43 protein-coding genes (1 of these 43 running past the window's edge) are annotated in these 57,671 nt (G+C 55.7%); 17 read left to right on the forward strand and 26 right to left on the reverse strand.

Going from position 1 to position 57,671, the window contains the following annotated elements; all coding sequences use genetic code 11:
* Window positions 1-286: 286 nt before the first annotated feature.
* The 4 genes from CA54_RS23445 (at window position 287) to lpdA (ending at window position 7,073) form a co-directional block, all read left to right on the forward strand.
* Window positions 287-766, forward strand: coding sequence for a DUF1801 domain-containing protein (locus tag CA54_RS23445; RefSeq protein WP_146373451.1), 480 nt, complete (start codon window positions 287-289; stop codon window positions 764-766).
* A gap of 687 nt (window positions 767-1,453) precedes the next feature.
* Window positions 1,454-4,120 (forward strand): pyruvate dehydrogenase (acetyl-transferring), homodimeric type, encoded by a 2,667-nt coding sequence (gene aceE, locus CA54_RS23450; RefSeq protein ID WP_146374168.1) that lies wholly within the window; start codon window positions 1,454-1,456, stop codon window positions 4,118-4,120.
* Window positions 4,121-4,226: 106 nt separating this feature from the next.
* Window positions 4,227-5,546 (forward strand): 2-oxo acid dehydrogenase subunit E2, encoded by a 1,320-nt coding sequence (locus tag CA54_RS23455; protein ID WP_146373452.1) that lies wholly within the window; start codon window positions 4,227-4,229, stop codon window positions 5,544-5,546.
* Between the two features lie 117 nt (window positions 5,547-5,663).
* Window positions 5,664-7,073 (forward strand): dihydrolipoyl dehydrogenase, encoded by a 1,410-nt coding sequence (lpdA, locus tag CA54_RS23460; RefSeq protein WP_146373453.1) that lies wholly within the window; start codon window positions 5,664-5,666, stop codon window positions 7,071-7,073.
* Between the two features lie 20 nt (window positions 7,074-7,093).
* Here the strand turns inward: lpdA and CA54_RS23465 are convergent, their stop codons facing one another.
* From CA54_RS23465 to CA54_RS23475, 3 genes are read right to left on the reverse strand one after another with little or no spacing between them, the layout of a single operon-like run.
* Window positions 7,094-8,281, reverse strand: a complete 1,188-nt coding sequence (locus CA54_RS23465) for an ROK family transcriptional regulator (RefSeq protein WP_197532767.1) — start codon at window positions 8,279-8,281, stop codon at window positions 7,094-7,096.
* Between the two features lie 52 nt (window positions 8,282-8,333).
* On the reverse strand, window positions 8,334-9,797 hold the full coding sequence (locus tag CA54_RS23470; protein ID WP_146373455.1) for a DUF1501 domain-containing protein: 1,464 nt from the start codon (window positions 9,795-9,797) through the stop codon (window positions 8,334-8,336).
* An 8-nt stretch (window positions 9,798-9,805) separates the two neighbouring features.
* On the reverse strand, window positions 9,806-12,787 hold the full coding sequence (locus tag CA54_RS23475; protein ID WP_146373456.1) for a DUF1553 domain-containing protein: 2,982 nt from the start codon (window positions 12,785-12,787) through the stop codon (window positions 9,806-9,808).
* A gap of 357 nt (window positions 12,788-13,144) precedes the next feature.
* Between CA54_RS23475 and CA54_RS23480 the strand changes: the two genes are divergently transcribed.
* From CA54_RS23480 to CA54_RS23490, 3 genes are all read left to right on the forward strand, one after another.
* Entirely contained in the window at window positions 13,145-15,169 is a 2,025-nt protein-coding gene (locus CA54_RS23480) for a SpoIIE family protein phosphatase (protein WP_146373457.1), read from the forward strand.
* A gap of 278 nt (window positions 15,170-15,447) precedes the next feature.
* Complete coding sequence (locus tag CA54_RS23485; RefSeq protein WP_146373458.1) at window positions 15,448-18,387, forward strand: DUF1553 domain-containing protein; 2,940 nt, start codon at window positions 15,448-15,450, stop codon at window positions 18,385-18,387.
* A gap of 9 nt (window positions 18,388-18,396) precedes the next feature.
* A complete protein-coding gene (locus tag CA54_RS23490; protein ID WP_146373459.1) occupies window positions 18,397-19,830 on the forward strand; it encodes a DUF1501 domain-containing protein in 1,434 nt (477 codons plus the stop codon).
* 70 nt (window positions 19,831-19,900) lie between these two features.
* On the opposite strand, the gene CA54_RS23495 is transcribed toward CA54_RS23490, so the two are convergent.
* A complete protein-coding gene (locus tag CA54_RS23495) occupies window positions 19,901-21,328 on the reverse strand; it encodes a DEAD/DEAH box helicase (protein WP_146373460.1) in 1,428 nt (475 codons plus the stop codon).
* Window positions 21,329-22,100: 772 nt separating this feature from the next.
* A complete protein-coding gene (locus CA54_RS23500) occupies window positions 22,101-23,549 on the reverse strand; it encodes a sulfatase family protein (RefSeq protein WP_146373461.1) in 1,449 nt (482 codons plus the stop codon).
* Window positions 23,550-23,852: 303 nt separating this feature from the next.
* On the opposite strand from CA54_RS23500, the gene CA54_RS23505 reads away from it, so the two are divergent.
* Window positions 23,853-24,932 (forward strand): calcium-binding protein, encoded by a 1,080-nt coding sequence (locus tag CA54_RS23505; protein ID WP_197532768.1) that lies wholly within the window; start codon window positions 23,853-23,855, stop codon window positions 24,930-24,932.
* A gap of 62 nt (window positions 24,933-24,994) precedes the next feature.
* Here CA54_RS23505 and CA54_RS23510 read toward each other — a convergent pair whose 3' ends face one another.
* The 5 genes from CA54_RS23510 to CA54_RS23530 all read right to left on the reverse strand — a co-directional run bounded on the left by CA54_RS23510 (window position 24,995) and on the right by CA54_RS23530 (window position 30,578).
* Window positions 24,995-25,906, reverse strand: a complete 912-nt coding sequence (locus tag CA54_RS23510) for an alpha/beta hydrolase (RefSeq protein WP_146373463.1) — start codon at window positions 25,904-25,906, stop codon at window positions 24,995-24,997.
* A 121-nt stretch (window positions 25,907-26,027) separates the two neighbouring features.
* Window positions 26,028-27,365, reverse strand: a complete 1,338-nt coding sequence (locus tag CA54_RS23515; protein ID WP_146373464.1) for an amidohydrolase — start codon at window positions 27,363-27,365, stop codon at window positions 26,028-26,030.
* Between the two features lie 29 nt (window positions 27,366-27,394).
* Window positions 27,395-28,774, reverse strand: coding sequence for a DUF3748 domain-containing protein (locus CA54_RS23520; RefSeq protein ID WP_197532769.1), 1,380 nt, complete (start codon window positions 28,772-28,774; stop codon window positions 27,395-27,397).
* Between the two features lie 103 nt (window positions 28,775-28,877).
* A complete protein-coding gene (locus CA54_RS23525; protein ID WP_146373465.1) occupies window positions 28,878-29,516 on the reverse strand; it encodes a hypothetical protein in 639 nt (212 codons plus the stop codon).
* Between the two features lie 315 nt (window positions 29,517-29,831).
* Window positions 29,832-30,578: a flavodoxin family protein gene (locus tag CA54_RS23530; RefSeq protein ID WP_146373466.1), complete on the reverse strand. Its 747-nt coding sequence runs from the start codon at window positions 30,576-30,578 to the stop codon at window positions 29,832-29,834.
* A gap of 421 nt (window positions 30,579-30,999) precedes the next feature.
* Between CA54_RS23530 and CA54_RS23535 the strand changes: the two genes are divergently transcribed.
* The 7 genes from CA54_RS23535 (at window position 31,000) to CA54_RS23565 (ending at window position 40,943) form a co-directional block, all read left to right on the forward strand.
* The gene (locus tag CA54_RS23535; RefSeq protein WP_146373467.1) at window positions 31,000-31,737 is read left to right on the forward strand and encodes a Crp/Fnr family transcriptional regulator; all 738 of its coding nucleotides are present in this window, start codon (window positions 31,000-31,002) and stop codon (window positions 31,735-31,737) included.
* A 233-nt stretch (window positions 31,738-31,970) separates the two neighbouring features.
* Window positions 31,971-33,044, forward strand: coding sequence for a peptidylprolyl isomerase (locus tag CA54_RS23540; protein ID WP_197532770.1), 1,074 nt, complete (start codon window positions 31,971-31,973; stop codon window positions 33,042-33,044).
* Between the two features lie 233 nt (window positions 33,045-33,277).
* Window positions 33,278-34,510, forward strand: a complete 1,233-nt coding sequence (locus CA54_RS23545) for an aminotransferase class I/II-fold pyridoxal phosphate-dependent enzyme (protein WP_145377188.1) — start codon at window positions 33,278-33,280, stop codon at window positions 34,508-34,510.
* Window positions 34,511-34,562: 52 nt separating this feature from the next.
* Complete coding sequence (locus CA54_RS23550; RefSeq protein WP_146373469.1) at window positions 34,563-36,056, forward strand: type II CAAX endopeptidase family protein; 1,494 nt, start codon at window positions 34,563-34,565, stop codon at window positions 36,054-36,056.
* A 34-nt stretch (window positions 36,057-36,090) separates the two neighbouring features.
* Entirely contained in the window at window positions 36,091-37,302 is a 1,212-nt protein-coding gene (locus CA54_RS23555; RefSeq protein WP_146373470.1) for a metallophosphoesterase, read from the forward strand.
* Window positions 37,303-37,331: 29 nt separating this feature from the next.
* Window positions 37,332-37,724: a hypothetical protein gene (locus tag CA54_RS23560; protein WP_231963177.1), complete on the forward strand. Its 393-nt coding sequence runs from the start codon at window positions 37,332-37,334 to the stop codon at window positions 37,722-37,724.
* Window positions 37,725-37,979: 255 nt separating this feature from the next.
* Window positions 37,980-40,943 carry an FAD-binding and (Fe-S)-binding domain-containing protein gene (locus CA54_RS23565; RefSeq protein WP_146373471.1) on the forward strand — a complete coding sequence of 988 codons (2,964 nt, stop codon included), beginning with the start codon at window positions 37,980-37,982 and terminating at the stop codon, window positions 40,941-40,943.
* Window positions 40,944-40,946: 3 nt separating this feature from the next.
* Here CA54_RS23565 and scpB read toward each other — a convergent pair whose 3' ends face one another.
* The 10 genes from scpB to CA54_RS23615 form a co-directional block, all read right to left on the reverse strand.
* Window positions 40,947-41,729 carry an SMC-Scp complex subunit ScpB gene (gene scpB, locus CA54_RS23570; RefSeq protein WP_231963219.1) on the reverse strand — a complete coding sequence of 261 codons (783 nt, stop codon included), beginning with the start codon at window positions 41,727-41,729 and terminating at the stop codon, window positions 40,947-40,949.
* A 161-nt stretch (window positions 41,730-41,890) separates the two neighbouring features.
* Window positions 41,891-42,304, reverse strand: coding sequence for a zf-HC2 domain-containing protein (locus CA54_RS23575; RefSeq protein ID WP_146373473.1), 414 nt, complete (start codon window positions 42,302-42,304; stop codon window positions 41,891-41,893).
* A gap of 243 nt (window positions 42,305-42,547) precedes the next feature.
* Entirely contained in the window at window positions 42,548-44,044 is a 1,497-nt protein-coding gene (dnaA, locus tag CA54_RS23580) for a chromosomal replication initiator protein DnaA (protein WP_146373474.1), read from the reverse strand.
* Between the two features lie 301 nt (window positions 44,045-44,345).
* Window positions 44,346-45,245 carry a GNAT family N-acetyltransferase gene (locus CA54_RS23585; RefSeq protein ID WP_146373475.1) on the reverse strand — a complete coding sequence of 300 codons (900 nt, stop codon included), beginning with the start codon at window positions 45,243-45,245 and terminating at the stop codon, window positions 44,346-44,348.
* A gap of 293 nt (window positions 45,246-45,538) precedes the next feature.
* Window positions 45,539-45,763 (reverse strand): FmdB family zinc ribbon protein, encoded by a 225-nt coding sequence (locus CA54_RS30255; protein WP_146373476.1) that lies wholly within the window; start codon window positions 45,761-45,763, stop codon window positions 45,539-45,541.
* Window positions 45,764-45,783: 20 nt separating this feature from the next.
* A complete protein-coding gene (locus CA54_RS23595) occupies window positions 45,784-46,338 on the reverse strand; it encodes an anti-sigma factor family protein (protein WP_146373477.1) in 555 nt (184 codons plus the stop codon).
* The gene (locus CA54_RS23600; RefSeq protein WP_145377199.1) at window positions 46,325-46,984 is read right to left on the reverse strand and encodes an RNA polymerase sigma factor; all 660 of its coding nucleotides are present in this window, start codon (window positions 46,982-46,984) and stop codon (window positions 46,325-46,327) included. The genes CA54_RS23595 and CA54_RS23600 overlap by 14 nt, the downstream gene beginning before the upstream one ends.
* A gap of 197 nt (window positions 46,985-47,181) precedes the next feature.
* Entirely contained in the window at window positions 47,182-47,811 is a 630-nt protein-coding gene (trmB, locus tag CA54_RS23605) for a tRNA (guanosine(46)-N7)-methyltransferase TrmB (RefSeq protein ID WP_146373478.1), read from the reverse strand.
* A gap of 144 nt (window positions 47,812-47,955) precedes the next feature.
* Window positions 47,956-48,456, reverse strand: a complete 501-nt coding sequence (locus CA54_RS23610; protein ID WP_146373479.1) for a 3-hydroxyacyl-ACP dehydratase FabZ family protein — start codon at window positions 48,454-48,456, stop codon at window positions 47,956-47,958.
* A 146-nt stretch (window positions 48,457-48,602) separates the two neighbouring features.
* On the reverse strand, window positions 48,603-49,562 hold the full coding sequence (locus CA54_RS23615; protein WP_146373480.1) for an HAD family hydrolase: 960 nt from the start codon (window positions 49,560-49,562) through the stop codon (window positions 48,603-48,605).
* A 219-nt stretch (window positions 49,563-49,781) separates the two neighbouring features.
* Between CA54_RS23615 and CA54_RS23620 the strand changes: the two genes are divergently transcribed.
* Together CA54_RS23620 and CA54_RS23625 are read left to right on the forward strand one after the other, a co-directional pair.
* Complete coding sequence (locus CA54_RS23620) at window positions 49,782-50,180, forward strand: BlaI/MecI/CopY family transcriptional regulator (RefSeq protein ID WP_146373481.1); 399 nt, start codon at window positions 49,782-49,784, stop codon at window positions 50,178-50,180.
* Between the two features lie 411 nt (window positions 50,181-50,591).
* The gene (locus tag CA54_RS23625) at window positions 50,592-50,837 is read left to right on the forward strand and encodes a hypothetical protein (protein ID WP_146373482.1); all 246 of its coding nucleotides are present in this window, start codon (window positions 50,592-50,594) and stop codon (window positions 50,835-50,837) included.
* Between the two features lie 28 nt (window positions 50,838-50,865).
* On the opposite strand, the gene CA54_RS23630 is transcribed toward CA54_RS23625, so the two are convergent.
* The 6 genes from CA54_RS23630 to CA54_RS23655 form a co-directional block, all read right to left on the reverse strand.
* Window positions 50,866-52,836 carry an iron-containing alcohol dehydrogenase gene (locus tag CA54_RS23630; protein ID WP_146373483.1) on the reverse strand — a complete coding sequence of 657 codons (1,971 nt, stop codon included), beginning with the start codon at window positions 52,834-52,836 and terminating at the stop codon, window positions 50,866-50,868.
* 148 nt (window positions 52,837-52,984) lie between these two features.
* Entirely contained in the window at window positions 52,985-54,199 is a 1,215-nt protein-coding gene (locus tag CA54_RS23635) for a glycosyltransferase (RefSeq protein WP_146373484.1), read from the reverse strand.
* 214 nt (window positions 54,200-54,413) lie between these two features.
* Window positions 54,414-55,856, reverse strand: coding sequence for a DUF1501 domain-containing protein (locus tag CA54_RS23640; protein ID WP_146373485.1), 1,443 nt, complete (start codon window positions 55,854-55,856; stop codon window positions 54,414-54,416).
* A gap of 29 nt (window positions 55,857-55,885) precedes the next feature.
* The gene (locus tag CA54_RS23645; RefSeq protein ID WP_146373486.1) at window positions 55,886-56,437 is read right to left on the reverse strand and encodes a Uma2 family endonuclease; all 552 of its coding nucleotides are present in this window, start codon (window positions 56,435-56,437) and stop codon (window positions 55,886-55,888) included.
* Window positions 56,438-56,491: 54 nt separating this feature from the next.
* Window positions 56,492-57,040, reverse strand: a complete 549-nt coding sequence (locus CA54_RS23650) for a Uma2 family endonuclease (RefSeq protein WP_146373487.1) — start codon at window positions 57,038-57,040, stop codon at window positions 56,492-56,494.
* Window positions 57,041-57,084: 44 nt separating this feature from the next.
* Window positions 57,085-57,671, reverse strand: partial view of a PSD1 and planctomycete cytochrome C domain-containing protein gene (locus tag CA54_RS23655; RefSeq protein ID WP_146373488.1) — the 3' portion only. Its footprint extends 2,020 nt past the window's final position; the window shows 587 of its 2,607 coding nt (coding positions 2,021-2,607); its start codon lies beyond the right edge, outside the window; the stop codon is at window positions 57,085-57,087.

Raw genomic sequence — 57,671 nt, forward strand, 5'->3', positions numbered from 1 at the left:
CAACGGATCAGGGGCGAAACAATCTGACGAGGCATTATTGGTAAAGCTTCGGCAGGAACCCCCTCGCAGCGCAGCAGAAAACCACAAGCCGCTATCTCATTAGAGGACTCACAACGGTCGCCAGGATCACAGCGATCAACGAAACTGCGGCAAGTAGCGAAACAGCGCAAGGTTTACGGGGGAGAGTGCGTTCCCGCCGGCGGGCGCTCTGGACTAGCGAACAGATGAAGATCACGAGAGAATCAACTCACGTGGAATTCGAAGACGACTGCCGGGAGAGCGAGCCATCAAAAGCACAGCCACGACCGTTGAACAATACCTAGCCGAACTGCCCGACGACCGTCACGAAGCGATTGAGGCAGTCCGCGCGGTCATTCTTAAAAACTTGCCCAGCGGTTACGAGGAAGGAATGCAATACGGCATGATTGGTTACTACGTGCCACACAGCATTTATCCTGCAGGTTATCATTGCAATCCCCAACAACCCTTGCCATTCGCATCTCTGGCTTCGCAAAAGAATTACATGTCGATTTACCTCATGTGTACATATAGCGATCCGGGACAAGAAACCTGGTTCCGCGAAGCGTGGGCAAAAACCGGTAAGAAACTGAACATGGGCAAATCGTGCGTGCGTTTCAAAAAACTCGAGGACCTGCCGCTCAAGGTGATCGGCCAAGCCATCAAACGAGTCTCGGTGAAGAAGTTCATCTCCTACTACGAGTCGGCAACTCAAGGCAGCAGCGCTTCTCGACGTCGCAAGTGTTAGTCAATGGCTGACATCACGGGAAGACCAACCGTGATATTCACGCGACCGACCGGGTACTTTTCGCTTCGTCGGGTGCGGTGGCAGCGAACGCGCTAGCAGGATGGCTCGGTGGAACTGAAATTGTCGCCACGTCAGCATTTTTACAAGACAATCGCTGCACATCGGCCGATTTGACAATTTCACCAAGAATAAAAGTGCCTTGGGGGGAGCCGCGGTCGCAGTTTCGCCCGTGAACTCTGGATTCTTCTTGTTTCTCCCGGACGAAACACGCCGAAATCATTCCGGAGTAATTTCCCCCATTCAAATTTCGTGTTGCCGGATTCCCAAAAACGATAATTCCGGGGTACTGATTTCTGAATCATTGTGTATTCACGATTAAAAAAACCGCTCAGTTCTCGCCAAAAACGCGGTTTCATACCCCATAACCCGTACAGTCGCGACCTGTTGCTGTGCCAAACCTGACAGTGGAAGCAATTCCCATGGCCAATTCTCAATTATTTTCCATGTTTGGGAAAATGTCGTAGCGGGCGAAATCGCCGTTATGGCCATAAAAATACTTGGAAATCCTGCGTTGAGACTACGAACATTGATTTCATCCCCTAAAATGGCCAGAGATGATTGGACGAAGCGATGGATTTTCAAGTCGCGAAGCTAACCTTCCCTACTTCCTACGAGACTCAACTAGTGATGGACGAAACACCTCAGGCGATCGATGCGGGCGAATTAGACGAGTGGTTTGAATCGCTCGACGATCTGTTACACCGCCACGGACCCGACGGCGTACGTCAGATGATGTCGGTTTTGCAAGAGCGAGCCTACCAAGCCGGTGTGGCCATGCCCTTTACGGCCAACACCCCTTACATCAACACAATTCGCCACGATCAACAGCCCCGTTTCCCCGGCAATCGGGCCATCGAACGTCGGATTAAGAGTCTGATTCGCTGGAACGCGATGGCGATGGTCGTTCGCGCCAACGCTGCCAGTTCGGGCATTGGCGGGCATATCTCCACCTACGCCTCCGCTGCAACGCTGCTGGAAATCGGTTTCAATCACTTTTTCCAGGCCCGCAACGAAGATCAATTCGGCGATTTCGTCTATTTCCAAGGCCATGCCGCACCGGGAATCTATGCCCGCGCATTTCTGGAAGGTCGGTTGACCGAAGAGCAGTTGATTCAATTCCGGCAAGAAATCCCGCGTGGCTCGGGACTATCATCCTATCCGCATCCCTGGCTGATGCCTGATTTTTGGCAATTCCCCACGGTTTCGATGGGACTGGGACCGATTTCCGCGATTTATCACGCGCGGTTTTTACGGTATTTGGAACATCGTGGACTGGCCGACACGTCGAAATCGCATGTGTGGTGTTACGTCGGTGACGGTGAAGTCGACGAGCCGGAAACGCTGGGAGCCATTACGTTGGCCTCCCGCGAGCATCTCGACAATCTGATCTTTGTCATCAACTGCAACTTGCAACGCCTGGACGGGCCGGTCCGTGGTAATGGAAAAATCATCCAAGAATTAGAAGCCGCCTTTCGTGGTGCTGGCTGGAATTGCCTCAAAGTCATTTGGGGCAGCGATTGGGATCCGCTGTTGGAAGACGACGAAGACGGCTTATTAGTCAAACGCATGGGTGAAGTCGTCGACGGCCAATACCAGAAATATGTGGTCGAAGGGGGCGCCTATATCCGCGATCACTTCTTTGGCGAAAACAAAGAGTTGCACGATCTGGTCGACCACCTGTCGGACGAACAGTTACAAAAACTCAATCGCGGCGGACACGATCCCGAAAAAGTCTTTGCTGCCTACCATGCGGCGGTCAACCACGTTGGCGCTCCGACGGTCATCCTGGCCAAGACCATCAAAGGTTATGGACTGGGTGAAGCGGGAGAAGGCCGCAACATTACACACCAGCAGAAAAAATTGAACGAAGAGGAACTGCGCGAATTCCGCTCACGCTTCGCCATTCCCATAGGCGACGAAGAAGTCACCAAAGCCCCTCTACATCGGCCCGCCGATGACAGTCCGGAGATGGAATATCTCTTGAAACGACGGGAAGCATTGGGTGGATTTCTCCCCGCGCGGACGCCGACCACCGACCGCTTGGAGATTCCGCCTCTCGATAAATTCGACAAGAAAGTGCTGCACGGTGGCGTCGAAATGGCCACCACCATGGCCTTCGGGCGGATTATCAGCGACTTGCTCAAGGATAAGAACATCGGCAAGCGGATCGTACCGATCATTCCCGATGAAGCCCGCACCTTTGGGATGGAAGCGTTGTTCCGTCAATGCGGTATTTATTCCAGCAAGGGACAACTCTACGAACCGGTCGATGCCGATCAGGTGCTCTACTACAAGGAAGCCAAAGACGGCCAAATTCTGGAAGAGGGCATCAACGAAGCGGGGGCAATCTCGTCCTTCATCGCTGCCGGGACCGCCTACAGCAATCTTGGCGTGAACATGGTTCCGTTTTACATCTACTACTCGATGTTCGGCTTCCAACGCGTCGGCGATTTGATCTGGGCCGCGGCGGATTCCCGTACCAAAGGCTTTCTCGTGGGTGGAACCTCCGGCCGGACAACGCTCAACGGTGAAGGGCTACAACACCAGGACGGCCAAAGCCAACTATTTGCGACGACCGTCCCCAACTTGCGAGCGTATGACCCCGCCTACTCTTATGAAGTCGCCGTGATCGTTCAAGACGGGCTGCAGAGAATGTACGGCGAAGGGGAGGAAATCTTCTACTACTTGTCGGTCTACAACGAAGTGTACGACATGCCGGCGATGCCCGAAGGGGCGCAAGAAGGGATCTTGAAAGGGCTGCATCCTCTTTCCAAGACACCAGCCGATAAGTCGTCCTCGCAGCGACCGCAACTCTTTGGCAGCGGGCCGATTCTACGTGAATCACACCGTGCACAAGCCATTCTCAGCGAAAAGTACGACATTGACTGCGACGTCTGGAGCGTGACCAGTTACAGCGAACTCTCCCGCGATGCAGAAGCGGTCGAACGTTGGAATCACCTGCATCCTGAGGAAAAACCGCAACACAGTTTTCTAGAGACGTCACTCAGCAATCACTCCGGGCCTTTTATCGCCGCCAGCGACAACGTCCGTTTGGTGCCCGAACAAATCCGGCAGTGGATTCCAGGTCGCTACGTGACCTTGGGCACCGACGGTTTCGGACGCAGTGCTTCACGGGAAGCATTGAGAAAGCACTTTGAAATGAATGCCGAATATATCGCGTACGCAACACTTTCGGCATTGGTGGCCGACGGCCATTTTGAGAAGTCCCGTCTGCCCGAAGCAATCAAAGCGTTGGGGATCGACCCGGAACAAGTCAACCCGGCTTCCGCGTAAGAATTGTCCGTACACCGTCGATGCTTTATGGTGGAGCGAGCGGACCGTCGGACATCTGCTGTACACGTAGATTCAACATACGACTAAATTTTAACGAAATAGCACTATGTCGATTGAATTTCGTCTCCCCGAATTGGGAGAAAACATTGCCGAAGCTGAGGTTGCCGAGTTGCTGGTCAAGGAAGGGGACCGAATCGAAGCCGAACAGTCGGTCATGGAATTGGAAACCGAAAAAGCGGTCCTTGAGTTACCCTGTCCGCACGCCGGCGTGGTGAAAAAAATTCACTTTAGCGAAGGGGACAGCGTCTCCGTGGGTTCGGTGATCCTGACGATCGACGAGGAAGCCGCAGCCCCCTCCGGCGAAGCAACCGAGACCAAGCAGGCCGAACCAGCCGCCGCTGAGCCTGAACCGGCCGCTGCCAAAACCGAATCAGCGCCAGCCAAAAAAGAAGCAGCCCCCGTCGTGGCCGCCTCTCACACTCCAACGGTTCAACCGGCGATGGAGGCGACCGCGCCCGATCACCGGCCACCGCCTCCGGCAGGCCCCTCCACCCGCCGTTTCGCGCGAAAACTGGGCGTTGATCTGCACGATGTCAGCGGCACGGGTCCGGACGGACGAATCGTCCAAGAGGATGTCGAAGGCTATGTGAAATCGCGTTTGCAAAATACAGCATCGGGCAGCGGTATGCGAACTGCCCCTCCCCTACCCGACTTTTCGCAGTTTGGTCCGATCGAACGCAAACGGTTGAGCAAACTCAACCGTACCGCAGCAGACCAACTCAGTACGTCGTGGCAGGTGATTCCGCATGTGACGCAACATGATTTGGCCAACATCACGGAATTGGAGAAGGTCCGCAAACAGTTCATGACGACCAGCGGTAAGAATGGTCCGAAAATCACCATGACGGCCATCGCGCTCAAAGCCTGCGTGCAAATCCTCACCGAAATGCCGCACGTCAACAGCAGCCTGGATATGGAATCGGGGGAATTGATCCTCAAGCAGTACTATCACATCGGCGTCGCAGTCGACACGGATCACGGTTTGGTCGTCCCTGTGATTCAAAACGCGGACCGCAAGTCGATCATGGAAATTGCGGACGAACTCGCCCAACTCGCCGAAAAAGCGCGGGAGCGCAAGTTGGTCTTGGCCGAAATGCAAGGGGCCACCTTTACCATCACCAACCTGGGCAGCATCGGGGGCACGGCGTTTACTCCGATCGTGAATTACCCGGAGGTGGCAATTTTAGGATTATCACGAGCCCAACCCCAACCGGCGCTCGTCGATGGCAAATTAGAAGAACGGATGATGATGCCGATGTCGTTGTCCTACGACCACCGCGTGATCAACGGAGCCGACGCGGCAAAATTTGTCGTACGTCTCTCGGCTCTGCTCGCGCAACCCTTCGGCCTGTTGGCAAACGTTTGACAACCAAACGCTTGGGGGGGGAAGGTTGCTTTCAGCACGCTCCCCTGAGCATGCAGCCGGGGCGAGGATTCAATCTGTACTTGAGCACAACTGTAACGACCACAAGAGAAATACGATATGTCTGATACGGAACTCGTCGTTTTGGGCGGCGGCCCCGGCGGTTACCCCGCTGCATTTGCAGCAGCCGATGCCGGAATGAAAGTCACTTTGGTCGACGAAGGGGTCAAACCGGGCGGCGTCTGCCTCAATCGCGGCTGCATCCCGTCCAAAGCCCTCTTGCACGTGGCGCGACTAATCAACGAATCAAAGGAAGCGGCCGACTGGGGTGTGACGTTTCAACCTCCAGAGATCGATATCGATAAAATACGCGGCTGGAAAGATCGCGTCGTTGGCCAACTCACCGGCGGCATCGAAGGACTTTGCAAAGCGCGGGGCGTCGAACTGGTTCGCGCCCGCGGGACGTTTCTCGACTCCAATACGTTGGAACTCAAGACCGAAGAAGGCGAGACGAGCAAGCTCACTTTCGACAAGGCGATTATCGCCACCGGGTCTTCCCCGGTCATTCCCGGTCCCTTGCGGATTGATGACCCCCGCATCATGGATTCCACCGGCGCCTTGGCGCTGGAAGACATTCCCCAACGACTGTTGGTCGTCGGCGGAGGTTATATCGGCTTAGAAATGGGCTCGGTCTACGCCGCCCTCGGCTCCAAGGTCACCGTTGTGGAAATGACTGACGGTCTCTTGCCCGGTGCCGACCGCGATCTCGTACGGCCATTGGCGAAGCGCATTGATTCTCAATTCCATTCCATACTGCTTAACACCAAGGTCGAAAAACTGGTCCCCGGCAAAAAAGGCATTACGGTCGAACTGTCGGGCGAAGTCGAAGAGAAATCGCAGCTTTTCGATCGCGTCTTAATCTCCGTCGGCCGTTCACCCAATAGCCGCAATTTGGGCTTGGAAAACACGAAGGTCGAAATCACTGAGCGGGGCTTCATTAAAGTCGACGACAAACGCCGCACGACCGATCCCAGCCTCATGGCCATTGGTGACGTCGCCGGCGATCCGATGTTGGCCCACAAGGCGACCTATGAGGCCAAGGTCGTCGTGGAGGCGTTGGCCGGCGAGCCAGCCGCTTACCATCCCTATGCAATACCCGCTGTCGTCTTCACAGATCCCGAATTGGCTTGGTGCGGACTCACCGAAGCCGAAGCCAAAGCCGAGGGCCGCGAAGTGAACACCTTCCGGTTCCCCTGGGCCGCCTCCGGCCGTGCGCAAACATTAGCCCGCACCGAAGGGATCACCAAGTTGATCTCCGACCCGGAAACCGATCGCATATTGGGCGTCGGAATCGTCGGCGTCGGTGCCGGCGAAATGATCGCCGAAGGCGTACTAGCCATCGAGATGGCCGCCAATGTCCGCGATGTCGCCGAAACGATCCACGCACATCCCACGATGTCTGAAACCATCATGGAAGCCGCCGAAGGCCTGATGGGAAATGCAACGCACGTGTTCCGCAAGAAGAAATAGCGGCGACACAACGACGATTCTCAAAGCACATTGACCGAATGCGCGTGCGATTCCGACACGCGCGCGTCAGTCAGATGCTCGATGATTCCGGCGACCGCCCCTTCCCGCTTGCTGCCGCGGGCCCGTTCAATCCGGCAATCCGCAAACGAAGGCGCCAGCGCCATCGACGCCGTTCGTTGGATTAACCGCTCAAAAAACGCGCCGTCGATATCCAACATGCGACTGTGCACAAACAGCGTCTGCGGGTTGAACAAATTGATCGTCGTCACCAGCGCGAATGCCAACGGCCGCTCAACAGCCTCCCATTCGGCCGTGACATCGAGACGTCCCGTGCGGACTTGTTCGACGATTTGCTCGATGCTCATTTCCCGGCCGACGCGCTGCGACACCAGCCGCGCCAATGCGCGGTCACTGGCGATGGTCTCCAAACAGCCCCGCCGTCCGCAGCCGCATTCGAGACCATCCTCCACCATCGGCAAATGACCGATTTCGCCCGCCAGACCGCTTTTTCCCTTCAGCAAACGGCCACCGATCAACACCCCCAAACCGATCCCGGTACTGGCATCGAGCATCGCAAAGTCGTCCACCCCCCGGGCAAGGCCGTAATGCCGTTCCGCCAGACAGAGTGCATCGGACTCCTGGAGCACGACGCATTCCAAGCCAAGTCGTTCGGACAAATCCCGCCCCAAGCAACTGTCGTTGGTGATTGGCACATTGGGAGAGAGAATCGAACGCCCTTCGCGCGAATCAAACAGACCCGGCAGGCTAATCCCAATGCCCAGCGTGTTAACACCGCCAACTAATTGTAGCGACGAAACTTGTTCGACGATGTCATCAACCAACTGCCCGTAGGTTCGCGGCGTTTTGAACTCCGCGTGCGTTCCCGAACCAACGCGGCCATCCAGTCCGGTCGTCACAATACGGCAGGTGGGAGAATCAATCACCACTCCCACGACCTGTGCCGTAACTTCGGCCAACCGCAACCGTTTGGCGGGCCGGCCACGCATGGTTTCGCTGGTGTCAAACTCCTCCAACATCCCCGAGCGCAACAACGACGAAACCGCTTTAGAAACCGTCGGCGCCGTCACACCCGCCAGCCGCGCCACCTCGGCCCGCGAGCGCGGCCCATTGGCCTGCAAGACCCGTAACACCATCCGCTCATTCATCTGACTGAGCAATTGCGGTTGGGATGACACAAAACTTTTCATGCGGTTTCCTTTGGCTGCCAATTCACTTTGCATGCCACTCAGAGATCTCACTTCAGGCAAAAACGTCGTGAATCACATGGCCGCCCACATCGGTCAAAGTCTCTTCACGCCCCTGGTGGAAATAGGACAACATTTCATGGTCTAGCCCCATCGCATGCAAAATCGTCGCGTGCAAATCGTGCAGATGCACCTTGTTCTTCACTGCTTCAAAACCAAATTCATCGGTCTCGCCATAGGTCGTCCCCCCTTTGACGCCGCCACCAGCCAGCCACATGCTGAATCCGTAAGGATTGTGATTGCGGCCCGGAGCATCTTTGCCTTCGCTAAACGGCATGCGTCCGAATTCGCCGCCCCAGACGACCAACGTCTCATCCAACAAACCGCGTTGCTTCAGGTCGGTCAATAAGGCCGCAATCGGTTGGTCGACCTCCGCACCGTGCCGGCCGTGATTCTTTTCAATGCTTTCGTGCGCATCCCACGTCTCTTCAAGATGGCCACCTCCCGAATAGAGCTGAATGAACCGCACGCCCCGTTCGACCAGACGCCGGGCAATCAAACAGTTGCGGCCATATTCGTCAGTCGGTTTTTTACCCACACCATACATCTCGAGCGTTTGCTCATTCTCTTGCGACAAGTCAACCGCTTCGGGAGTCGCCGACTGCATGCGATAGGCGAGTTCGTAACTGCTGATGCGGGCCGATAACTCGCGCCCACCGGGCCGTTCATCAAGATGGCGTTGATTGATCTTGGCCAACAAATCAAGCTGTTCCCGCTGCACTGCCGACGTAATGTGCCCGGGACCTTTCAGATCCAAGATCGGATCGCCCACCGGTCGAAACAGAGTCCCGGCATACGTCGCCGGCATGAATCCGCTCGACCAATTCGGCTGCCCACCAATCGGCCCGCCCCGTTTGTCGAGAATCACCACATACCCCGGCAGACTTTCGTTCTCCGAGCCGAGACCATAGACACTCCAGCTCCCCAGCGAGGGCCGACCGATCAATGTTTTGCCGGTGTTCATCGCCACCAGCGCGGAACCGTGCGCGTGACTGTCGGTGTGGCAGGAATTGATGACACACAGTTTATCGGCGTGCTCGCGGACCTTGGGAAAATAGTCCGAGACCAACAACCCGCTTTCACCGCCGGGCCGAAATTTTCGCCACGCCGGTGTCAAATATCCCATGCGCCGGCCGCCGGAGTTGATGAACTTTTTGTCAGCGGGCAATTGTTTGCCGGCGAACTTCTCCAATTCCGGCTTGTAGTCAAACGTGTCGACCTGCGACGGCGCCCCGTTCATCATCAAAAAAATGCACGACTTCGCCCGCGCTGGAAACTGCGGTTCCTTAACGGCTGTCGGATTGGCCGTCGGCACCGCTTCGGCAGCACGCGCACGGTTTGGGGAGAATCCGTCGACGGACAATAAATTCGCCAGCGCCAAACCGGCAAACCCGCCTCCCATCTCCCACACGAATTCGCGACGGTTCTTGCCGCAAGGAAACATTTTTTGATTCGACATCGCCAACCTCAATCAACATAGAGGAATTCGTTGGAGTTCAACAGCACATGTGCCAGCGACGCAAGCGCCAGCGTTTCGGGGGGAAGCAACTTTTTCGCAGCCGGTATAGCCGAGGGGATTTTATACTCCGTCAGCATCGCGCGTTCGACGGACTCCCGTTCCGCGTCGGACAACGCCCGCGCATAAACACGGATTTCCGCCATCCCGCCGTTCCAGTATTCGCCGTTAATGTTCCCCTGCTGGCCAATCACCCACGCCGTCGAGAGATTTCGCGGCGGTAAGGAACCATTACGCGAGAGAATTTCGCCGCCATTAAAAAAGACGGCCGACCGGTCCTCTCCATTGAGCGCGGTGAGTACGAACGGATTACGCTGATCGACGATTTTCCCTGCAATGGAAAACACATCGCAAAATCTTACGGTGTCCTTATCCGTAAGTCCCAAAAACAACGACGTCCCGGCGTTGCCGGCTGCGCCGTTCCAATTGGAGATGATTTCCCGATGCCCAGTTTCCCCCTGATCATTGACCACCGCAAGGATTGTGAATTCTTGCAGATCCAGCACCGCTCCGTTGAGCTTGAGAAATCTCCCCTGACCGTCTAACACTACAACGGGGCGTCCGGCGAACCCGTCACTGTCCAAACGGGGTTGTTGCTCTTTCTCAGCAGCTGTGGCATGGTGTTCGTGTCCCGACTGGTCCTTCCATTGCGAAACGCGTCCCTCCGCATCGACGGAAATGCCGCTGTCGGCCTTTAAGTGCAGCACCAATGATTCTCGTAAATCTTCGTGCTGTGTCAGCTTCTGCTGCTTGGCCTGTTCCGCCTCCTCACGTCGCAGTGCTGCAAAGCGGCGCGACTGATCCGCGAGATGTTTCACCGCCATTTTCATTTCAACACTGGTCGGATTGCGTTCTAAGACGCGCGACCACAGCTGCTGCGCCTGTTCGCTGGGATCATCCGTCTTGGCGGCAATCGACCGCGCCAACGTTTCACTGCGATCATGCACAAACCGATTATTCATCAGTGCCAACGCCTGGGTCGGGACGGTTGTGACGTCGCGCTGCCCGCAGGATTGAGTCACATCGCAAAAATCAAAGGTCGTCATCATCGGCGGCAGTAGGCCCCGTTTCGAGAACATGTACAAGCTGCGCCGCAGTTGTTCCTGTTGAGGCGAGGCCTGCCAGGCGCTCGACTTCATCGAAAGCCCTTCCAAGGCCTCAGCACTGATTGATGGCCGAAAACCTGGGCCGCCCAACCGCAGATCCAACTCCCCGGTCGTTGCCAACATCGAATCCCGTAGCGCCTCCGCATCCAACCGCTGCCGCTCCGCCCGCCACCAGAATCGATTGCCGCTATCTCTCACTTCGTAGTCAGCATACTGGGGATGCAGCGATGACTGCTGCCAGGTTTGGGATGTCAGAATCAAGCGGTGCATGCGTTTTATCGTCCAACCGCCGCTTTGAAATTCCGCTGCCAACCAATCCAACAATTGCGGATGCGTCGGCGGATCGGCCAAGAAACCGAAGTTGTTCGGCGAACGAACGATCCCTTCCCCAAAGTGATGCAACCACAACCGATTGACAAGCACCCGTGCCGTCAACGGATGGTCGGGGTGTGTCATCCAACGCGCCAACTGCAAACGGCGTCCGGTTGTTTTCGCGTCGGCTGCCGGCGGATCGAAATCATATTCCAGCTCCTCAACCATCGATAACGATGCCGGTGTCACTTCTTCCAGCGGCTGCTCCCGTTCGCCTTTCAGGAGACGATACAGCGGACGCGGTTTCGCTCCCAGATCGGTCCAACCAAGTACGTCGTTCACTTCCAATTCCTCGGGACTCGGCCCCCCCACAAACTTGCGGCTCCGCGCGGCAATCGGCCCCGCCCAGAAAGTAGCGCCCATTCGGTAGTAATCTTCTTGAGTGATGGGATCGAACTTATGGGAATGGCAACGGGCACACTTCACCGTCATCCCCAAAAACGCTGAGGAGGTCGTGTGCACCATGTCCTCCAAACGGTCGTATTGATAATCCAGCGGCTCGTTGGGTTCATCGTTCCAGGTTCCCAGGCGAAGAAATCCGGTGGCAATCACCGACCGTTCGTTGCGATCGGGCAATTCGTCCCCCGCCAATTGCTCGACGACAAACTGGTTATACGGCATATCGTGATTGAGCGCATCAACAACCCAATCGCGATACTTCCAAGCAAACGGCTTTTCCTGATCGCGCTCATAGCCACTAGTGTCGGCATAGCGAGCCAAATCCAACCAATATCGCGCCCAGCGTTCCCCGTAATGCGGCGAAGCCAGAAGTTCATCGACGGCCGTTTCCCATGCTGTCGGTGAATCGTCCGCTTCAAATTTTTCGATCTGCGTTTGCGTGGGTGGTAGACCGATGAGGTCGTAGTACAGTCGCCGCAACAACGTCCGTTTGTCCGCCGGGGGAGCGGGCACCATATCCACCTGTTCAAGTCGCGCGAGAACAAACGCATCGATGGGATTTGCTGGTTGCGGTTTTGTTTTCAGCTGCGGCACATTCGGGCGGCGGATCGGCTGCAGCGACCACCAGTCGCGTCCCGCACGAACCTCGTTGGTCCGTTCAAACCAATCCAACGTCCGTCCTTTCGGCCAAGGCGCCTTAGCGGCAACCCAACGTTCAAGCAGGCGCACTTCCTCGGCCGGCAGTTTCTGTGGGATTCCCTTAATGGCCGGCGGCATTTCTCCTTCGTGAACGCGCAAAAGCAGAAAACTCTCCTCAGGCGATTCCCCATCGATCACCGCACCGTTATCTCCTCCTTTGCGCAATCCTTCTTCGCCCGTCAAAACCAAATTCCCGGAGGGATTGCTGCCTTGGTGGCACTCCACGCAGCGTTTGATCAACAGCGGGGCAATTTCAGCTTCAAAATCAGGAACTTGATCCGCCGCATGGGTTACGGTCGTCAACTGGACTAATAACAAGCACGCCCAGGACGAACAGCGAATCATGCGAAGTGCCATCGCGGTGACTTTCTTTGCCGATCAGGAACAACAGAATCCAGTCAATATCTCCAAACTATCCCCCGACGGGCATTTAGTCAACGGCATTTATAAAATAGCGTTTGCAATTGTGTGGGCTGACTGCCAGGAGCCTGTGCCGACGCATTGTTCTCGGTAAAAACGATTTCTCATAGCCAATCGCCACTGGTAAATACTCCTGAAACCAACTGGCTTCGCGCGCTTGCCGAAGCGGTCGGCTTCGTTGATAATGCGGCTTCGCAAGTATCTCAGACAGCGCTCCGATCTCCGTTGCGCCAACCCACACACGGAGCCGACACAATTACCAGCAGTCAGCCAACGACAATCCGACGGCGCTTGATGACTGATCTCGTTGTGCTTCTCGCATTCACAGGCGCCGTAATTCTGATTGCGACCTGGATCACCGGGGCGGAGACCATTGAGCAACTTTCGACCTCGCTGATCGAACGCACGGCGCTGCGAACCGAAGGACAACTGCAATCATTTTTTGGCACTGTGCGAAAGCAAGTGCTCGTCGGACAGGGTTGGGCAGCGACTGACATACTGGATGCCACCGATTACGAGGCCATGAACAAACTGTTCGTGCCGATTCTCGAACAACATCCGCAGCTTTCGTCGATGATGGTCGCCAACTCCAACGGCGCCGAATATCTGTTGCTCCGCGATCCGGTCGATCCGCACGTCTGGTCCAACCGAATCGTTCAAGCCGATGCGTGGGGAAAACGTGTCTACAATCGGGAATGGAACTCAGAGACCGGTCAGCTTGTCGAGGGGTTTGACACTTTGGATTACGATCCCCGAAAGCGGATTTGGTTTCAGCGGGCGTTAGACACCACTACTGCTGAACCGGTGTATTGGACGAAACCGGTCATTTTTTACGTCACCAAGGATCCGGGTATCACCGCGTCGACGCAGTGGGTCGGCCCGTCCGAGTCACCCCTCACAACCGTCGTAGCCTATGACTTGCTGCTAATGGATATTTCCCGTTTCACCACAAACCTAAACGTCAGCAAACATGGCAAGGCGTTTGTGATGGTCGAAGACAACGAAACAGGTGAGTTGAACGTCGTAGGGCTGCCCAGAGATGCAGGTTTTCAATCAGCAGAAGCCATACGCGATACATTAACCTTTGTCCCCCCCGACGCTGCCGTCGCAGACACCGCGGCGCAGCTTCCGCCCGCCGACAGCCTCCACATCCCCGCATTGACCGCTGCAACGCAGGCTTGGAAGACGCACGGTCAGCCGGATGACCCGCTACCGTTTTCGGTCGATGGTGAGAATTGGTGGGCCGGTTTTCGCTTATTTCAACAAGGCCCCAACCGGTTTTGGATTGGAGTGGTTGTCCCGGAGCAAGATTTCTCGGCCGGGATTCGTCGCCAACAAATATTGTTGATCGGCTTGGTGATCGGAGTGTTATTAATCGGAATGATTCGAGCAGTCACGTTATCGCGACGCTTCAGCACCCCGATTGTTGCACTTGTCCGCCAAAGCGAACGTATCAGCCGCGGCGACCTCGAACCGCAGACTCCGATCGTTTCCGAAGTGGAAGAGATCCGTCGTCTTGCCGAAGCGCACGACAACATGCGCGAGGGACTGAAATCGGTGATCAAATTGGAAAAACTCGAACGGGATCTCGATATTGCTCGAGAAATCCAGTTGGGATTGCTCCCCCAACAATCGCCGCAGACTCCCGAATTTGAGATCGCCGGCTGGAATCGCCCGGCCGACAAGACCGGCGGCGATTACTACGATTGGCTCGTGTTGCCCAACGGAAAGACGTTATTCACGCTGGCCGACGTGGCCGGACACGGCATCGGTCCCGCGCTAATTGTCTCCGTCTATCGAGCCTACATGCGTGCCACAGCCGGTGACGGTACCGGCGCGCTCAATGACGTCATCGGCCGACTCAACGAGCTACTCTGCGTCGATATGCCCGAAGGGCGGTTCATCACTGCGGTGGTGGGTGTCGTTCGTTCCGAAGATTGCCGTGTCGAACTGCTTTCCGCCGGACATGCCCCGATGTTTTTCTACGAATCCGCGACCGCGACGTTGCACAACTGGGAGGCGGACGACTTGCCGTTAGGCATTACCGGAGGCCTGACGTTTAACGATGCGCGGCAAATCCCCTTTGCACCGGGGGATACGTTGGTCCTTACTACCGACGGATTTTTTGAGGCGACCAATTCAGCGGATGAACCTTACGGTATTGAGACCCTGGAACAATTCATCCGGGATCACCATTCCTTGCCGCCTGACGAGTTTATCCAACGTCTCTACCAAGACGTCGAGAAACATGTTGCCGGCGAGGTCCAAGCCGATGATCTGACAGCATTGGTCATCAAGCGGACCACGAACCCCGGCTGACTCAACCTGTGATCGTGATCCTAGGGGCATGACTTCATACGACGTAATACGGATCACACAATGCGACCGCAAGCGGTCGGTTTGGAAATCCAAAAAGTCACGCCCAAATATCTGTGTTTCAACTGTGTTCAATCTGTGGCTAAGAAAAACGTACACGCCAAGCGACAGCTCCGTCGCACTCAAGAAATCGACGCTCTTGCCGCAAGGTGTTGGGGCGCGGTATCGTATAGAATATAGCGTACATTTCATTCCAAGACCCTCACGTCGAATTCCCGCCTATGTACCCCCTTGCAACGCGTTTCTTGCAACGTCGCCAACGTAGTGCTGCTGCCAGCTCACTGTGCGCGATCCTCTATGGATTGGCTGTTCTGACATCTCCAGCGATGACCGCCGCTGCCCATGGGGATGACAAAGAGCAGGCGGCTTATTTCCAACAGAAGGTCGCGCCAATTCTCGTCGGTCGCTGCTTGGAATGTCACGGTTCGGAACACAAGGGTGAACTGGACCTTCGCAGCAAAGCGACCGCGCTGAAAGGGGGCGAGAGCGGATCAGTCATCGAACCGGGGGACGTCGATGCGAGCCTGCTTTACGACTATGTCGTCAACCAAGAAATGCCGCCTAAAAAACCGCTCACCGCCGACGAAATGGCGGTGCTCAAGCAGTGGATCGAAACCGGCGCCTATTTTCCCCCAGAACCGCTGAACCAGTTCGCCAGGTCGACCGACACGCGAGCGGGGTACGACTGGTGGTCATTGCGGCCGCTGGCAGAGGTCTCGCCACCCACACCCGCTGGAATCCCCGCCGCCTGGAACGAAAACCCGATCGACCGTTTTGTCTTCGCCAAGCTGGCCGAAAAGCAACTGCAACCCTCGGCCCCCGCACAGCGCCGCCAACTGCTGCGACGCATCACCTACGACTTGATCGGCTTGCCCCCCACGCCTGAGGAAGTTGACGATTTTCTCAACGACGATTCCCCCGATGCCTATGAACGGGTCGTCGATCGCTTGCTGGCATCGCCACATTACGGCGAACAATGGGGCCGGCATTGGTTGGACGTGATTCGCTTCGGTGAAAGCCGAGGATTCGAGCGCAACGAGATCATCAACAACGCCTGGCCGTTTCGCGATTATGTCATTCGCTCGTTCAACGAAGACAAACCGTTTGACCGCATGGTGCTCGAACATCTCGCCGGCGATGTGATCGGCGCGGGGGATCCCGACGTGGAGATCGCCACCACATTTCTGGTCAGCGGCCCGTACGACGATGTCGGCAATCAAGATGCGGCACAGGCGGCCCAAATCCGAGCGAACACAATCGACGAAATCATTCGCGCCACCAGCGAAGCGTTCCTAGGCCTGACCGTCGGTTGTTCGCGGTGCCACAATCACAAGTTCGATCCGGTCACGCAAGACGACTACTACAGCCTATACGCCACTTTCGCCGGTGTGCATCACGGCGTGCGCGTCATCGCCACAGCGGAACAAAAACAACAACACGCCTCCGCCGTGCAACCACTCCAAGAAACACAGAAACAACTGGAAAAACAACGGGGCGAACTCGAAAACACGATCAACAAACGGGGCGAGGAAAAAGCCGCCGACTTCGAATCCGCCTGGACACGAGAGCCAGTCCAGCGAACCGGCGCTGAGGAAACCTTCCCCCCGGTTCCCGCCAAATTCATCCGACTGACCGTCGAGGGGGTCGATAACAATCCGCAGGCCCGTACCGGCTATCGAATCGAAGAATTCGAAGCCTGGACCGCTGGCCCGGAGAGCCAAAATGTCGCCGCGGCCAAAAACGGCGGCAAGGCGACCGGACGGAGTCGCACGGCAAAAGACTTCGATGCTTATAACGCCATGCAAACCATCGACGGACGATTCGGCGCACGGTGGATTGCTGCCGGACCGGAACTGACGATCGAATTTGCCGAGCCACAAACGATCGAGCGCGTTCTGTTTTCCAGCGATCGCGCCGGGGAGGCAGGGAGCCAGTCGATTGCAACGTTCGTTTGCGAATATCGTCTCAGTGTCTCTCTCGACGGTGAAACATGGACCAAAGTCGCCTCGACGGCCGATCGCAAACCGGTCAGCGACGCTCACCGCCGCAAACGGTTGAAGGATGCCGTCATCACGGCAGCGGAGAATAAACAACTCGCCGACTTGGGGCGCCAACTGGCCGAAGTCCGCCAACAACAATCAAAAATCACACCGCTGCCAGCTTGGTGGGCGGGCACATTCTCAGCTGCCGGCGGGCCGTTTCACGTCTTTTTGGGGGGCAGTCCTCAGCGTCCCGGACGCACGGCCTTTCCCGCAAGTCTATCGACATTGAGCAAAGTCGCCCCGGAGTATCAACTTTCCAACGAATCCCCGGAAGGCGAACGGAGACTCTCCCTGGCCAAATGGCTTATCGCCGATGACAATCCCCTGCCCGCCCGCGTGTTGGCCAACCGTCTGTGGCATTACCATTTTGGAACCGGCATCGTCGCCACGCCCAGCGATTTCGGTTTCATGGGTGTCCCGCCCACTCATCCGCAACTGCTGGACTGGCTAGCAAGGCAATTGCAGGAAAACGGCTGGCAGCTCAAGTCGCTGCACAAAAAAATTGTGATGTCGCAAGCCTACCGGCAGTCGTCGACCTATCGTGAGGATTTCGCCAAAGTCGATGCGGACAGCCGCTACCTGTGGCGTTTTCCACCGCGACGATTGACGGCTGAAGAAATCCGCGACGCCATGTTGATGGCCGGCGGGAAACTGGATCGTCGCGCGGGAGGGCCAGGATTTCGCCTCTACCACTATTTGCAGGACAACGTCGCCACCTATGTCCCGTTGGATGATTTTGGACCGGACACGTATCGTCGTAGCGTCTATCACCAAAATGCACGTGCTTCACGGATCGACTTGATGACCGATTTCGATAGCCCCGACTGCGCGTTCGCGACGCCGCGCCGCTCCTCGACCACATCACCGCTGCAAGCACTGACCTTGATGAACCACAAATTCACGCTCGACATGGCTACCGCACTGGCGGACCGTATCGGGAGCGAACTACCTGATTCGCCCTCGCCCGCTGCACAGGTCGGACGTGCGTTTGAACTCTGTTTCTGCCGTGCACCTTCCGACGACGAGACAAATGCTTGCTCGGCACTTGTGAAACAACACGGTTTGCCGGCGCTGTGCCGTGTCCTGTTGAACTCAAACGAGTTCATTTATTTGAATTGAGGAACCCGCATGTTTTCTCCCTCGTTACTCGATCGCCGCGGCTTCCTCGGCAATGTCTATACGGCGCTGGCCGGTATTGGACTGGGACATCTGTCCGGGCGCGATATGTTCGCCAGCGATGCCGCTTGGGCGCCGGGCCAAGGCAAAACGCATTTCCCGCCCAAAGCCCATCGAGTCCTGCAAATTTTCTGCCCGGGGGCGGCATCTCACATGGACCTGTGGGAGCACAAACCGGCGCTGGATAAAATGCACGGGCAACCTCTGCCCGGTGAAGAAAACCTGGTGAGTTTTCAAGGCAAAAACGGCGCACTGATGAAAAGCCCGTGGGCGTTTGCTCCCGCTGGCGAAAGCGGAAAGATGTTCACCAGCCTGTTGCCGCACATGAGTCAGCATGTCGACGACATCGCCTTTGTCCACTCGATGACGTCCAAAACCAACACGCACGGCCCTGGGTGTGTGTTCATGAACACCGGCCACACAACCGAAGGCTTTCCCAGCACCGGCGCTTGGATGAGTTATGCGCTGGGCAGCGCGAATGACAACCTTCCGACTTACGTCGCCATCCCCGACATTCGCGGCGAACCGCCCAATGGCAAAGCCAATTGGAGCAACGGCTTCCTTCCCGCCCGACACCAAGCGATCATGATGAGCTCGCACCAGCCGATTCGCAATCTGCAGCGTCCGAGTGCGATATCGGCCGACGAAGAAAACGCGTCGCGCAAACTCTTGGAGCAACTGAATCAACGGCATGCCGAGGGCAATCCCGGCCAATCAGAACTGCTCGCGCGGATCTCGGCCTATGAACTGGCGGCACGCATGCAACTGTCCGCACCGGAGGTCTCGGACCTAGCCTCGGAGTCAGCCGCCGTGCATAAAATGTACGGAACCGGCGATACCAACAAATTGAAAGCAGGCTACGCCCGCAACTGCTTGTTAACCCGGCGACTGCTGGAACGGGGAGTGCGGTACGTTAACCTCTACTGTGCATCCCGCGCATCGGGCGTCGACGGACTACTCAACTGGGATGCCCATAAAACTCTCAAGCCCGATTACGAGCGGCATGGCCCGGTGTTCGATCAACCGACGGCGGCGCTGCTGAGCGACCTGAAGAAATCCGGACTGCTGGAGGATACGTTGGTGCTGTGGACGACGGAATTCGGTCGCATGCCCACGCATCAAGCCGGCACAACGGGACGCGATCACAACCCCGACGGATTCACCTGTTGGATGATGGGGGCCGGCGTGAAAGGCGGCATCAGTTACGGCGCAACCGACGAATTTGGCCGCCGCGCCGCTGAAAACATCACCACGGTTTGGGACTTTTACGCCACGGTGCTGCACTTGCTGGGCTACGACCACACCAAATTAACTTGGTACCACAACGGCCTCGACCGGCGACTGACGGATGTCCACGGACACTTGATCGACCCGTTGTTGGCTTAACCGACAGACAATAAAAAAAGTGCCACCGGCGTTTGGATCGCCCGTGGCACTTTATCGCATTCATTCGCTCTTAGGTCGACTGTGCAGCGCGTTGACCTGATTTCTTCGGCTTGCGACCGGGTCGCCGTTTCGGCTTCGAGGAACCGGAACCGCTCGCGGCTTCAACCTTGCGGTACTTGCCCGCCCCTTTGCCGCCAGAGCTTTTTGCACCGGAGCTTTTCGCTCCAGAACTATGCGATCCCGGACCCTTGGGACCGGAGCCTTTTGCCCCCGATCGCTTGGAAGCAGACCGTTTGAACTTCGAACGTTTTGAACCGGCATCCCGGCGACGATGCGACGAACCACCCGATTTGAGCTCAGCAGGCTCGGGCAAAGATTGCTCGGGATCAATCGGCACCTTTTGCCCGATCAGACGCTCAATCGATCGCAATTCACGACGTTCGTCCGCACAGCAAAACGACAGGGCGATTCCCTCAGCACCGGCGCGTCCCGTGCGTCCAATGCGATGCACGTAGTTTTCCGGTTCGATCGGCAGGTCGAAGTTGACGACATGTGTAATGTTATCAATGTCGATTCCACGAGCAGCAACGTCGGTCGCCACAAGCACATTCACTTGTTTGCGGCGAAACGCCTCTAACGCCCGTTGCCGTGCATTTTGCGATTTGTCGCCATGAATGGCTGTGGCAGCAATGCCATCTTTGAGTAACTGCTTTTCCAGCAAATTGGCGGTCCGTTTGGTCTTAGTGAACACCAAGGCGCGATCGACACCTTCACTGGTAAGAATTGTCTTGAGCAGTTTCTTTTTCTCAGCGCGGTCGACATACAACAACCGTTGTTCAATTCGTTCCACGCTTGTCGTTTCGGGCGTCACGTTGACGCTGACCGGCTTGTGCAGCAGGCTTTGCGACAACTTAATGATGCTCGGCGGCAAGGTGGCGGAAAAGAACAGCGATTGCCGTTTCTCGGGCAAATGGCTGATGATCCGTTTGAGGTCCGGCAGAAATCCCATGTCGAGCATGCGATCCGCTTCGTCCAAAACGAACATTTCCAACTGATCCAGTTTGATGTGTCCTTGGTTCATCAAATCGAGCAACCGTCCCGGTGTCGCCACCAAGATGTGAGCTCCTCGATTCATAGCCCGGACCTGCTTGCCTTGATTCACACCACCGTAGACCAAAGCCTGCCGCAGTTTTAAATGTCGCCCATAGACCGCAAAGCTGGCGCCAATCTGGATCGCCAATTCCCGCGTGGGAGCCAAAGCCAAGACTAACGGCCGTTTGGGCGTCGACTTGCGATTCCCTTGTCCGAGTTGGTTAAGAATCGGCACGGCGAACGCCGCTGTTTTTCCAGTCCCGGTTTGAGCGCACCCCAACACATCCCGTCCCTGCATAGTAGCCGGAATGGTCTGCGCCTGGATCGGCGTGGGGGTTTCGTATTTCTCGTCAGCCAATGCACGTTGCACGGGCGCAATCAAATCAATTTCCTGAAACGTCTTCAAAGGTTTTCCTCAATCTGTGTTACTTTTTCGCCCGGCATCAACGAAGCGGATTTTTGCTAACGTCTCTACGTATTCTGGCGATGCAGTCTGGCTGGAACGGTTCCGCAGCCTGGACACTGGTCGTCAGAGGGCTTCATGGGAGTTGCGCGCGATCAACCACGGCGTGGTTGTGGTTCGCTCAACAACAAGGGCACACTCACAATCGTGGTGTGCGGGAACCGGGGAAAACAGTTCACCGGATCCTCAGATGTTTGCCCAAGTGCAGCAGGTCGGACCGACTCCACCTATCAACTCGCATTCGCGTTCACGGGAACTCTGGACAAACAAAATCAGTCCCGCCGCAGCCTATAAACTGGCCGCAGTCTCAGGTTTGCACCTGGCCTAACGCATCATCTTGCGAGCGAATTGTGGATGGTCAAAATGTTGATCGTACGAATTCGGTGCGTCCTCAATAGAACGCAGGCGGCCTTCCAAAACGGTCAACACAACCCCTGGTCAGCAGCGGAATCATGCGGCTTGCGTGCCGGCACGATAAGTTTCAACGGGTCTGCAGTAGCCTCCAGCTCTGCCAGAAATCCCCGTTCGACCGGAAAAACGCGTCTCATTCACACAAGACAGCGGTGCTCGCTTATTCCCGGTCGGAATGCTTCGGATTTCCGAAAACCCGAAGTGCTGAAACAGTATACCCTTAGGAACCCTGTTCGCCAACCCTCAAAGTTCGAAATCTCTCCGTTCGACGTCCAAAACGCGTCGCACAGGCCCGACGACTTACCTAAAAGTCACGAAACGGCCCCCGCGGTTCCGCAGCTGCCATCTCCTTCTTCCATTGGGCAAAACGCGTCTGCAATTTGGCCAACATTTCCGGATTCACCGCCGACAAATCATGTTTTTCGCCGATATCGCTCGACAGATCGTACAGTCCGGTGCCGCGTTTCGATTGGACCCATTTGTAGTTTCCCACACGCGCCGCCCGGTCGCCTCGACGTTCCCAAAACATTTCTGTCCGCTCCGATTTTTTCTCACCAGTCAATACCGGCAGCATGTCAAACCCGTCGTAGACAATATCCTCGGGAAGTTTTGCCCCGGCCAATCGCGCGAACATCGGAAACAGTTCTAACGCTGTCAGAAACTCATCCGAAACGCTGTCGGCGGGAATCCGTCCGGGAAATCGTGCGATGAATGGGACGCGGATGCCCCCTTCGAACATCAGCCCTTTGCGCCCCCGCAGCGGAGAATTGTCAGCTGTACCGCTGCCGCCGTTGTCGGAAAAAAAGACCACCAATGTGTTGTCGGCCAGTTCATATTCGTCCAACAGGCCCAGCACTTCGCCGATGGCATCATCCATACAGGTGATCGATGCCAGATATTCCAACCGCCCCTTCTGCTTGCTCGGCACAAGCGCTTCTTGGCCGTACCGTTTTCCTTTGACCAATTTGTCCTTGTACTGCGGATACATCTTCTTGTACCGCTCCGGGGCTTGTGCGGCGCCGCGGATTTTGGGATCAAGGTTCGATGCCCCGTGCGGAGCATTAAACGGCTGGTAGAGAAAAAACGGCTGGTCCTTGTGCTCTTTGACAAACTGAGCCGCTTCGTTTTGAAACAAATAGGTGCAATACGTCCCCTGCTCCGCCGTGGTCGGTTGATTGTCACGGAACATCGACGGCACGCCGTACCGCTCATGCGTGAAATAATCGATCCCAGTATTGGCAAATCCGTAATACCGGTCGAAGCCGTTTTGGAGTGGCAAAAACCGCAGCAACTGTCCGCCGTCCCATTTGCCAAACACCGCCGTCGCATAGCCGGCCTGCTTGAGCACCTCGGATATCATTACCTCCTGCTCATCCATCCCTAACACGCGTTCCGGGGTCACAGCGTATTCCTCAGCTGTGAAGGTTTTGCCGTAGTCCGCCACATCATTGCGGATCATATCGTACAGGCCGTTCCGCTGTGGATAACGCCCAGTCAGAATACTCCCCCGCGACGGCGTACAAGCGGGCCACGTCACATAAAAATTCGTGCAACGCACCCCCTGTTTCGCCAACTGATCCAAGTGCGGCGTCTTGACTTCATCACTGCCGAAGCAACCCAGATCGCGATAGCCCTGGTCGTCGCTCACAATCAGCACAATATTCGGCGGCTGTGGCGGAGCAGCAACTCCGGCGTAACTGATTGAGATCACAGCGATCACGAATACGGTGATTCGCGAAGATAGGCGAAACATATCGGTTACTCCCTGGGGTTCAGCATCAGGTGGATGATTCCATAGGCTGCATTATGGCATTCACACGTTTTCGCTTCAAACGCCCCATCATTAACGCGTAACGCTTTCAGAAATAAGGCGGCAGATCAAAGACTTCCCAAGTGTTACAAGTTTTTCTTGCGATTTTCCAACATTTTTAGAAATCGTTGGCGTGTCGCTGCCATGCTTGGGCATTTCAGTGTAGAGGACGACACAAACATCACACACGAATAAAAACCTGAAAGCCACGCGATAATGCTGAACAACAAACACCAACGAAAATTGATGATCGAATCCCTCGAAGACCGCAAATTGATGACCGCCAACATGGAGATTGGGGAGTCGGTCGTTGTTGGGGGATCAACCTTGCCCAAAGGCAATCAGCAACTGTTCATCCAGGGATCGGCCGGTGACGACCACATCGAAATCTCCTACCACTCACGGCAGGCTGGCGTTACCAAAGTCCAAGCGACCATCCGCGACGCTGACGGGAATGTTTTGATTCAAAACATCTACAACTCCGAAGATTTTGAACAAATCGAAGTTGCTGGAGCAGGCGGAAACGACACGATCATCAACAATACCCTCTACCGCATGGCAGCCGATGGCGGTAGCGGCGATGACACAATCTACGGTGGTGCCGCAAACGATATTCTCATTGGTTCACTTGGAAATGATTACCTAAACGGCCGCTTCGGTAACGATGAAATCTCCGGCGGGTGGATGCTGTATGTGGAATCGTCATCTTACGTTGCCCATCAGGAGTCTGACGGATTTGATCACGGCAATGATACGTTAATTGGTGGCAGCGGCAGCGATGAACTCTACGGCGGATTCGGGAACGACAAAATTCAAGGGGGGAGCGGCAATGACAACATTATCGGCGGCAGTGGTAACGACACACTAAACGGTGGCTACGGCGCAGATATGATTTGGGGCGACTACCCGGATGAACTGAGACATACAATAGGTTACGTTGAGAACGGGAACGACGTGCTCAATGGCGGACGTGGAAACGACACACTTTCCGGCGGCGATGGCAACGATACGATTTTCGGTTCTTTCGGAGATGACGAACTATTCGGCAAGAAAGGCGATGATCTTTTGAAGGGAGGAGACGGTAACGATCGAATCCACGGCGAAGAAGGCAACGATGAACTGTTTGGGCAAGGAGGAGTTGACTTCCTCTTCGGCCAGGAAGGCAACGATACGCTGACCGGTGGCGGTGGCTTCGACTACACAATCGGCGGAGCCGGTTCCGATAGCATCGCACGGGAATGGGAGATCATCTGGTCCGACCGTATGTTTCCTTACTTCAACATCCGTCCACACGATTTCACTTCAAACCAAGATACCTGGATCTAAACCTGAGTTAGATTAAACACAACACCCTACCGTTTGGCAGGGTGTTGTGACTGGACGAGGCTTCACTGAGAATTCAGCAATTTATCCATCAAGAACGCATTCGCATTCAGGTATTTGTCGGAGTTCGAGACGCCTTTGATCAGCAAATAACATTCGTGCTTCTCGGCGTCGGCTTTTTCCTTCATCTTCACTCCGTAGACCGGATGATGAATCCCATGACCGGCGCTCACCGACGGAAGTTTCATATTGTTTCCGTAAGTCATTAGTAGCGGCGGGTCGTTTCCGTCGAGGTGGTTGTAAGGTGAGAATTCCTTGTACAACGCCTCGTGTTTGTCATAGTTTTTTAGCGCACCTTCGATTGTCGGTTCACCGACCGCCATATTGATCATGCGATGCTTCAGCACGTTGGGGCCTAACCACGGCTCGATCACTTTAGGATCGATCGAGACCTGACCTCCACCAACAGCCGCCGCGCAGACACGTGTAGATTCGCGTAACACCGGATCTTTTGCATCGGGATTGGCCAGATCATCGTGCAATAGCAACCACATCGAGGTACAGGCGCCCGCGCTACCCCCGGTTAAGGCAATGAGCTTGGTATCGATGTTCCAGTCATCCGCTTTGGTCCGCAGAAACTGAATCGACCGCGCCGCATCATGTACAGGAGCCGGCAACGGATACTTACCCGTATGCCGATAATTGATCGCCGCATAGGAGATCCCCTTATCCAGAAACGGTTGGAATCGCGCCTGCATTTGTTTCTTATCCCCGGCCGTCCAACCGCCACCGTGAATATAAACCAACAACGGCCGCGGCCCTTCCCCTTCGGCCTGCCAGAAGTCGAGTACGTTTTCCGCGAACGGACCGTAAGAGACGTCAGCGGCCGTCGGCGCGTCTTGCTCCGGTTTCTCCGCCGCTTGCAATACGGTCGTTGTGGCTACAAGGACCATAAATAATGATATAACAATTCTCATATTGTCTTCCTGTGAGGTGGATATATTCATAGAATTCATCACGCTATAGCCATCTTAGTCGCGTTACGGACAGGCCAATCGCGTGCTTCGCATCATACCATGCGTGGCCGCTGATCGCCCGTTATTGGTCGCCATCGAAATACTCGGTTTGAAAAACCGCGCGTTGGCAATCCAGATATTCCTCTTTGGTCATCGCAACTTCGTGATTCGCCATCACCCGCTGAGCGTTCGTCGCGTCGCCATGGAGCAGATCGATGGCCATCGTTGCCAACGTCTTGGCCGGCGCCAAGTAACCCGCATCGGCATCAGAAATATGCCAATCGATTTGGTGATGCGAACCGCTGGCACCGGTCATCATCGGATGCAGCACAGGCATGATTTGACTCAGATCCCCGGCATCGGTCGAACCGCCTGCGTGTGGATAGTCGCGATAGCCATCGCTCCCCAATATCGCACCGGCATTGTTGCGGAATAGCTCCGCCAACTCGGGGTCATTTCGCAACGGCAAATTGCCGGGGACCGTTTCGATCTCCACCCGGCACCCCATCGCCATGGCGGCGCCGCGCAACGCGCGATCGACCTTGGACGCCGCATCGAGAATCGCCGCAGGTGTTCTTCCGCGAACGTATGTCTCCAGACACACCTCGGCCGGCACGATATTTACCAAATCGCCCCCCTTGGTAATAATCGGATGCACCCGCACGCAATCTTCATCGCGAAACGTCTCCCGCTGCGCGTTGATGGCACTCAGCGCCAGCTGGGCGGCATTGAGCGCGTTGACGCCCCGTTCGGGAAAACCTCCGGCATGGGATGCCTTTCCCAAAAACCGGATGTTCTTGGCTAGAAAACCGTTCGACGATGGCGCCAACCCCATCCGGCCTTCGTGGACGTCGGGACTGGTCGAGTGAATCATCACCGCCATGTCCACATCATCAAATAGCCCCAATCGAATCAATTCCTGTTTGCCGGTCAGAAATGAAGTGCGGCCCTGTTTGACCAATCCCAGCCGGTAACCAATCTCGACATACTCCTCGGCCGGTACGGCGAAAAACACGATCGTGCCGGCAAGTTGTTCCGCCACACCCGATTGTGACAGCCCCAGCGCCGCTCCCAACATGCCGGCGATTTGCGCATTGTGTCCGCAAGCGTGTGCTGCCCCGGTCTCTGCGCAAGCGCGAGGATGATCCGGCACCTGCAGCGCGTCCAATTCCCCCATCAACGCCACCGTCGGCCCCGGCTTTCCGCCTCGCAAAACCGCCTTCACGCCGGTAATCGCCAATTGATCATCGAACGATAACCCGAAGTCCGTGAAAGTCTCCTTAACCAAATCCGCTGTGCGATATTCCTTAAAACCAAGCTCCGGCGCATCCATGATCGCTTCTCCGATCCCCACAACGGTCTCGCGGCGCGCACCAATTTCATCAGTAAGGTGCTGCTTCAACTCAGCGCAACTATTCATCGCCATACTCCTACCACAAACGGCGTGCGCTACGGGGCGCTCTGATTGAAATCAACTGCGAAGATCTGCGTCACATTCTTGCCATCCGTCGCCACGCTACGGTTATAGGCCAACGTCTCGCCGTCGTGACTCCACACCAACGCGTACGCTGCCGTGTTGCCATCGCTCAGCACATGACTTTTGCCAAAGTCCGCACCGGGCTCCACGTCGGCGACGAGAACCTTATTCCCGGCAACAAACGCAATGAATTTCCCCGAGGGATGCCAACGCGCATCGGTATCGACACCCCCTTTAACAAATGTTGCTTGCCGCGGTTCTCCTCCGGTAGGCGAGATCAGAAAAATCTGCCAGTCGCCTTGAGCATCGCGCATCCGAAACGAGATTTGCGAACCATCGTGGGAACTGCGGGCGATTCCCTCGCAACCGGGGTACTTCGCCTCAGCGGTGTGCGTCAACCGTCGTTGCACCGCACCGGCCGGCGGCATCGGAAAACGCGTGTCGGTCCCTTCCAGCGGTCCCAACGGCCCTGGTTTGGTGACGTCTTCGGGAATGTCGACAATATACAACTCGTCGAGCGGTTCTCCATGCTTGTCACGCGTCGTGCCAATAAACGCGCGGGCCAATTGCCGGCCACCATCTTCGCGACGGTATCCGTTTTGTCCGACCCAACTATCCGCAGCGGCATGCGAGATTTCGTCGCTGCCCGGCTTGGGTTCGGGTGTGACGACCACGACCAAGACCGAATAGCCTTCACCATGCGACAAAAACTGCGGCGACGCCGGGACCTGGACCGGATGCCCCAATTTCGTCACACCAATTGTCCGCAGATCCAGATGCTTGCCGGTCTTCAAACCGTGCGCGCGGACGACCGCGTCATTGTACGTAAAACCGACCCACTTCCCATCCCCGGAGAATTCATGCCGGTGCGTTCCACCGCGCAGCGCTCCCGGCGTGTAAGGCGCTTGCGTATCGCGGGCGTCGGCAAACCGAATACTCCCGTCGCCATCTCCACTCACGATGCCAGCGATGCGGCGGTGTTTTTCGTATTGGTCTTCCGCACCGGTCGGCTGCAGTGGTCCGTGAATGAAGATCACCTCGTCACGATCCGGCGCATAGCTGGCCGCCAACACGCCCGGACCAAAGGCGTTGGGATGCTGGGGTGTATACAGTTGCGTAATCTCACCCGTGGCAATTTCGACTTTCGCAATCACCCGCGCTTGAGACAAGTCGGGACCGGACCGCGTATCGAACACCAAAAACCGGTCGTCCGGCGAGAAATTGTCGTTGTTATCCAACTCATGGTTGAACGCCCTGTCCTGTGTGATCTGTCGCTCTTGCGCACTCGATTGCATCGTCATCAAAAGTAACACACCTCCCGCCACAAACCCAAAGATTCGGAGATTTGGCATTCTCTGTTCCAATAATTATTTACTTGTTGATCCTATTCAGACAGCGAGGGGACCAAATCGAATGTCTCCTGGCCACCCACATTTACAATTTTACACGACGGGTTCAATTTACATCCGTTTCAATATTGGGCTCCACCGAAAACTTAAAGCTTTCGCAAACACCACGAACGAAGTTCGCATCGATTGTGGGGGAGGCCCCGCGAAAATTAATATAGCCACCTTGCTTGCTCTGCTTGTGCTGCCAGAAAAAAGACGCAAATTTGCCATCAAAATAAACAATACCATCAACGTCATCCCGGAAAAGAGTTTCAGCCCGTTCCGACATTCTACTCCATAATAGTTGCCCCGCCGTCATGCAGAATGCATGCCATCGCACTTCGCCTGGTGACATTGACCAACGAAAATCACTGGTGCCGGCTTGGCAACAGTACCACCTTAGCTTGGGTAGCGTCACCCCCTTCAGCTCCGGGCGAATTTTGGCTACGTCGAACATGTCGTATAGTTCGCCATTATCCGCCGGTCTCGCCACCATCACCATAACGCCAACGCCGTTTTGAAATATGACTAGGTCCGGACTGGGTTGGTCCTGCGTTTCAACAACGTCGGAAGGTAATCGGAACTCCATACCATCAACGCGGACGGACGCCCAATCATCCGGGATATCCGTTTGCTGCATCTCTGATACTGGAATCGCGTGAACTTCGTCAGAATCCAGACGTGCCTCAGCATATTTCCACATCACATGTGGCCACCACCGAACAACGCACAAGATGATTAGCACGATAGCGCAAACCAGGACCGGTCTGGACCACAATCGAGACAGCATCCCGGTTTTGACACGATGTTCCGGGTTGTGCACTGGCTTGCGATTGCTCATTGAAGTAACACTTGTATTGCCCAACGGCAGGTCCAAACCTGAAATGCAATGACCGCAGACCATTCAACTTGCTAAAAACAGGTCTGTGTTCCGCGCCGCGTCTAAGTCCAGCGGACCGACCTAAACCTAGTCGAATAGGAGCGATACATGGCTGCCAGATGCCAACATTCGGCTCGGCTACTAGCGATGTTCAGGATTCGGAAAGTCGGATCGGCATCCAGCGTCCCATTGCGATCGTTGGTTCCCGTGCGGCGGAATACCACCAGCATTTTTAATCATCCGCGCCATGTGCATCAGGTTCCAGGTCATGAACGTCGTATTGCGATTCGTAAAGTCATTCTCCGGCCCGCCCGAACCGGGATCGAGATATGACGGACCGGGACCGGCTTCGCCCAGCCACGCAGCATCGGCCTGAGGTGGAATCACATAGCCGATGTGCTGCAATGAATAGAGAATATTCATCGCGCAATGTTTCGCTCCATCTTCGTTCCCGGTGATGAGACACCCCCCCACGCGGCCATAATAGGCGTATTGACCATGCGCGTTGAGATCTCCCGAGGATGAATAAAGCCGCTCTATCAATTGCGTGCAAATCGAAGTCTTCTCACCCAGCCAGATCGACGTGCCCACAACCAAAATGTCAGCCGCCATGACCTTCTCCGCAATCGCGGGCCATTCATCGTTGTCCCAACCATGCTGCGTCATATCCGGCCAGACGCCGGTGGCGATATCGTGATCGACCGGACGCAGGCACTCGGTGGCGATACCGTTTTTCTCCATGATCGCCGTCGAAATGTCGATCAGTCCTTGCGTATGCGACCGTTCCGGGGACTTTTTCAAGGTGCAATTCAAGAACAGAGCCGTGAGATCTGAAAAATCCCAGGAGCTTTCGCTACACATCTTTTCTTGTGCATCGCTGAGGGTCATAATTCGCTCCTTTGAAAGATGATCTGCAATAAGTGAAGACTCGCGAGCATCGGCTGTTGTTAGTCACTGTGACTTTGCCAATTCAATCGCAGCATCCCATGCTTGCAATGGAATTACAAGGTTCCCGCCGGCCAGCATGTCGCAAGGTTCCTTCGTAAAGTCGTTGCCAGGTTTCATAGTTTACGCCGAACATTGCGATTTGCCACAACCCGTTGCTTTATCAGAGGTAACACAAACCGCTATGACAGGTGTGCGGCCCGGTGTCTTGCCCGAATACTACCTACGCGGTATCCTGCTTACATTGTGGGGCGGAATGCGCCGCCGGTTTGGGACTCGCCTCGCACGACGCAGGAGACCCGAACGCCACCGGTCGCTTCAAGTGACAGGTCACTGCGAACCAGCCCGGCTAGGGATTGACTCCATGTCCGAGAAATTCTGGCATCTTAAGAGCTGTCAGTTGTTTGAACGGCTCACCGACGAACAGGTTTCACAACTTGAGAGCCGCGCACAGGTACGGACATTTGGTCGCGGCGAATTGGTCTATTTGCCCAGCGACCCCGGCACAACCGTGCTGTTAGTCGCCTCCGGCCGCATCAAGCTGTATCACATCACCAGCGACGGCAAACAAGCGCTATTGGGCTTTATGGAGCCGGGCGAACTGTTTGGCGAACTGTCGGTCTTCGATGGGGGCGAGCGGGAAGAATTCGCCGAAGCGATGGAGAAGTCCTCCGTCATCTCAATACCCCGTGAGCAACTACAAGCCGTTATGGATGCACACGCCCACGTTTCGATGGGCATTACCAAGTTAATGGGCTTGCGACGAAGACGTCTGGAACGCCGATTGAAATCGCTGTTGTTCCGCTCAAATCGCGAACGCCTCGTGCATCTGTTGCTGGAACTCGTTGAAAAATACGGCCAGCGGACCCCCGAGGGAATTCAACTGAGCATTAAGCTGTCGCACCAGGAACTGGCCAATGTCATTGGCAGCACACGGGAAACCGTGACCGTCCTGCTAGGAGAACTACAGGACGAAGGCAGCCTGATGATTCGCCGCCGGCAGATTGTGATTACAAACATGCCGCGATTGGCCGCAGCCGTCGATAGCCCGCCGCCAACGATTCCCGAACCGACAGAACGCAAATCCGCTCCGGCGTTTTGAAACAGCCGAGGGTTTTGAGAGAGCCTTTCATCGCTCAATCTAGCTCCCATCGGCTCCCTTCTCAAATGCGGTTGACCGGTTTTGAGAACTGGCGTATATTCCCGCCGCAATGACTAACCCCCTGTTTACGGTTGTGAAATTGCATCCCGTTAAATCCCCGTGGGACGATACCCGTTCGGGTCAATATCCCCGCAGATCCCTCCCTACAGACTGGCTCAAAGGATTGGATGCCCATGTCGACCAAACCCAAAACGACGCAAAAATGGATGTTTATTGTCGGAGGAACCGCATTAACCGTGCTCGTCGCGGGACTGTTGTTCCAAGTCATGCAGCCCGAAACGGGCAAGGCCGCCGCACGCGGTGAGCGGAGCCTGCGCAGCAATCAAACTGCGAACAGCACAGGGCAAAGCCGCAAACGCAGCGTCGCCCGCGTGAATGGTCAATTGATCTCCTACGACCAACTGGCCGAAGAATGCGTCGCGCGTTACGGGAACAAAGTGCTGGAAGGAATCATCAACCGGACAATGATTCAGCAAGCCTTTGAAGGCAAAGCCGATGCCCCGACCGCACAGGATATCGAAAAAGAAATCCGCTCGATCGCTAAAAAATTCAATTTGGATACCGCGCAGTGGCTGGAGATGATGCACTCGCAACAAGAAATGACTCCCGACCAATATCGCCGCGACGTCATCTGGCCCATGTTGGCACTCAAAAAGTTGGCCGGACACGATGTGACGATTACGCAAAAGGAACTCGAAGAAGCTTACCAGCGCAACTATGGCGAACGGGTGCGGGTGCGAGTGATTATTCTGGATCGGATTCGCCAAGCCCAAGAAGTCTGGGAAAAAGTGAAAGACAATCCTGAGAACTTCGGCCGTTTGGCTATGGAGTATTCCATCGATTCCTCCAGCCGAGCTTTGGAAGGGAAAGTCCCGCCGATTCGTCGATTCTCTGGAAGCAGCGAAATCGAAAAAGCGGCGTTCTCATTGGCCGACGGCGAAATCTCTGGAGTCATTCAAATCCCCGAAAACAAGCACTGGGTGATCATTAAATGCGAAGGCCGCACCGATCCGGTCAGTGGCGTCTCGATGGCCGATGTGCGTTCCATTCTCGAGGAAGAACTCCGCGACGAAAAAGTGCAACTCTTGGTCAACAAGACGTTCAACACACTGGAATCGAAGGCGCGTGTCGACAACTATCTGACCGGCGTCACGACCGGCAGTAGCAAACGCTCAACTGCCCGCACTAAACAAGATTCAAATATCCAACAAGTCGGCGGCACACGAACAGCACCACAGCGCCCGTAGCCCCCGACGCACTGAAGTGCGATAACACGAGTGAAAAGAGACACCGGCACGCGAGACAATTTGGCATCTCGCGTGCCGTTTTATTTGCGCAGCGAACCAGGTGCCCCCCATCGGTCTCTTTGCTTCCAGGGGCGACGTGCTACAATTGGCGCCACTGCACAAGTTTTGTTCAAACGGACACGTTTGAAACCAAAGAATCCACATGACGGCTCGGCAGCCAGAGAAATAAACAGATGCGAAGCGAATCAGAACAACCGGAGTCGGACAACCCCTTCACCATTCCGGTGGCCACGCGCGTGTTGCGGCTGCCGCCTTATTTGTTTGGCAAAATCAACGCGCTGAAACACAAGAAGCGGGTGGCAGGGGTCGATGTCATTGACCTGGGAATGGGAAATCCCACGGATCCGCCCGACCCGATGATCATCGAAAAACTGACGGAGGCGGTTGCCGATCCGCGAAATCACCGCTATTCAGTCTCGACCGGGGTGGAGAATCTTCGCCGCGAAGTGGGAAAACGGTATTGGAAGCGCTACGGCGTGCGGATTGATCCGAACGACGAAGTCGTGGCCTGTATCGGCTCTAAGGAAGGTTTCAGCCACCTGTGCTTGGCGTTAATGGGACCGGGAGACACGGCCATCGTCCCCGCCCCGTCGTTTCCAGTCCACGTCTATGCTGTCGCGCTGGCCTCGGGGAATGTCATTGCGCTGGATGTACGTGATCCGGAACAATTCCTTGCCAACATCGACTACACTTGCACCCATTTGTATCCCAAGCCGAAGCTGGTCATCGTCAATTTTCCGCACAATCCCTCTGCCACGGTGATCGAACAAGACTTTTATGTCGAGTTGGTGCGGCTGGCCAAAAAACATGGATTTTTGGTCATCAGTGATTTCGCCTACGCAGACATCTGTTTCGAAGGGTACCAGGCGCCCAGCTTTTTAGCCACGCCCGGTGCATTCGAGGTCGGAGTCGAATTCACCACGATGAGTAAAGGCTACAGCATGGCAGGTTGGCGCATCGGCTTTTGTGCCGGCAATGCCGAAATGTGCCGCGCGCTGGCAACGATCAAAGGCTACTACGATTACGGCATCTTCCAGCCGGTCCAGATTGCGGCAATCGTCGCCATGCGCAATTGCGACGCCGCCGTGGAGAGTATTGCCGAGGAGTACCATCGCCGCCGGGATGTCCTGTGCGATGGTCTGGAACGTCTCGGGTGGGAAATCGAACGTCCCCGCGCAGGGATGTTCATCTGGGCAAAAATCCCCGAGCCTTGGGCACAGATGGGGTCAATCGACTTTGCCATGAAATTGCTGGACGAAGTCGGCGTGGCGGTCAGCCCAGGGCGTGGCTTTGGCGAAGAGGGTGAAGGCTATCTGCGGATGGCGATCGTCGAAAACGAGCAACGACTCCGGCAAGCGGTCCGACAAATTGGACGGTGCATGAAACAGGAAGTCGAACAGCCGTAACCCTGCCGCAGCATTCGCCGCATCCATCTCGAGACTCGGGCCATCTGAATCTATGCAATATCACGAATCCGATACGCCGATACTGGAGCTCGAAGCCGACGTCCCGGTCCGCCGGGGATTTCCTCGCATCGCTTGGCTGGTGATTCTTGCAATGGTCGGTTTCGTGACCTATCTGCAAAACGGCGGGAGGGGTGAGCCGCACCCGCTGGAAGACGAAGGGGCCGCTCCGCAAGATGTCATCATGCTGTTGCAATCCCGATACTTGGTCGGGGCCGCTTCATTGTGGCAAGATCAGGACAAAATGACGGCCCCGCAGTTGTACGTACAGGCGGCTCCCTTAAACCAAGGGACCATCGAACAGCGGTTGCGGTTTGTCATTGTCGCCGAAGAGTTGGCTGGCCCCGAAGAAGCACTCTCGGTGTTAATGGACATCAACGACCGCGTTAAAACCAGCGGTTTTGAACTCAACAAACAGCAAATCGAATTGCGCGACGCATTGACGGCGCTTATGACTGACTATGCTGCTGAGGAATGGACCGGGCCGTCGGTCACCCCACAGCAGCGACAACTCTTGAAAGACCAACTCGGATGGTTTGGCGACTTGGCGTTGGCCCCCAAACAAGGTACCAACGAAGCAGCCCGTTCCACAGTCATCCGCTCAGCCCAGCAAACCGCCATCGCCCTACTGAGTTCAGGCGGGCTGTTTTGTTCGCTCTTGATGGTCGGCATTGTGGCGTTGGTCGTGTTTACCGCTGCCTACATCACCGGCAGCGTGCGCCCCGCGATTCACTGTGGCCACAGCAACTACGCAGGAATCTACCCGGAAACCTTTGCCGTCTGGCTGTTCCTGTTTTTCGTGCTCACACAGACTGCGTCCATGTTGGTCCAAGATGACCGCTATCGCACGCTGGTCCTGGCAACCGCGATGTTTGGTAGCCTGTTCGCCTTGGCTTGGCCCCGGTTGCGGGGGATTCCGTGGCGGCAAATTCGCGCTGATATTGGTTGGACGGCCGGTAACCGTCCGTTGGCAGAACCAGCCATCGGGGTCGGCAGTTATGTGATGACGATCCCGATTCTGTTCGTAGGATTTCTGGCATCCTTAATCTTAATGCTCCTCACCGGTCTTGTGGAACCGGTTGGTGGTGGGGTCGATGATTTCTCACCAACAAACTTACCCAGCCACCCAATCGTCTCGACCGTGGCAAACGCCGACTGGTTCATGGTTTTTCAGTTGTATCTTGTGGCCGCAATCGGCGCGCCGGTCGTCGAAGAGACCATGTTTCGCGGCGTCATGTATCGCCATCTGCGCGAATGCAGCCACCGTTGGGGCTTCCTGGCCAGTTTCCTATTCTCAGCACTGATCAACTCGTTTATCTTTGCGGTAATCCATCCGCAAGGTCTTGTCGCGGTTCCCGCGCTGATGGCGATTGCTTTGGGACTGACATTAGCCCGCGAGTGGCGAGGAACTTTGATTCCGTCGATGATCGCACACGGCATTCATAACGGGTTATTGTTAACAGTGCTTCTGCTGGCGATCGGCAACTGAAACCGCAATCGCCCCGTTTCCGGTATCACGAACCATGAACTGGCTGAACCTACTGTTGATGGCGGTCCTTTCACTCGGCAATCTCGCGATTGTCGTGGCCGTGCTAAACCGTATCAGCACCGCGCGCGTTCACTTAAGTACACTCTCCATCATTCGCCGCAGCCATGCATTGTTCATCATTGGCTTCACTCTGGCATTGATCTACCAAGGAGGCTTCGGGCGCCCGCGATTACTGTTCGACGGAAGTTGGTTGGACATCGCGCCGATTTATTTAGTCTATCTCGCGGCGTGTGGAATCTCGGCAATATTCGCGTCGGTGATCGTCGTCCGCCGTTGGTTCTACCGCCCTCCGGCGGCACTGCTCTCCAGCCACAGCGAGATCATCGACGTAGCCGCCATGCTCGGCAAACAACCGTTGGCTGCCGGGCGGTATCACAGCTTGGCAAAACTACCGGGCAATGAAATCTTCAAAGTCGAAATCGGCACCAAAGACCTCCACCTGCCCGGCTTGCCTCAAGCTTGGGATGGTTTGTCGATACTGCATGTCTCCGATCTGCATTTTATCGGCACCATCACCCGCGAATACTTTGAAGAAGTTCTTCGCCGCGGCCAGGAGTTGGGGTCCGACATGGTGGTCTTTACCGGCGACTTGCTCGACGAACAACATCTGACCGATTGGCTTCCAGAGACGCTGGGACAACTCAGCGCCCCACTGGGCTGTTATTTCATCCTTGGCAACCACGACTGGGACCTCGACCCCGATGCGACACGAAAATGTTTTCGCGAGCTGGGCTGGATCGATGTCGCCGACCGGTTTACAACCATTGAGCACGCCGAGAAAAAAATGTTGATCGCCGGTTCGGAATACCCCTGGATGGGAAACAATCCCGACATCACAGCCGCCAAAGAGGTCGACTTCCGCTTGTTGTTGAGCCACACCCCCGACAACTACCCCTGGGCCCGTCGTGCAAATTTCGATTTGATGCTCTCGGGCCACAATCACGGCGGACAAATTTGTGTCCCCGGCATCGGACCGATCTATACGCCCAGTCTCTACGGCACGCGGTATTCCGCAGGGACCTTTTACCGACAACCAACTCTGCTATATGTCACGCGGGGTATTTCGGGCAAGGAACCGCTCCGGTACAATTGCTTACCGGAATTAACACAATTAGTGTTGCGCCCTACGACGGTCCCGTCGTCTCAGGCTGACCAAAAACGAAAACTAATCAGTGCAAAAACCTAGTCCGCCGAGTTCGTTTAAGGTGGCGAAGCGTGCGTATTGTTTTGACTTTATTGACGATCGTTTGGGCCTCGCCCTGGTCGTTGCTGGGAATCATCGTCGGCCTGTTGGGGTTATTGTCCGGTGGTCGCGCTCGGCGGGTGGGGATGGCTTTGGAATTCCATGGCGGAGCCGTCACCTGGTTTTTGCGGCACTGCCCGAATAACCCGATGGCAATGACCATGGGACATACCATCCTGGGACTCACCGATGCGGCGCTCGACATCACCCGCGATCACGAATGGGTCCATGTCCGCCAATATGCCCGTTGGGGACCGTTTTTCATCCCAGCCTATTTATATTTCTCAACCGTCTTATGGTTTCAAGGCAAAGATCCCTACCGCGACAACCCCTTCGAACGCGAAGCGTACGGCGATACCGATTAACACCGCCGGTTTGAATCCATCATCGCCATAAATATCGGGTGCCACTGGCAGCTTGTCCGCCAGTGCAACCCATTTCAAACAAACCTACTTCGTTTCGCTCAGCAGCCCTCTCCCCCAAACCGTCTACTTGCGGTCGCAATCCCCACGACTATTATACACATCTGTAGCGGCGCATGGGTGCGTCACAAGGGCGGGTTGACTTATAATCACCACGTCACACAGCGGTCGCACCTTCGCACAAATTGAAAATACAACATGCCTTCACCACTAGAAACCGAATTGCGGCAACAGATTGCTGGCGACGTACTCTTCGACGACGTCAGCCGCGGGCTGTATAGCACCGACGCTAGCATCTATCAAATTCCGCCGATTGGCGTCGTGTTGCCCAAATCAAAAGCGGACGTTCGCGCCGCCATTCAAATCGCAGCGGCGCATGGCGTGCCGATTTTGCCGCGTGGTGGCGGCACCAGTCTTTCGGGGCAGACGGTGGCAACGGCGATTGTGATTGATTTTTCCAAGTACATGAATCGCATCCTGGAAATCGATGCTGAGCGGGGTCTGGTGCGGATCGAACCGGGGGTCGTGTTGGATCAACTCAACGCTGCCCTCAAACCGCACGGCCTGCAATTCGGCCCCGATGTCTCCACCAGCAACCGCGCCGCGTTAGGTGGCATGATCGGCAACAATTCCGCCGGATCCCGTTCGGTACGTCACGGCAAAACCATCGACCATGTTCGCGAACTGCACGTGCTACTGGCCGACGGGACCGAACTGCAATGCGAACCACTCAGCCCCGACGCGGTTGCTCAGCGACAAGCACTGGAAAACACCGAAGGCGAGATCTATCGCCGGTTGCCGGCGATCGTCGACGCGGTTCGTGATGAAATCATCGCCCGCTATCCGCGCATCCTCCGCCGCGTGAGTGGATACAACCTCGATGCCTTTGTGCCGGAACTGCAAACCGAGTTACCCATCGCCGCCACCTCAGCAGAGCTAAATACCCAATGGCCCGATCGCGGGGAGTTCAATCTCGCTAAAATTATTGTCGGCGCAGAAGGGACGTTGGGAACCATCACCGAAGCGGTCCTCCATGCCGTGCCACTCCCCAAACAGCGCGGCGTCGCCTGTCTACAGTTTCGCACAATCGATGCGGCGCTCAAATCGGTGACAACGATTCTAAAGACCGAACCCTCAGCCATCGAAATGCTCGACAAGTACATCATCGAACTGTCGCGCACCAATTTGGAGTACCGCCGCTATTTAGATTTCGTCGAGGGGACACCCGAGGCGTTGCTGATTGTCGAATACAGCGGCGAGACCTTGGAGTTTGTTCAGAATAAACTTGAGCATCTGGAGCAAATCCTCGTCGGTTGGGAGGGCCTCGAAAAATACATCCCCGCTGTCGATCCTGCGCAGCGGGACCGAATTTGGAATTGCCGCAAAGCCAGCGCGCCTTTACTCCTAAGTATCCCCGGTGCCCGCAAACCAATTGCCTTTGTCGAGGACCCGGCCGTCGCTCCCGGACAAGCAGCGGAGTTCGCCCGGCGCTTTCGCCAAATCCTCGACCGTCGTGGTGTCGCCGGATCGTTTTATGGACATGCGTCCGTCGGATGCCTGCACATCCGCCCCATGCTCGATACAAAAACCGCCGAGGATTTGACCGCACTCAAAGAAATTTCCGATGAAGTTGCCGCCCTGATCGGCGAATTTCACGGCTCCATGTCGGGCGAACATGGCGACGGGCTGGCCCGCAGTTACCACAACCGTGACCTGTTCGGCGAGAAGCTGTACGCGGCCTTTGAAGAGGTCAAACGCCTATTCGATCCCCGTGGCTTGATGAATCCCGGCAAGGTGGTCAGCGATGTCTCACCCGTCGAAAATCTGCGCTATGGTACGGAGTATCGCGGGCGTGAAATTAAAACGTTTCTCGATTTCAGCACCGAAGCGGCTAGCGCCGGTGCAACGGAAAATGGATTTCTGGCAGCGACGGAGATGTGCAACGGTTCGGGGGTTTGCCGCAAAACCAACACTGGCACGATGTGCCCTTCGTTCATGGCGACGCGCGACGAAGAACATTCCACCCGCGGCCGCGCAAATGCACTGCGACTCGCACTATCGGGACAATTGCCGGACGATGCATTGACGTCACAACGGATGTACGATGTGATGGACCTGTGCTTGATGTGCAAGGGATGCAAAGCGGAATGCCCGTCCAACGTCGACGTCGCCAAGCTCAAAGTCGAATTCCTCGCTCAATATTACCAAACGCATCGCCCTTCTCTCGGCACAGTTGTCATGGCCCACACGGGACGCCTGAATCGCATCGGTTCGGCGCTGGCCCCGGTATCAAACTGGTTGGCCCGTCTGCCCGGCGCTGCCTACCTGACGGAAAAACTGTTCGGCGTCGACCGTCGCCGCCAAATACCCACATTCCAGCACGACCATTTCGGCCGCTGGTTCAGTCGCCACGCGCCGCACTCCCGCGCCGGCCAGCGCGGAAAGGTCATCCTCCTCGATGATTGTTTGACCAGCTTTTGCGAGCCAAACATCAATCGCGCCGCTGTGCAACTGTTGGAACGCGCGGGGTATACCGTCGAATTGGCGGGATTGCACTGTTGCGGCCGGCCGTATTTCTCCAAGGGCCTCATCGCGCAGGGGAAGTCCATGGTCGAGGAAAATATTGCGACCTTGGACAAACTCTCGTCCAGCAACGTACCCATTCTCGGTTGCGAGCCGAGTTGCCTGCTGTCGTTGGTCGACGAATATCCCGACCTCGTTCCCACAGAAGCGGCCCAACGCGTGCGTTCGCGAAGTTTCACGCTCGATGCCTGGTTGGCCGAACGAACGGCAGCGGGAAACTGCGACTTGAAATTTGATCCCCTAAACCAATCCGCCCTGTTACACGGCCACTGCCAACAAAAAGCACTCGTCGGCACGTCCGGCACGCTGGACGCTTTGAAACTGATCCCGCAATTGAACGTGACCGAAGTCAATTCCGGCTGTTGCGGCATGGCGGGTTCGTTCGGCTATGAGCATTTCGACGTGAGCATGGCCATCGGTGAGCGCGTTTTGTTTCCCGCAGCCAAGGCCCATACCACTGGACCGGTGCTCGCGCCCGGGTTCTCCTGCCGGCACCAACTCGCCGACGGCACAGGCACGCAGGCGTTACACCCCATCGAGTTGCTCGCGCAACAATTAACGCCGGATGAGCAATCCTAAGCGTCACTTTTTATCCAGCACATCCGCCATCGGCAATTCGTCGAGGCTGCCGATGCCGAAGACCGACAGGAAGCGCGGCGTGGTCTGATAGGTGACCACTTTGGGATTTTCTTCGTCGCGGTGAATCGCAATCAATTGACGGCGAACTAATTGGCTCAACAGGCTGCCAGCGTTGTTACGACCGGTCGCTTCGGCATCCTCACGAGTGATTGGTTGTTGATAGGCAACCAATGCTAAAATCCCCAGTGCATCCTGTGATAGTTTTACTTCCCGCGGACCAATGCCAAAGACACGATTGCGGACCCGCGCAAAGGACTCGCGCAGTGCGAGACTGTATCCCCCTTCCCCCAACCGAATTTCGTAGGGACGGTTTTCCGCCGCGTAAGTCTGATTTATCTCATCCGCGAGGCTCTGCACCGCACTACTATCGAAGCTGTCTCCCAATAGCCCGGCGAGTTTTTTTGACGAGAGCGGTTTGCCTCCGACAAACAAAGCCGCTTCCAAAATCTGCGGCGGAGTAAAACGGGGGGGCTGACTCGCCTGTTCGTCCTCTTCTTCCGCGGATGACGACTCTGCCTCACTCGCACCGGCGGCGATCGCCTCCTCGCCGAGAGAGGTGTCCGACTCCCCTTCCCGCTCCACTGTTGCTTCTGCCACGGCCTTGGGAACTTCAATCCCCCAATCGGCATCATCCATCGCTTCAACAGCGCGGAGGTACTGGGCGTCAATTTCCTCTGCGGAAATATCCAGTTCGTCAGAGAACTCGTCGGCTGGGGGATTGTCCATTTGACTCACGGCTGGGGGCCACTCCATTGGCATCACACGGACCCATTTCCGCGTGCTGTGCAGGGGATTTTACCGCAAGAAGGCGAATCGCCTCAATAGCGACTCAACCGGGCGCATTTGCGTTTCACGCGAGAAATCGGCCGGAACCACCGGTTTTCGCCTCAAAGCCCAGCAAAAGCCCGAGACTCGTGCTGTCTAAGCTGCCATGCACGACGCAGAGCAACATCCCCGTCAGCCTTGCCCTTTTGTAATTTTGCGATCTTCTCACGACAACGGCGGCAATTTTCTAAGTGTAGCCGGACATGCTCCGTCTCAGCAGGGCCGAGCTTTCCAGAGACATATTTGTCCGCCATCGACTCGACATCGTGGCACGCTAGGTCCGCCATCTCAGGCGATTGCATTTTGTTGATGGCAAAATTCCCGACCAAGAGCAGCACAATCACAGCTGAGGCGGTTCCGCCGATCACCATTGACTGCCGCGTACGGCGTTTTCCACGCAGTCCAACTACGAGCCGTCCCATCTCACCTTGCGGGCAGGCTTGCCACTCGTTCGCGTTGGACTGATTCTCGCTCATGGAATTGCTTTTGTACTGCTGAGTCGGCTCAAATAATTCTGTTCAAACGACAAATTGCTATGATTTCGACGAGGGCAGTCTTACAAAAACCCGCCCATCACAGAAACCGAGCATAAGTATCATCGGCCATCCCGAAACTTCGATCTGTATGATACACCACATTGCCTCAATGTGATGTCCAAATTGGCGTCGTCTGTAAGGATTTTCGCACGGCTGCGCGGCACGATCAATAGCCCGGCAAAGTCAACTAACGCGCAATTGTTGCTCTAAAGTGTCCAGAATATCCTGCACCCGCCAGTTCTGCGCGGCGACTTGAATGGTCGCTGAACCAGTGACCAACGCATCCACCCGTTTTTCCGCCGATATCACCGTGCTGTGGTTGCGTCCTCCGAAGTACCCCCCAATCTCGCTATACGCCGCGTGAGTATGCTTTCGCGCCAGGTACATCGCCAACATGCGCGGTTGGCTGACTGTCCGCCCACGTTTCGAAGATTTGAGACAAGCCGCTTCAATCCCAAACAAATTACAGACCGCCTCTTCCACATCCGCCATACGGATCACCCGAATGCAATCACGCTCCAAATCGGCTAGTACCTGTTGGGCGGTTCCCAATCGCACTCGTTTGCCGGTCATGCAGTAATAGGTTTGCAGGCAATTCAATGCTCCTTCGAGTTCGCGGACGTTGTTGCGAAATCGATCCGCCACAAAATTCAATGCTTCATCCGAAAACTGCCCTGACAACCGCCGTGCTTTTTTAAACACGATTTCCTTACGTGTCTCGGCATCGGGCGCCTCCATACGGCACACCATCCCGGACAGAAATCGTGTTTTCAATTCGTCGCTGAGCTTAGTGGATAACCGCGGATGTTTATTGCCGGTCAGCACAACTTGCCGGCCGTGGCTGACAAGTTGTTTGAACGTGTGCAAAAACTCCTCTTGGATGACCCGTTTGCCTTCAAAGAAATCAACGTCATCCACCAACAGAATATCCACCGAGCGAAAGCGTTGGCGAAAACTCGGTAGCGTGTGGTTGCGGAGTGCCTCGGTGAAATAATTCGCAAATGCCTCGGACGTGAGGTAAACGACTTGCAGTTCCCGATTTTCACGGCGCAAGCGGCGGTAGATCCCCTCCAACAAATGCGTCTTGCCGGTTCCCACGGGTCCGTGGAATAACAGCGGATTGAAATTGGCATCGGCCGAATCACAAATCTGATGTGCGGCGGTCAGGGCCAATTCGTTGCAGGGACCTTTAACGAAATCACTCAGATCGGAAAACCGTCGACCGCGTCGGCGTTCCGTCGGAGACTTCGTTTTCGGTTCGCGCTTCGGCTTGGGCGTCGAGGGCTGTTCGCCGTCGACGTCGTTGCTGCCGCCGCTATTTTGGATTAGGGCGCCGGCGACATCCGGATCGACTTCGAACCGAACCCGCACGGAGGGGCCCAACACCGATTGGGCGGCTTGCCGTACGGTGGATCGATATTTCTTTTGAAACCAGTCCGCTAAAAATGGACTGGCCACGCCGATCGTGATTTCATCGTCCTGGACCGTCAGCGACGTCTTGTCGGAGAACCATTGCTGATAGGCATGGTCGCCGACGGCTGTCGCCAACGCGCGCAGAATTTGCTCTTCGGCCGATGTGAACATCGGCGCGAACGCGATCGTATCGGGCTGCATCGTGCTACCCCCAAACGCGCACGTACTGCGATCCTCGCCTCCTTGGGAGGTTCTAAACGACGGCATCCGTTGCCAGAGCCTCTATCGTGTTGCGATAGGAGCGCAGTGTTGCTGCTGGATGTGAAGACTGTCACGACGAATCATGCACCATTCGATTCGCCGTCACGCTTATGGAAACTTACTCGGTGAAACGATCCTATCCGGACGGGCGCCGCTGTCAAACCAAAAAGCGAATCTTCTCAAGTCGATTTCGAATATGACTACGAAAAGGCGGAAACTCCCGTTCATTTTTCGGGACCGACGCAGTCAAAAAAACATGGCCCGCTAACAGCCGTGTGAAGAACCTGTCGACTATTTGCCGCGCAACTCAGGGCCGCATATGTAGGTGCAGCGCACGCGTTGCCAATGCCGAAAAACCCAACCGCTCGTAAGTTGCGGACGCATACCGGTTTCGGCTATCAACCGCCAAAAAGACTGTGTCCGCATCACTGCGCGGCAGCTTGGGTAACGCATCCAACAGCATCCGCCAGCCGAGTCCCTGCCCTCGGTAGGACGGTCCCACGCCCATATATACCAGTTCCCAAGCCCGTTGATCGGGATGTTCCGACAGCAACAAAACCCCCGCGTCGACGTTATCGATGCAATACAATCGCCAAGTCTCAGCCGCAAAGCGTCCCGCTGCTCGGTGCGACGCGAGTGCTTGCTCCGCTGTCCGTATGCCGTCCAGTTCGGGACAGTCCAACGTCGCCCGATAGGATTGCTCCAAGAGCGCCACAAACCGATCGTGCGTCCCCGTGCTGTAGACAACCGACTCCAGCGGCGGACGCGTCTCCTGCGGCCAACTGTGATCCAAATTGCGCTCCATAAACAACAGATCGGTCAAATACACGATGCCGTTGCGCGTGAGAAGTTTCCGCCCCGACAGGTCCTCCGGCTCTAAAATGGACTGTATGATCGTGACACCGGCTGCCTCCAAATGCCGGACGGCCGCAGCGACGAGCGCGTCGGCCATTTCGTCATCCCCATTCGCAACTTCGGGGGGCCAGACCGATGCCGTTTGCCCCGGTTGAATGACCGTAAGGATCGCGCCGACCGGTTCTTCGCTACGGTAGCCGATCAGCAGATCGTCCAGGATCAACTCACCATGTGCGGCAGAGGCCAAGGCATTTGCGACGCGTAGCTGTCGATCCGCTACCGGTACCTGCTGCATCAGCAATCGTACGGCGGTCTCAACGTCTGGGCCGACGGCGGGGCGGATGGTAATCATACTCTCCCCCCCTGAAGGCAGGTGATGCCTACGGCGATGGCTGGGCTATCCAAATGAAATAGATGTACGCGCATACTCAATGCACAATCGCGCAAGATCTGGGGAGAAGGGGAAGCTACGATGCCGCAGATCGCCCCATTGCGCAACGCAGCTTGGAAAATCCACAACGTCCCCGCAACCAAAGCAATCAGGAATGACCGGCCACGAATCGAGTCGAGAAGCCGGTTGCTTGCAGAATACGGCGCTCAGGTCTGGATTTCAATCGCAGTCGTTGCGCCGTCGGCACACGCGGCTTACATGCGGCAGCAGCCAGGACTGCAGGGGGGAGCATCGCTCGGGGGACAAGCGTTGGAGATCGGCAAACCACCCGCAGTGCGGGTGGCGTGTGCCGCTGGAGCGCTGAGCAACTTCTCCAACTTGCCAGCACCACAATCAGGGCATTTTACCTGTTCGCCGTTTCTCACAAGGAGTTCAAACTCATGCTGACAGGCCGAGCAGGCGTACTCAAATATCGGCATGGCAAAAAAACGCCTTCGGTTTAAAGTTCGTTCAGCGGTTCGAAATAAGGTCCGCGCTGAAACTGCTGTTGTGGCGGTGATTGAAAATTAAGGGAACCTCCCACGCCGAGCATATTGGATTCGGCACCAGTCCCACCGCGGTGCATGTGGCGAAAATCACCGAACTGCGACGCATTGGCAGCTGGGGTCGGATGAGACCCAAAACTCGAATCGACAAACGAGACAGGTTCGCTTTGGCCATCGATCATGGGGGTTGAACCCACAAAAATCAAGAGCGCCACGCAAGCTGCCGCCAACGTGGCTGTCGGCAGCCAACTCGGAAAGCCGCGCTGCGTCTGCAAAACGGTGGCCGGAGAAATCTGGGCACGCAACCGTGGCCACAGGGATTCCCCGCGAATCTCAGTGGGAGTTTCGCTCACGACACGCATGATCGTCCGACTGTCGGTGAGATCCTGTAATGCCTCACGGCAAACGGGACACTGAGCGATATGTCTACGGGCGGCGACCGCCTCGTTGACTTCCAATTCATCGCCGACCAGCAGGGCCAACTTATGTTGAAAATCATGACAACTCATCGGTGAATTCCTCGCCCCCTAAAAAGGTATCGACAACGTCTTGATCCAAATTCCGCTTTTCCCAGAGCTTTTGAAAACGCGTCCGGGCTTCCGCCAATCGCCAACGAATCGTGGCTTCCTTGCGGTTTTCAATCGCGGCAATTTCCGAAGTAGAGAAGTTCTCCAAATCCCGTAAAACCAGTACCTTGCGGTATTTCTCCGGAATCTGCTCTAAAACGTGCTGCACCTCCTGCCGCAGGTCAATCTCCTGACGCGGGTCGTCGGTCGATGGATCGGGTGACTTTTCCGAAGCACTTTCAGAAAAAAGCGACGTCCAACCGCGACGTTTTCTGCGTCGCAAATAATCCAATGCCAAATTCACGCCGATGCGAAACAACCAGGGACCAAATCGCCGCGAGGGATCAAACTGATCCAATCGTTCAAAGGCACGGAGAAACGTTTCCTGAGCCAAGTCACGTGATAGCTCCGTGTCATGCACGAACCGCAGAATCACGCCAATCAGCCGCCGTTCGTAGCGTGTCACCAGCCCGCCGTAAGCATCCTTGTCGCCACGGCGCACATCTTCCACCAAACGGGCGTCACTGAGCGTAACCCCGGATTCCTCAAGATCGGTTGTGCCGGCCTCGTTTTTTGACATTAAAATCATAAGCAATTCCCTTCACGCCGTTCGTCGTTAACTACGTGCGTGAAGACATTGCTGTTGGAAAGTAATGGCGAACTCTTGTGTCGCCAAGTCGGCCCCTGCCGACAGGAGCCATAACCCCATTCATGGAAACAGGTTGCGAAACCAACCCCAAGGCAGGTCGATTCAGATTCATGACCTCCCAATTCCAATTTAATTCGCTACTCTTCTAGTTTACACCATTGCGCACGGAAAATCGGCAAACCCAGCTTCCGTTTCTTCCGCTCAAAACTCGTATGGTAATCCATGTCGTTTTCCGGCGAACGCTCTGGAGGGGTCGTTCGCGGGCCAAATGCGGGGTGTTCGTCGACCATTTTCACTGCCACATCGAAGTATTCTTCGACATCAGTCCAAAAATGCAGCTTGCCTCCCGGAATCAAAATCCGCCGGACATGCTCCACCAGCACAGTATCAAATACACGGCGCGGCTTGTGCCGCCGTTTCCACCAGGGATCCGGAAAATAAACGTGCACTCCCGCCACACTGGCCGAAGCAATACGCTCACCCAGCACAACTTTCGCATCACCACCCAAAAATCGGACATTGGACAACTCGCGTTTAGCAACCCGCAGAGCCGCTCGCCGCCCTTCGCGATAGTTAATCTCAATTCCCAAGAAATTTGACTCGGGACGTCGCTGCCCCTCATTGAACAGAAACAAACCGCGACCAGCTCCGACTTCAACTTCAACCGGATGGTCGTTTCCAAAGTAGTCCTGCCAGTCAAACGGGCCTTCGATATCGGCGAGAATCTGAAAGTACGGACGAAGGTCAATCTGGGGTGCTAAAGCCATATGCGTCGATTCGGTCGTCACTAAAAGTCGATGTTGAAAACTCGTTGAAAATTTGCAGCGGCAGCGTCCGATGGGGGGCTGCCGCTTCTGGTTTGTCAACCAGTGCCGCTCACAACGACAAACTAAGCAGACGTTGAGTGACAACTAGCTCGATTTGGTTTCTCGTTTAATCGGCACGCCGATGATGGTGCCGCTAAAGACCATTTTTCCGTCGACAACCCCCTGCACGGTATTCACCGCACGGATATTGGGACGTAATTTCGTGCAACGAGCCATGAGAATCAGACGGCTGCCGGGATAGACGGGAGCACGGAAGCGAATCTCATCCATGCCGCCAAATCCGAGGAAATCCCCGCCCAGCAGGTCATACTTGCGCGCATAAAAGCCGGCCAATTGGGCGGCCGCTTCGCAAATGATGACGCCCGGCATCAACGGAAATCCGGGCATATGGCCCGCCACCCAAAACTCTTCTTCGGTGACATCCAAATAGCCGACAACGCCATGGTTATCGCGATCAACGTGCACAATCGCCGTCAAATGCTCCATCTGATTGCGTTGTGGGTTGATCCGACGAATGGCATCGATATCAAAAATCGGCTTGCTAAAGTCGATCTGGTCCAAATCATATAACAGTGGTGGTGGCATGGGCTCTGCTCATTTTTCAATAAGGTGGGCAATCGACCTGGGGAAACGGTTCCCCACGCCAACTGAAATCAAAACCGACCGACACGACGTCACGCAGCCCATTCCGGGGCCTCAACCAGACATCGCGCTGGGTTTTGTGGTGGGTTTTAAGAAATCGACAAGATTTTCTCAATCTGCGAGAGTTCGACGATCAGCCGATCCGGTTTGATGGCACTGTCTTTGAGATCCTCCGCTGAGGCGTCCAGGCTGGATTTGTCGCCGGCAAACAGCGCGGTCTTCATTCCCAGCTTTTTTGCGACACCTAAATCATCGCGGATGCGTGAACTGATGTACAAAACGTTTTTGGCGGGAATCCCCAGCTTCTCAAATTGTTGCACGCTCGTGTCAAACAAGACCTGAGACGGTTTCCGAAATCCCACGCGATAAGATAACGCAAGACAATTTGGCGCAAACAAATTCTCAGGCGCGCGTAGTTTACCTTGCTGCCGCAGTGCTCGCAACATTTGTGTGTAGCTAAAGGACTGCGCGTCGGAAAGCAGCCCTTGCGTCCGCCCCGATTCCGAAACAGCTTCTAGCGCCTGTGAGGCGCCCGGGGCCGCAGCGGCACCCTGTAGACAGGAATGGAAAAAATAGGCGACCTTTTCGCAAAAATCGTCCAAACTGCCATAAAATGAGGCGTCAAACTGATAGTCTTTCTGCTGCAACCGGCCGATCATCGTCCGCCAAATCTCGGTGCTACTCACCTCCGGGGCCTGTCCCCGCTTCTTCGTGCCCCCCATCGCGAACCGGTCAACCGTCTCATCGTATTTGTGCAGAAAGTACTCCCACGGCGCGCCCGGCTTGCGGCTCATGGAATTCCACATGTTGAATTCTTTGATTGTCTTGTCCAAGGCAATCTGCATGGGGAGTTGCTGGGGATGTCGGTGCAACAACTGCCCTTCGGAAATCGTCAACAACGTCCCGTAGAGATTCCACACCACGCCCCGAATATTGGGCAACGGTTTCAGGTAAGGTGTCGCCTTGGCCGCAATCGGTTCTGGAGGCATCGGCCACAACAGATCGCGATTGCTGAGCCACTCGGCGTACTCGTCTAAAGATTTAGGCATGGCATCCATCAATAAAGGGCGGGCAGGCTGAACGTTTTGTGCAGTCAACGAGTATACAACCACGGGCCGACCGACTCCAACGAATCACGGTTCGCCTGCTCTTCCGTGCGAGAAAGATCACCGTAGGTCGCCCCCCAAAGCCGCTGGGACGGGGTTGACGGCTTACAAAGGTACGCTACAATGACTTTCATACGTAAGTTGAAGGGAAGGAGGCGCAGCATGGGAAAACGACAACCGGCATCCAAAGCAGAATTGGAGATCGCCCGCATCGTCTGGGATTTGGGCAACGCCACCGTGCGACAGGTCTTTGAACAGGTCGATCCAGCGCGGGAACTCGATTTCAAAACCGTGCAAACCTATCTCCGCCGACTGGAAGCCAAAGGATATCTGAACACCCAACAAGACGGCCGCAGCAAGGTTTACTCCCCCAAAGTCCGGCCCAGGCAAGTCATTCGCGAAACGGTCGACGATTTTCTGCAGCGGCTCTTCGATGGGGCCACACTGCCGTTGGTGCAACATTTGATTTCAGAACGAGACATCTCGGCCAACGAAATCCAAGAACTCCGCGAGATGCTCGATCGTTGGGAACAGGATCATGGGAACCCTCAAGACAAGTGAACTTCTGCAGGCTCTGTGGTGTCAAACCTGGCAACTGAGCCGATTGAGACTCGATGTGGCCGCCGCCGCCGCGCTCGCCCGGCGGCGGTCTCATCTTGTTATCTCGCTGTGGATGTCTCATCTCGCTAGGTGCTATTGGCATCGCGATGATTCTTACGCATGGAATGACGCGTCCTCTCTCGTAGCAATCGTTGCGATGAGCCTGTGGCTCGGGCCACCCGCGTAACCGATTTCCCCAAGTGTTGCCTGCCTCACAAAGTCCGATCCCCAAAACGTCGATACCCTTTTCATCGAGGCATCTCCGGATATCGTCAGCGGATGTGAAAACGATATCCCGTCACCGCTCTGCGGGGTTTTGAGACCGCCGGTTATCAATCGCTGGGAACGGATTCTGCGAAAAGGGATTACGCTATGAAACGGATTTCAATCGGGTTGTACGGAGCGGTCATGTGCGGATGCCTGTTGCTCACCGGCTGCGCAACGGCCAGCCATAACATGCCCGCCCACGAATTTGCCGAGTCCGGTGCGGCTTGTGCCAACGGCAGTTGCTCTGCTTCACCAGCTAACTGCACCAACGGAAGCTGTCAGGCCAGCCAAAGCAGCTGCAGCAGCGGAAGTTGTTCCGCGTCCGCGAAACAGGCGGGGGCGTTGTATTAAGACGTCCCGAGCTTGCTAGTCAGCCAAATCAAGGACCATCCACGAGCGTCCGCCGCATCTCCTGGAGACGGCGGACGATTTTTTTGTGGACCGCCTCGGTTTGACGTACGACAAGCATATCCTGGAAAGCCTGGACTGAGCCGTAACCACCGGTGCTGTCCCAAGTCTCGATGGCGAGGTCGGATCTGAGAGTGTCCGCTATCTGCTGAGTCGCATCGGCAATCCGATATTGCTCCTGAACCGCCGGATCAACAGGCGGATCAACAACCGGCACGTGGCGGATGAACCGGCCTCCCTGAAAATCGTCGGAGCCGACTTGAAACTGTCCCTGCCCCCGAAATCCAGCGCCCTGAAATCCGCCACCTTGATGTTGGCGATGAACAGCGGGGACAGGCTCGATCTTCTCAGCGAGATCCACAACATCATAGACTCGAATCGTGAATTCTTCTTCAGCGATTCGCCGCGTAGTGATGCGAAGTTGCTCGTTGTCGTAAATTGCCACCAAATCCAACGGCTTTAGGATTGTTTGCAAGCATGATTCTAGTGTGACACCCGAGGCTGTGATGCTAACCGGTGAATCGGGATTGATGCCTTCGTCAAATAGCGTCACCTTGTCCAACCAGAGTGGAATATCGTGCATCTTCGCCAGCGTTTTCAGCACGCCGAACAACGGCTCGTCTTCGACGACGAGGTTGACGTTTTCCGATAACAACTGCTGAATCCAGGCCTCCACGCGGCGCTGACGATTGCTCGGCATCGGCGCTGGGCGCTGAATGCGCGGCGTTGTGCGGATGCGCTGGATGTCGAACAGCAGTTGGGCGATTTCGGCGTGAACGCTTTGTGTCTGAGAGACCACGAGCATTCCGGGGAGGACTCCAATTTGTACAGGTCCCGTGCTTGCTGGCCACGAATCGGGGGCCACTGTTGTCCCGATCAAATTGCAAATTGAATCGTAATCGTCTCCAACAATGATTCGGCGGACATCATAAATTCGTGCAATTTCTTTTTCCTCGGCGATCCGTGGCGTCGTCACAAATAATACCCCATGTTCAACGACAAACGTCAATTGCCACGGCAAAAACATTGTGTGCAGCGCGGCCTTCAACGAAATCTCTTCGATGTCATCATTGATCGGAGAATCCGGGCTAATGCCTTCGTCTGAGAGACTCTGTTCGTCCAGCCAGATATTGATGCGACAACGGTTCGCCAGCTCATGCAGCGCATCCACCAATGGCGTATCTACAAAATCCACATTAACCGGCTGTTCAAGGCGCAGGCTGATCGCAAGATCTTGAGCGGATGCGGGGGCTCCCGGCTGCGCAGGATAATCACAGCCGCCCGGATGGGCGTAAAAACGGTCGAGTTGCCTGTAGAGGCTCTGGAGTTCACGGTGCACCGCTTGCGTATGGCGAATCCAGAGGCCATTCTCGACATCGGTGATCGTGCCCTGACCGAACGGTTGCCCCCAACTTTCGCGAGCTACATTCCTTAGGATCAAATAAGTCATGGCTTCTGCATCAACTGGTCCATCACCGTCCACCAAATCCGGCAACCGATAGAAATGCGTTTCTAGCATGTAAGCGGCGGAACTTTCGGAGGTCACCAACAGCGTGCCGCGATTCTCCACGTACGCGCCGCCGCGTGGCACGAGCAATAACGACAACACGTCACGCAGGGCAATTTGTTTCAAATGCATGGTGACCGGTTTAGTAAAAATGTCGTCGTTGAATGCGGTCTCGTCAAAACGGACCAGAATCCCCTGCTCTGCGACTGCCGATTCAATCGCGCGCTTCAACGGCAATCTGTCGACGTCAACGTCAACCTGCCGATCAAGTGCTTGGCGAAGCTGACTGGCGGTCAGTGACATCGGAGCCTGTTTTGTTCTGGCGTCGGTCTCGCGTGTCTCCTGCACACCGTCCAACGCACCCACCACAATAGCGGCCACAATGCACACCACGACGATCAATACCGTAGGTTTGAAAGGTGCAGAACGCGCCATGCAGGTCACCTCCTCGGTCTGTTGGTCCACGTTTCAATAGTATCACGAGCCATACTCGCGGATCGCTCCTCAAGGGAGCAGGTGGTGCGACTGGTTATCGCGTCAAGACAATTGTCTATACGAACAGTCGACACCAGAATTCACACGATTACGACCGGGATGCCTCATTCACAGTCCGCTCAAATAGATCAAGCAGTTGCGGCGTCTTCTTCTCCAGGCTGTAGTGTTCCTGGATCATCTCCATGCCTGCTTGGCCGAGATGGCGGAAGGCTGCGGGGTCGTCGAGGACTTTCATCGCCTGGGCGGTCAGCGCGTCGACATCGGCGAAACCGGCGAGTAGCCCGTTTTTTTCGTGCTCGATCATCTCTTGGACCGGAGCCGTATCGGAGGCCAAGACCGTGCAGCCCACCGACAGCGCATTCATCAGCGACCAACTCAACACGAATGGGACAGTGAGATAGATATGCAAATCACTGAGGCTGAGGACATTCACGAGATCCGGCGTGGGAATACGGCCGGTGAAAATGAAGCGGCTGAGGTCGTAGTTATCCTGTTTAAGCACATGTTCGCGGAACGATTGCTCCTCGATATGGTTTAAGTCGCCGCCATAGGCGACACGGTCGCTGCCCACCACAACAAAGATGACGTCGCTCCGCACATCGCAAATGCGTTTGGCGACCTTCATAAAAATGTCAAAGCCCCGCATCGATTCGAAGCCACGAGAGACATAAGTCACGATCTTGGTGTCGGCGGGGATATCGCGGTTGGCGATTTTGCGGGGGACGTCGCGGCGATGCCACAGGTCGGTGTCGATGCCGTCGAAAATCGTTTCCAATTTGGGCTGATACTCGTCCGGGAAGAGTTCGCGTTGCCAATTCGTGGGCGAGTAGCCTCGCGTGCAGGTTTGCAGGTCGAGCAGGATCATGGCATTACGAGCCCGCGACCGCAAAATGCTCATATCTTTGGCGGGGTACTCCGGTCGATAGTCGAGGTCAGACCCATGCCCGCGGTAATAGTATTCGAAGTAATTAATAATCGGACGATCGTACAAATCGGTCAGCCACAGCGTCGAACCAAACCCACTGTGCCCGACGATCAAATCGGGTTTGATTTCCGGGTGCGCCTTCATCGCTTCGTAGACACCCCAAGCATGCCAAGTCGCATTTTCAAATGTGCGACTGCAATAGTGCGTCGCCTTGGTCGCCCCCCCTTTGGCCTGATACTGAATCCGCCGCACCCCATCGACATCGGCGGAAGGATGTTCACAAACAAACGAACATTCAAACCCTTTGTTCTGCACCAAATGCCGGGCGATATGCCCGAACTGAGCGGGGAAATTGTTATGAACAAACAACACATGCATACTGAAGACTCCTACATGACCGCCATATCCACAGGCTTGCCTGCACGGTACACGACGGCAGAGTCCGACGCAAATGGGCGGAGGTCTTAGGCCTTAGGCTTTAGGCTGTAGGGTTGGACCATGGTGGCCGACGAGCATTGGACGAACACTTCCTGGTCGACGCGGTAAATCCAACGCCCTAAAGCCTAAGGTCTATAGCCTACAGCCTAAGCAACTACGCAAGTAGTTGCTCCACCACGCGGCCTGGTTGGCCGTCGAGGAGGGTTTGTTCGCGGGCGTTGCGTTTGTAGGAGAGTTTTTCGGGATCGAGACCGAATAGGTGCAGCAGCGTGGCGTGGTAGTCGTAATGATTGACGACATCGGTGACAGCATGGTGGCCGAAGTCGTCGGTTTCACCATGCACGCAGCCCCCTTTGAAGCCACCGCCGGCCAACCACATGCTAAAGCCATACGTGTTGTGATCGCGGCCGATGTTCTTTTCGTTTTGAATCACCGGCAACCGCCCCATTTCGCCACCCCAGTGCACGACAGTACTGTCGAGCAATCCGCGTTGCTTGAGATCGGCGACAAGTGCGGCAGAGGGTTGGTCGGTCTTCTTGCAGGCTTTGGGGAGTGAGTTTTTGATATTTCCGTGATGATCCCAGTATTGGTTTTGTGTAAAGACCTGCACAAACCGAACGCCCCGTTCGACCAACCGGCGGGCGATGAGGCAACGGCTGCCATAATCTTTTGTCGCCGGGTCGTCCATGCCGTACATCGTTTGCGTGGCTTTGGTTTCTTGTGAGAGATCGAGTGCTTCGGTGGCAGCGGTTTGCATGCGGGCTGCAAGTTGATAACTGGCAATCCGCGCCTGCAGGTCCAATTCACCCGGGCGGTCTTCAATATGTTTTTGATTGAGCGCATCGACGTAATCCAGATATCGTCGTTGGGCAGTCCCGCGAAGATGCGTCGGCGCATTGAGGTTGAGGATCCGAGGTTCTTGCGGACGAACCACAGTTCCTTGATACAACGACGGCAACCAACCATTCGACCAATTTTGGACACCTGCCACCGGTAAACCGGCCGGGTCGGTCATCGCCACATAGGCGGGCAGTTCCTGCGACGGTGTACCCAATCCGTAAGTCAACCAACTTCCCAGCGCCGGTCGGCCTCTTTGAATACGGCCGTTGTTTAATGCATAAATCGATTGGACATGATTGTTCACACCGGTACGTGTCGAACGAACGAGCGTGATGTCGTCAACAACATTCGCCAGATGCGGCAACAACTCAGAGAGTTCCATGCCACATTCGCCGTGTGCCTGAAATTTCCAAGGGGAGTGCAAGACCTTGGAACTGGCCTGGGCAGCGTTGTCGTATTTCACGGTGCCGGGAAACTTCTTGCCGTCCCATTTGGCCATTTCCGGCTTGGGATCGAACATATCGATGTGACTGGGGCCCCCCTGCATGAACAACGAGATCATCGCCGTGGCGCGGGGGGGATGATGCGGCTGCTTGGGGGTCAGATCAAAATTCCGTGGCCCGACGTCGGGTTTGATCGCCTCGGCGCGAACGTCTTCTTCGTGGAGCAGATGCGCCAACGCCAACGAGCCAATACCCATTGCATTGGCAGCCAGAAAGTGGCGACGGGTGGATTGTGGTCTGGTTGGATCAATCATGATATGCGGCGATACTATCCGTAGGTAGGTTATTCAAAAAACTTGCCGACGAGAACTTGGAAATCTCCCAACACGTCGGGAATGGCCAGCTGATCATCGGCGTTTAACGTATCGAACGGTTTGTCGGCATAATAAAGGTCAGCGCGTTGCGGTTCGTCGTCTAGAACACAGACCACTTGAACGCCCGCTTCCAGATATTCGGCGACTTTCGCAAGCACCGCCGTACGTCGTTCGCTGGGCGAAAGCACTTCGAAGACCAAATCAGGCGGAACTGGTAAATACCCAGGCGGCAACGGCCCGCGCGGAACTTTTTGATAGCTGTAAAATGCAACATCGGCACCGCGAACCGTATCGGGATTCCGCTCCGTGATGACGCCCGAGTCGTTACTGAGCACGTGCCCCAGGTCATCGTGCTCTAAAAACTGTCGCAAAACATAAACAACTTGTGAGCAAATCTGTCCGTGTCTGGATGCGGGGGGATTCATTGTGAGCACGTCTCCTCGCACGAGTTCTGTCGGCTGTCCGCTATCGGGCAGATGCAGATACTCGTCCGCGGTCATGTATGTCGTCGTGGTGGCCATGGCCGTTGCCTTGTCGTCAACAATATGAAAGAGGGTGCGCTGGCAGTTCGTACTTTAGGCTAATATTCTCGAGACCGGCACTGCAAAATCGGGCAATTCATTGGGGAAGGTCAATTCATCCGTTTCGTCAAAAACATCCGTCTGATCCCCGGCACGATACGTCGCGATGCTTCGCTGACGATCATCCACAACGCAGACGACTGCCACGCCCACCCGCAGATACTCGCTGGTCTTTTGTTTGATGTTTGCGACTTGATCATTGGGTGAGAGCACTTCAAAAACAATATCGGGTGGCCCAGGTGGGTACCCCTCAGGGGCTTGTCCGCGTGGAACAGTCTGGTAGCTGTAATACGCCACGTCGGCTCCGCGTACTGTATCGGGGTTGCGCTGCGTAATGACACCGGAATCATTGCAGACAACTGTTCCGGTTTGCTGTTCGTCGACAAAATTGCCCAACAACCTTCCGATTGTATTACAAATCTGTCCGTGTCGAAATCCGGGTGGGTTCATTGTATACATGACTCCCTCGACAAGTTCCGTCGGGCGGTCGCTCTCTGCTTGCAGCAGATACTCCTCGGCTGTGATCAGAATTGTGGTAGCCATGATGATGATTGCTCCTCTACAAAAAACGGAGCCTGAATTGGATTTCAATCGACGTACAGAAAACGATTCGTACTAAACAGTGCCTGGCAGAAAACGGCCAACGCGTGGTCTTCCGGCGAAGTCTTATCGTCTTTAATCTTATGACTTTTAAAGTGTTCGGCTTGGTCTCGCAAAAAGTCAACCGCCGCTTGCTGTTCCAATTCCGAAGGCTCAACGCCGAAAGCAAGTCGCCAAGCCAGCGCTGCCCGTTTTGTTGGCTCGGCGCCGGCGGCCGTTTCAATCCGCTTTGCGAAGTGCTCGGCGAGCGAAATCGTGAAGTTGCTGTTCATCAGCATCAATGCCTGCGGCGCGACCGTCGATGGCGTGCGGGCTTCGCAGTTTGGTTCCATGATCGGCGCGTCAAACGCATCTAACACCGCCAACGGTTGGCTGCGACGGACTTGAATATAAACGCTGCGGCGAAATTCCTTGCCTTTCAGATCGACAGCCTTCCCTGTGGGGCGTCCGGCCGAATCGGTCGTATCAACGCCGACCACAATTTGGCCGACTTCATCTTCACGAACCGGGACCGGTGGACCGAATTGCTCGGTATTGAGTTTTCCACTAACCGCCAACATCGAATCACGCAACA

It is taken from the genome of Symmachiella macrocystis (assembly GCF_007860075.1).
Taxonomy (GTDB): Bacteria; Planctomycetota; Planctomycetia; order Planctomycetales; family Planctomycetaceae; genus Symmachiella; species Symmachiella macrocystis.

Excerpts from the sequence above, each read along its gene's own strand:
- aceE (WP_146374168.1), top strand. The coding sequence starts at position 1,454 with ATGGACGAAACACCTCAGGCGATCGATGCGGGCGAATTAGACGAGTGG.
- CA54_RS23455 (WP_146373452.1), top strand. The coding sequence starts at position 4,227 with ATGTCGATTGAATTTCGTCTCCCCGAATTGGGAGAAAACATTGCCGAA.
- lpdA (WP_146373453.1), top strand. The coding sequence starts at position 5,664 with ATGTCTGATACGGAACTCGTCGTTTTGGGCGGCGGCCCCGGCGGTTAC.
- CA54_RS23465 (WP_197532767.1), bottom strand. The coding sequence starts at position 8,281 with ATGAAAAGTTTTGTGTCATCCCAACCGCAATTGCTCAGTCAGATGAAT.
- CA54_RS23470 (WP_146373455.1), bottom strand. The coding sequence starts at position 9,797 with ATGTCGAATCAAAAAATGTTTCCTTGCGGCAAGAACCGTCGCGAATTC.
- CA54_RS23475 (WP_146373456.1), bottom strand. The coding sequence starts at position 12,787 with ATGGCACTTCGCATGATTCGCTGTTCGTCCTGGGCGTGCTTGTTATTA.
- CA54_RS23480 (WP_146373457.1), top strand. The coding sequence starts at position 13,145 with ATGACTGATCTCGTTGTGCTTCTCGCATTCACAGGCGCCGTAATTCTG.
- CA54_RS23485 (WP_146373458.1), top strand. The coding sequence starts at position 15,448 with ATGTACCCCCTTGCAACGCGTTTCTTGCAACGTCGCCAACGTAGTGCT.
- CA54_RS23490 (WP_146373459.1), top strand. The coding sequence starts at position 18,397 with ATGTTTTCTCCCTCGTTACTCGATCGCCGCGGCTTCCTCGGCAATGTC.
- CA54_RS23500 (WP_146373461.1), bottom strand. The coding sequence starts at position 23,549 with ATGTTTCGCCTATCTTCGCGAATCACCGTATTCGTGATCGCTGTGATC.
- CA54_RS23505 (WP_197532768.1), top strand. The coding sequence starts at position 23,853 with ATGATCGAATCCCTCGAAGACCGCAAATTGATGACCGCCAACATGGAG.
- CA54_RS23510 (WP_146373463.1), bottom strand. The coding sequence starts at position 25,906 with ATGAGAATTGTTATATCATTATTTATGGTCCTTGTAGCCACAACGACC.
- CA54_RS23515 (WP_146373464.1), bottom strand. The coding sequence starts at position 27,365 with ATGAATAGTTGCGCTGAGTTGAAGCAGCACCTTACTGATGAAATTGGT.
- CA54_RS23520 (WP_197532769.1), bottom strand. The coding sequence starts at position 28,774 with ATGCCAAATCTCCGAATCTTTGGGTTTGTGGCGGGAGGTGTGTTACTT.
- CA54_RS23530 (WP_146373466.1), bottom strand. The coding sequence starts at position 30,578 with ATGACCCTCAGCGATGCACAAGAAAAGATGTGTAGCGAAAGCTCCTGG.
- CA54_RS23535 (WP_146373467.1), top strand. The coding sequence starts at position 31,000 with ATGTCCGAGAAATTCTGGCATCTTAAGAGCTGTCAGTTGTTTGAACGG.
- CA54_RS23540 (WP_197532770.1), top strand. The coding sequence starts at position 31,971 with ATGTCGACCAAACCCAAAACGACGCAAAAATGGATGTTTATTGTCGGA.
- CA54_RS23545 (WP_145377188.1), top strand. The coding sequence starts at position 33,278 with ATGCGAAGCGAATCAGAACAACCGGAGTCGGACAACCCCTTCACCATT.
- CA54_RS23550 (WP_146373469.1), top strand. The coding sequence starts at position 34,563 with ATGCAATATCACGAATCCGATACGCCGATACTGGAGCTCGAAGCCGAC.
- CA54_RS23555 (WP_146373470.1), top strand. The coding sequence starts at position 36,091 with ATGAACTGGCTGAACCTACTGTTGATGGCGGTCCTTTCACTCGGCAAT.
- CA54_RS23565 (WP_146373471.1), top strand. The coding sequence starts at position 37,980 with ATGCCTTCACCACTAGAAACCGAATTGCGGCAACAGATTGCTGGCGAC.
- scpB (WP_231963219.1), bottom strand. The coding sequence starts at position 41,729 with ATGGACAATCCCCCAGCCGACGAGTTCTCTGACGAACTGGATATTTCC.
- CA54_RS23575 (WP_146373473.1), bottom strand. The coding sequence starts at position 42,304 with ATGAGCGAGAATCAGTCCAACGCGAACGAGTGGCAAGCCTGCCCGCAA.
- dnaA (WP_146373474.1), bottom strand. The coding sequence starts at position 44,044 with ATGCCGTCGTTTAGAACCTCCCAAGGAGGCGAGGATCGCAGTACGTGC.
- CA54_RS23585 (WP_146373475.1), bottom strand. The coding sequence starts at position 45,245 with ATGATTACCATCCGCCCCGCCGTCGGCCCAGACGTTGAGACCGCCGTA.
- CA54_RS30255 (WP_146373476.1), bottom strand. The coding sequence starts at position 45,763 with ATGCCGATATTTGAGTACGCCTGCTCGGCCTGTCAGCATGAGTTTGAA.
- CA54_RS23595 (WP_146373477.1), bottom strand. The coding sequence starts at position 46,338 with ATGAGTTGTCATGATTTTCAACATAAGTTGGCCCTGCTGGTCGGCGAT.
- CA54_RS23600 (WP_145377199.1), bottom strand. The coding sequence starts at position 46,984 with ATGATTTTAATGTCAAAAAACGAGGCCGGCACAACCGATCTTGAGGAA.
- trmB (WP_146373478.1), bottom strand. The coding sequence starts at position 47,811 with ATGGCTTTAGCACCCCAGATTGACCTTCGTCCGTACTTTCAGATTCTC.
- CA54_RS23610 (WP_146373479.1), bottom strand. The coding sequence starts at position 48,456 with ATGCCACCACCACTGTTATATGATTTGGACCAGATCGACTTTAGCAAG.
- CA54_RS23615 (WP_146373480.1), bottom strand. The coding sequence starts at position 49,562 with ATGCCTAAATCTTTAGACGAGTACGCCGAGTGGCTCAGCAATCGCGAT.
- CA54_RS23620 (WP_146373481.1), top strand. The coding sequence starts at position 49,782 with ATGGGAAAACGACAACCGGCATCCAAAGCAGAATTGGAGATCGCCCGC.
- CA54_RS23625 (WP_146373482.1), top strand. The coding sequence starts at position 50,592 with ATGAAACGGATTTCAATCGGGTTGTACGGAGCGGTCATGTGCGGATGC.
- CA54_RS23630 (WP_146373483.1), bottom strand. The coding sequence starts at position 52,836 with ATGGCGCGTTCTGCACCTTTCAAACCTACGGTATTGATCGTCGTGGTG.
- CA54_RS23635 (WP_146373484.1), bottom strand. The coding sequence starts at position 54,199 with ATGCATGTGTTGTTTGTTCATAACAATTTCCCCGCTCAGTTCGGGCAT.
- CA54_RS23640 (WP_146373485.1), bottom strand. The coding sequence starts at position 55,856 with ATGATTGATCCAACCAGACCACAATCCACCCGTCGCCACTTTCTGGCT.
- CA54_RS23645 (WP_146373486.1), bottom strand. The coding sequence starts at position 56,437 with ATGGCCACCACGACGACATACATGACCGCGGACGAGTATCTGCATCTG.
- CA54_RS23650 (WP_146373487.1), bottom strand. The coding sequence starts at position 57,040 with ATGGCTACCACAATTCTGATCACAGCCGAGGAGTATCTGCTGCAAGCA.